Here is a 57,165-nt window from a genome sequence, read left to right as displayed (position 1 = left end):
CTCGCGGAAGTCCGCCGACGCGGCGAGGGGTTCGTCTGGCTCGGCCTCCATCATCCGGACGAACATCAGATGACGAGCGTGGCCCGGACGTTCGATCTGCACGAACTGATGGTCGAGGACGCAGTGCACGCACATCAGCGTCCGAAACTCGAGCGCTACGACGATCTGCTGTTCCTTGTGCTTCGCACCGTGACCTACGTCGAGCACGAATCGGTGACGACCACCAACGACATCGTCGAAACCGGTGAGATCATGCTGTTCACCGGCCCCGACTTCATCGTCAGCGTGCGTCATGGCGATCACTCGGAGCTGTCCGCAGTGCGTGCCCGCCTCGAAGCCGACCCAGAGCACCTCGGTCTCGGGCCGGCCGTGGTCCTGCACGCGATCGCAGATCACGTCGTCGACACCTACCTCGCGGTCACCACCGCGGTGCAACCGGACGTCGACGATCTCGAGGAATTCGTCTTCACCCCCGACACCAGGATCGCGGTCGAGCAGATCTATCTCCTCAAGCGCGAGATCCTTCAATTGCGTCGCGCCGTGGTGCCCCTCGCAGAGCCGTTGCAGCGACTCATCCGCTCACCCGGCAATCCGATCCCCAAGGACATTCGCCGCTACTTCCGCGACGTCGCTGATCATCACACCACGGTGTCCGATCGCATTGCGACTTTCGACGAAACGCTGAGCACCCTCCTCGACGCGGCAATCGCCAAGGTCACGGTCCAGCAGAACACCGATATGCGCCGCATCTCGGCGTGGGTTGCCATCGCTGCGGTACCCACGATGATCGCGGGCGTGTACGGCATGAACTTCGATCACATGCCGGAGTTGCACTGGGAGTACTCCTACTATGTGGTCGTCGGCGTCATCGCCCTGATCGTGACCGTGTTGTTCGTCCTGTTCCGACGCAACAAGTGGCTGTGAGCGCTGCCCTACTCGAGCGCGTATCCGTCTCGTCCGGTGCGCGCCTCGGCCGGCGCACGGTGCCTACCGTGGCACTCGCGCTCATCGCAATACAGCTGGTAGTCCGCGGAGTTCTCGCGTTCCACGGCGAATTCTATTGGGACGACCTGATTCTGATCGGCCGTGCAGGCACCTACCCGCCGCTGTCGCCGGAAATGCTGAGTTACGACCACGACGGGCATCTGATGCCCGGGGCGTTCGCCGTCGCGTCGCTGGTCACCTGGCTCGCTCCGATGCAATGGTGGCCTGCCGCACTGACTCTCGTCGTGGCCCAGCTGTTGGCGTCACTCGCGGTGTTACGTCTGTTGTGGCTGATTCTCGGACCGCGTCGAGTGTTGTGTGGCCCCTTGCTGTTCTACCTGTTCTCGCCGTTGACGCTGCCCGCGTTCACATGGTGGGCGGCCGGACTCAACTCACTCCCCATGCAGGCTGCTCTCGCCTGGGTGGCAGGGGACGCCCTGCAACTCGCGCGGACAGGCAGACGACGTCATGCCGTGTCCGGTGTCGTCGTCACCCTCTGTGCCTTGGTGTTCTTCGAGAAGTCGGTCCTCGTACCCTTCGTCGCGTTCGTGACGGTCGCGCTGCTGTATCGCGTGGACGGTGTTCGGCAGCCGGTCCGTGTCGCGTGGCAGCGAGCACGCCCCCTCTGGGTCGGATCCGGCGCGGTACTGGTGATCTGGGCCGCGTGGTACATCACCGTCGTCGCATCGCGGTTCGGTGTGCCGCCCTGGTCGATGGTGGCAGGACTGACCCACCACGGCCTGTCGTACGGTCTGGCGCCGTCGCTGCTCGGTGGGCCGTGGCAGTGGGACCGGTGGAATCCGAGTCCGCCGTGGGCCGACCCACCGCTGGTCCTCGTGGTCGCCGCGTGGGTCGCTGTAGCGGGTGCGCTGGTGTGGAGCCTGCGCTGCCGGACCCGGACCGGCTGGGTGTGGACCGCGACAACCGCGTACGTGTGCGCCTCTCTCGTGGCCATGATCAGCACGCGGTTCGGTCCCGAGACGACATACGAGCTGGCGCAGACCCTGCGCTACTTCGCCGATTCGTCCGTGATCGTCGCGGTGGCGGCCGCGCTCATCCTGCGCGCCCCGCAGCGCAGACCGACGGCGGCGTGGTCGCGTGCGGTCGCCCTCGTCTGCGCGGTCGTGTTCCTCGTGAGCTCGGCATGGTCGACCGTGACATTCGCCCGCAGCTGGACCGACAACCCCACCGGCGAATACCTCGCGGCCGCGAAGGCTGCACTCACCGAACACCCGCAGGATCCGGTCCTCGACCACCCGGTATCGGTGTGGGTCCTGTTGCCCGTCACGTACCCGCACAATCTCGTCGGATCGGTGTTCTCGTCGTTACCCGGACGTTCCCCCATCAGCGACCACACCACCTCGCTCAGCGTCCTCGACGATCGTGGCGCGCTGGTACCCGCCGAACTCATGCCGCTGCGCGGCGTCCTCCCCGGGCACGTGCCCGAGTGCGGACACCGGGTGGCCGACGACGTCGTGACGACGCTCCGCTTGAACGAGCCTGCCGGCGACTGGGAGTGGACCGTCGAGCTGCACTACATGGCCGCCGACGACGGCGCGATCGACCTCGGATTCCCCGGTCGCCCCCGCGTCACCGTGCCCGTCACCGAGGGGCTGGGCTCGGTGTACGTGCGACTGTCGGGTGGCGGCGCTGCGCTGCAGGTCGAGTCGGCGACACCGGGACTGAACGTATGCATCGGCGGCGGATCGATGGGCGTGGTGGTCCCGAGCTGACCCATCACATGCGCGCGGCGCCACGTTCGGGGTCACGGACGTCGATGCCTGCCTCCGCCCATGCCTCGCGCAGAGCGTCGGCGCCGCGCAGTCGCTTCCACGCAGCTTCGTTCGCCGTGACCGGAACCGCATCGAAGAACCGCACCGGATCGGCAGGCTCGGGCAACTCCAGATCGGGCACGTCGCTCGATTCGAGGAGCACCGCGGTGAACGGCGCACCCTCCCAGAGTGGCTCACCGAGATCGAGGAGCGCGTCGGCGGTGAGTACCACCCCCTCCACGGCTGGAAGCGCCGCCAGCACCGCCAGGCTGCGGTGCACACCGGCCGTGAGACCGTCCGCCCTGCGCAGACTCAAAACGAGTTCGGCGCGCGGACCGCGGTTCGGGTCGGCGATGGTTGCGGTGGGATCGCCCATCGGGTGACGCGAACAACCCAGTGTCGCAAATCGGGTGAGGTCGTCGTGTGCGTGGAACCGCAGAATCTCGATCGGTTCGAGGCCGAGAAAGGTCACCGACGCCGATTCGGGCGCCGGCCCGGTCGCGTCGGAGAGGTTCGCGGCGAGGTGGGCACGGACTGCGGTGAGAACGGCTTCGGTCACCTCTGCAATCTAACGCGCCGGCGATACCGCATGTCGTGAGCGGTGCGGCCCGCGAGGGATGCTGTGTAAACGCCCCTTGCCTTCTTCGTAGTCTCACGCACCGTGAGGCCACGGACGCCCGAGTTCGGTATTGCTTCGTGCGCCTTTCCTTCGAATGACTCGAGGGTGATGTCGTGGAACCGGGTGACGTCGACGGACCGCTGAAATCGTGTCCGGTCATGCCTCAGAGGCCGCTGCACAGGTGGCTACGGGTGGTCGATCGTCGACAGCCGCACCCGACCACTATCGAGATCGATCCATCCGTCGTCTCCCACGGCGATGTCGATTCGGCCGTTCCTCTTGCCGACAATTTCTTCAGTGACATGCCGCTTCGCGGGCGAGAAGAGCTCGTCCATCATCCCCAACATGCCGCCCCCCGCGTCGGCGGTGCGAGGCTTGCTCTTGCGCCAGAACACCCATCCCCTTCTCTCCGCCCACAGTGCTGCTTGATCGACTCCGACGAGCACCACGATCGCAGTCACACCGATCAGAAAAACTTCCATCGAACCGGCATCAGAACATGGTCCCCGCGAACGGTGCCAGCGGCCACGCGAACAGTGCCGCGGCGACCCGGAGCGATTCCCGGTCGTGCACCCGGATCCGTCCCGCAGCGGCCAGTTCGTGGCAGCCCACGCCGCCGAGCAACAACGATCCGAGTTCGGCGACACCGACCTCGAGCTGTGCATGCCCGTCCGAGGTCGCCACGCCGTCTGCGGAGATCTCGAACACGCCGTTGTTCTCCGCGAAGACGGGGTCGGTCACCGCGATCCGGACGTTGCCCGCTCCTGCGAACGATCGTGCGCCGAGTGCCCGCGACACATCGAGGATCCGCAACCAGGTTTCATCCGACACCGAACGAACATGTGCCCCACGATGGTCCGTCAGCATCCACGGCAGTGGATCGTCTGCCGGCACCGCGTCGAACACGATCCGGTCGACGAGGTCCAGGCTCAGCAGGAACCGGACGAGTCCCGCGTGGGATTCGGCGGTGGGGGCGAAGAAGTCGCTCACGACGATGGTGCGGTCGCGCCCGCCGAACCACGCCCCGGTGTTCTCAGGGCGGTACCGGATGAAACCGTCCTCGGCACCCGGGCTGCCGTGCACTGCGACATACGTGGGCCCGTTCCCCGACAACGAGCGGAAGCGCTGAGAAGCCCACCAGAACGATGTGCGTTCGATGCGTCCGGGGCGGTCTGTCGCGTGCTCGGAATAGATGCGCTCCAACAGGTCCCATGAATCGGGAAGCTCAGCGAACCTGACAGGGCCACCGGCTGGCACGCCCGGGTGCAGCACCCCACGGCAGCTCTCCACCTCGAGAGTCGTCGACGTCGACGCGATGCCGTAACCGAATCTCCCGTAGATCGTGGCCTCGGAGGCTCGCAAGCTCGCAACGACGTCGCCGCGATCGTGCGCGTCGCGCAGCTGCCTGCGCACCAGGGAGGTGACGACGCCGCGGCGAGTGTGGGTGGGGAGCACTCCGATGTGGGTGACCCCCGCGTGGGGCACGCGTTCGCCGCCCGGCAGCACCAGAGACCCGGACGTCGCATCGACGGTACCGACGAGCGCTCCATCGATGAATGCGCCGAACGTGCGGCCCACCTCGAGGTAGTCGCCCATGCGTCCCTCTGGATAGTCCGGCCCGGAAGGAAGCCCGACCATGGCCGTACGGAACAGTGCCATCGCGTGCCTCAACTCCTCGTCGGATTCGAGGGCTCGGATCTCGGCGTCACGGTGTTCGCTCATACGCCCGAGACTAGAGAGAGCTTCCACACTTGTCTCTACGCGGAGTCTGCAGTGAACCGCACGTCGTAATGGTCTGCGTCCGGGGCAGCGAACTTCACCAGCTTCATTCCTTCGGTCTCGATTGCCGACCGGTTCGATGCCGTCAGCGAACGCCAGGGCGTCACTTCCACTACCGAGGACCCGCTGCCCGTGGTCAGGCTCGCAATTCCGGCGACCCGGCCACCGACGAGTACCAACGGCGCGATCATCCCGTTCTTCGTCATCGTGCGCCGACGATCGTCGTCCGAGATGAACCGCCGGCGATCGGCGTGCGAGAGCAGCGCGTTGTCGAAAGGAGCGAGGATCCGCACCGGCGCGGGAGTCGACGAGGCAGGGCGAGGGGCGTCGGGCAGGTCGAACAGTTCTACTCCAAGCTCATCGCGGAATGTCGCGAGTTGTGGGCGCAGCCGCTCGACGACCTCCGACAGCCGGGTCAGGCCACACCATGCCTGCACATCGCGGACACTCGCGGGACCGAACGCCGCGAGGTAACGCAGGATGAGCCGATCGGGGCCCGGAAGGTCCGATTCCGGCGGGCCTGCCCACACGTCGAGGGGTGCGAGTCGAGGCGGGCCCGAACGCCCCCACAGCCCGCGAGGCGTGACCTGTACCAGCGGAAGCAGGCCCCGCACACCGTGTGCGAGCGCCGCGGGGTCCTGATCGGGGAAGTGTTCGGCGAGCAGGGGCCGCAGCTCGGCCTGAGTCCGCGGAGTGTCGGACAGGAGATCCCGGCCGACAGACGCGAGCGCCCTCCGATCGACACCGTGCAGGCCTGCGCGGTGGAGCGTGTTGGTGTCGAGGTCCTTGTCGAGCAGCGGTTGCACCCACCGACGCAGTGCATGGGCGTCGGCCGCGGAGACCGCGAACACGGTGCCCCGCATCAGCACGATCCGCACCACCGCCCGGGACTCGAGGAGGGCCGACAGCGACTCGGGACGGAAACCGCGCAGCCGGGTCCAGAGTGCGTAGTAGGGCGGCATCGGTGCCTGTGCCTGCAGGCCAAGCAGGTGTTCGATCATGGTCCGCGGATCCATGTCGCTGCGGCGCAGCAGATGCTGCCGGGCAAGCGTCGCACGGCCCAGCGCACGATCGGTCAGGATGCCGGTGGTCACAGTGCAGCTTGACACACCCGACCGACACGAGCCGGTGTGTCGGGGGTGGACAGGATAGACACAGGTAGGTTTCCTTCGTGCAAGCGGAATGGGACATCGAAGCTCCCGGCGTACTGCAGCTACCGTCAGGGAGGCGCGTACGCGGGCGCGCTCTGCGCGGTCCGCTGCCCGACGGCCCGCTACCGGAGTTCGGTGTGTACCTCCAGGGGCGTCCGCTGGTCGCCCTCGATTGGGATTCCCGTTGGGTTCGCTGGTCCGACTTCCGAGTGCCGTCCGACCCGCAGGACGCGTACGACGCTTTGTACGAGACGTGGGTGCGCGCAGGACGGCAGCGGGTGGAGGTGGCCTGCACCGGTGGGCGCGGACGCACCGGCACCGCGCTCGCCTGCCTCGCGATACTCGACGGTATCCGAGCGAGGGACGCAGTCGCCTTCGTCCGGCGCCACTATCACCCTCGCGCGGTCGAAACCCCGTGGCAGCGCCGGTTCGTCACCCGGTTCCGTTCACTGGGATGAGCGGCGTCGCTTCACACGGACCACTTCGGCTTCGGCTGCAGATGCCTCACGCTCGGCAGTCGTGACTTCCTTTTTGGCCGCCGCGACCGCGCGACGCGCGAACTTGCGCTGTTCTTCGGCGCGGATCAGCTGCTCTTGCAGTGCGTCGACCTCCGCCTCATGGCGGGCGAGCTCCTGCTCCGCCTCTGTCGCAGCAGCGCGCGCTCGCCGGGCCGCGCGGCGGGCGTCCTCGGCCGCGGTGGTGGCCTCGTCCAGTTCGGCTCGCTCTGCGGTGCGCTCGACTCGTGTGGTGGTGTGCTCGGGAACCACACTCAGCTGCGCCGGCGACAGGTTTTCGAAGCCACCCAGCTCACCGAGGCCACTCGGCTCGATGATCGCGTCGAGCCGCCCTGCCCGCACACGGTCGGCGATCGCCGGGTCTGCAAGCGCGGCATTGAGGGTCTGCGTCACCTCCCTCAGTGTGTTCTCGCCGGCCTTCCTCCCCCGTTCGGAGGCGAGTTCGGCGACGTCCCGTTCGAGCGCGGAGATGACCTGCCGTCGCTGCGCCGACAGCCTGCGCAGATCCTGGCCGGACAGTGTTCGCTGCGCGGTACGCAAGGCGTCGCCGAGGTCGAGGAGGACATCGAGTTCGTCGGCCCGCTCGCGTGCCAGCAGGTTCACGAGCCACGCCGCAACAGTCGGTTTGCGGAGCCGGCCTATCGCTGCGGTGAGCTCGCGATCACCCGACTCCCGAGCCTGCGCGACATACTCGGTGCGCGCCGCGATGAACTCCCTGGGATCGAGTCCGTACAGGGAGTCCGCTGCCGAGTCGAGCGTAGGCATGTGACCGAGAGTAGTGGCCGATCACCCCTCAGGCACAGGGACACCCGATCCTCGAAGCAGATGATGCGCGGGCAGCATCATCGCCAAAAGGGCGACCACACACACGACCGAGACCGTCGCGAGCACGGGCCACAGCGGCCCCTGCGGCCAGGGTTGGCCGACGAAACCGATGGCCACCACCGTCATCGGAACCAGCGAGATCACCAGTCCGGTGACGACGGCACCGAGACAGACGAACAGACCTTCCGTCCCCGCCATTGCCAGGAGCTGGCGAGGGGTTGCACCGACGGCCCGCAGCAGCTGCCATTCCCGGCGTCGTCGCAGGGTGGTCACGACGAGGCGGTTGGCTACGCCGATGAGTACGTAGCCCATCAGGACGACGGAAAGCGCGACGCTCAGCGGCCGCGTGGGATCCTGGGACACCGCCCCCGCGGCAGTCGTACGGGTCTCCTCGATCCGCAGTCCGGGTGATCCCGCGACCAGATCCGCGAGCTCGGTTGCGACGCTTGCTTCGTCACCGTTGACGAACACGGCGTCGTATGGGCCTGTCGCCGCCTGTGGGAGCAGGTCCAGTGGCATCACGACGGTGCCGAAACCGACGCCGCGGGAATAGGTCGCGACCACTGTCGGTTCCACAGCGGCCCCATCCGAGAGGATCAGCGGCAGTGTGTCGCCGACGTCGATCCCCGCCATCCGGGAGGTCGCGGAATCCACCGCAACAGAGGCTCCATTGAGCCGGGACAGGTCGCCGTCGACGATCCCGAGATCGAGCACACCGTCGAAGCCGGAACCGACGGCGGACACAGGGTAGGACTCGGCGCGTGTCCGGTCATCGCTCTGGAAGCGTCGTGTCACGGTGGAGCGGATCACGGGAACAGCCGCCGTGACGGAGGGCGCCGCCTCGACTGTGTCGAGCGCCTCCGCGGATACACCCCCGACCTCGGGCGCGGATACCAGCAGATCCGCAAAGGTGCCTTCCTCGACCTCATGATCGATCGTCGCGCTCATGGTCGACTCCGCAAAGAGCTGCGTGGTCGACAACCCGATGGCGAGCGCGAGAACGCTGATGGCACCCCCGGTCCGCACAGCGCGACTTCCCGAATTACGCACAGCCAGCCAGGAACTCGGCGGACTCGCCCGAGAGGCAAGCCACTCACAGCTGCGGGTGACCGCGGCAGGAGCGACCAGCGACACGCCGATGATCGCCAGGAGTGTTCCCGATGCCGCACCGATCAGAGCGGCCTCGCCGCGGGTCACGAGAGGGATGACGGTGGAGGTGGCCGACAGTGCGATGACGACGAACCCCACCCCGGTCCGGATCGGACTCGCGCTGGCCGGTTCGGTCTCGGTCGCGGTGATCGCGTCGACACCAGACATACGGGAGATCCGGAACGACCCGGCGCGCGCCGCCACCTGGACGAGGCCGAGCATCAGAAGCCCGGTTCCCAGCGCGGGGACCGGACTCCAGCTGAGCGACTGACCTGGAACGAGCAATCCCATGGCCACGAGTGGTCCGGTGGCCGCTGCGGAGAGCAGGCTGCCCGCCGTGATGCCCACGAGTACACCGCCGAGCGCACCGCGGGTGGTCCGTCGTGCCGTCATCGACCGGATCTGTTTCGGAGTGGCGCCCACAGCGCGTAACAGCGCCAGTTCACGGGCGCGGTTTGCGACCCCGACCGAAACCGCACCGGCAGTGATGAATCCGACCAGGGTCACCAGAACTCCGGCGACGGACGTGGACGCGGCCAGCAATGTAGCGGAGGCGGCCGCTGCAGCGGGGCGTTCGAGCCGGCCGATACCGTCCCCGGTCGCGACCACGAGATTCCGGTCCGCGACCGTCTTTTCGATCCGCTCGCGGACGACCGCACTGTCGACATCGGCGTCGAACTCGACGGAGAGCAGGTCGGCGGTGTCTCGGGACCGGTGCGAAAGGTCGCGGGCCAGGGTGTCACCGACGAAGATCCCGCCACCGTCGAGATCCGCGATTCCCGTCACCAGCATGTCCCGCGGTTGCCCGCGCAGTATGAGCTGCACTGGATCCCCTACGGAGACACCGGCCAAGGCTGCCAGGTCGGTGGCGAGGACGACGTCGTCGGGACCGGCCGGTGGTGCGCCGGTCACGTCGACCGACCCCCATAAGGAGCCCCACCCGTGCCCGTTGTGCCGTACCGACCCGCCGGGCACCACCCCGCCCTCGCCATCCGGCAGTGCGGCGGGGAAGGTGAAGTCGGCCGCAGCAGCGCGCACACCCGCGATCTCCGAGACCGTACGGACCAGCTCCATCGGAACTCCGACGGGGTCGGGCAGTGCAAGGTCGAAGTCCTCGTCCCGCGTGACGATCTGGTCCCCGCCGATCACCACATCCACTCCGGCGAACCGTTGCGCAGGTACGGGTGAGCGCAGACCGGTCTCGGCCAGTACCGAGCAGAGGGTCACCAAGGCCGCGCCGACCGTCACCGCACAAGTCACCGCGATCGCTTCGCCGGCCCTGCCTGGCAATCGCACCGTCACCCGATCCTCCCGCCCAGTACGCGGGTCAACTCGGCGGCGTCGGGTGCACTCAGTACCTGCTCGATGCGGCCGTCTTCCATCACCACCGCGTCGTGAGCTCTGGCCGCGGCCGCGGGGTCGTGCGTGACCATGACGACGGTCTGCCCCAGGTCCCGCACGAGATCGGTGAGGAGAGACAGGATTCGGTCACCGGTGGCAGGGTCGAGCGCCCCGGTCGGTTCGTCGGCGAAGATCACGTCGGGACGGGTCGCGAGTGCACGGGCCACCGCGACACGCTGTTGCTGCCCACCGGACAGTTCGCCGGGCTTGCGAGAGAGGACGTCGCCCAGGCCCACCCGGTCGACCACCTCCCCCAGCCACGTTCCGTCGCCGGGTGTCTGGGCCAGATGCAGCGGCAGGGTGATGTTCTCTTCGACGGTGAGGGACGGGATCAAGTTGTAGGCCTGGAAGACGAATCCCACTCGTTCCCGCCTGATCCGGGTGCGAGCGGTCTCGCGCAACGTGCTGACCAACGTGTCGCCGATCCACACGCGCCCTCGTGTCGGGGTGTCCAGCCCTGCGGCGCAGTGCAGCAACGTGCTCTTGCCTGATCCGGACCGGCCTACGACCGCGAGGAACGCGCCGCGCGGAACGGTCAGTGTCACGTCGTCGAGGGCGGGCGCTCCGCCCACGCGACGGTACATCTTGGTGACGCCCTCGAACCGCACTGCAGCCGTCACCGGCGACGCATCGTGCTCGTGCGCCGCGGCTGCAGGTGCTGCAGCCGTGTTCACGAGCGCCGCCGCCCCATGTAGCGCATCACCAGCAGAACCAGGCAGACGACGCCGGGAACACCGAACATCAGCGAGAGCAGGACATTGTCCGGCTCGGTGATCGAGACCACCGCGTTCAGCCCGACGAAGACCGCGAGCATGGCCCACAGCATCCCGACCACCCGGTCGGGATGCTCCCCGCGGGGCAACGCACCACCTGTCGTGTCCGGTTCTCCACGGTTCGGTCGGATTCGGTAGGGATCGTCCACGATGTCTCCTTCACGCCACTGTTTCGAGGCCGCTGTTTCGAGGCCGTCGTTCCACTGGGCTCGACGCTATGAGCGGTCGCGACGTCCCGACATCCCGGCGCCTACCGGCTTCCGGTACGGCAGGCTGTACCTTTTCCGCCGACAGTGCACACGCATGGACCTCGCACGCGGAGGCGACATAGTGTCGTCGCACAACCACAACCTCCGCTGCTGGAGAGTCCGAGGAGAACCTGTGCCCGTCGGTGATGCCGTTCGACGAACCGCGCCGCGCGAGAAAGCGGTTGCAGCGGTGAGGAATGCAGCCCACGCGACCAAATGGCTGGTGCTCGGGGCCGGCACTGCTGTGCTGGCACTCTTCGGGGTGAGTGCGCTGATCGTGGTGGGGCTGCTCTGCCTGGTGGGTATCGGAGTGGTTCTGCTCGGACCGGTGCTGACCGTCGTCCGGTCGATCGCGGATCTGGAACGGCGACGACTGAGTGCGCTCGGCCATCCCGTGCGTTCGCCGTACTCCCACATTCCCACAGAATCGCGAGAGGCCTGGCGGTTCCTGCGCTCCGATCCCGGACCTCGACGAGACATCGCATGGATGTGCATCCACGCGACGTTCGGACTCGTCGTCGGCCTGCTGCCGTTGGAACTGCTCTCGAATGCGGTGGAGGAGCTCAGTGCTCCGCTGTGGTGGAGTTCGGTGCCGTCAGGCGGCGCGACCATCCTCGGTGGCTTCGTCACCGTCGACTCGTGGGACGGTGCGCGCTGGGCACTCGTCACCGGTCTCTGCTGGGCGATCCTGTGGTTCGCGTTGCCTCCGCTGCTTCTCCGGGCACAGGTTGCCCCCGGCATCCGGTTGCTGGCCCCGCATCCGGACGTCGACCTGTCCGCACGCGTCGCGGCACTCACCGCAACACGAGCGGCTGCCCTCGACGCGCATGCCGTGGAGTTGCGCCGGATCGAGCGGGCGCTGCACGACGGCGCTCAGAATCGGCTCGTGACCGTCGCCGTACTCACCGGCGCAGCCCGCCAGGCGCTGGCCCGCGACCCGTCCACCGCAGACCCTCTGCTCGAGCGCGCTCAACAGAGCGTCGAGGCGGCCTTGGCGGAGCTGCGCTCGGTGGTGCGCAGCATCCTGCCGCCGGTCCTCGAATCCGATGGCCTGTCGGGAGCCTTGTCGGCGCTGGCAGCGCAGTGCCCGGTGGAGACCCGGGTCGACACACGCGTGATATCGCGATGTCCTGTGGCCCTCGAAGCCATCGCCTATTACACAGTGGCCGAGGCGCTCACCAATGTCACCCGCCACAGTGGGGCACGGCGAGCGGAGGTGCGAGTGCGGCAGCGAGGCGACGAGCTCGTGATCGAGGTGGAAGACGACGGTTCCGGCGGTGCTGTCATCGGGCACGGATCCGGGCTGGCCGGAATCCGGGGACGCATCGAGGCCCACGACGGGGCGATGCGGGTGCACAGTCCGGCCGGCGGGCCGACGATCGTGGAAGCGGTGATCCCGTGCGGATAGTGGTGGCCGAAGACGACGCGTTGCTGAGGGAAGGGCTCGTGCTGTTGCTGCGCGGCGAGGGGCTGGACGTCGTTACGGCGGTGGGCGATCCCGAGGCACTCCTCTACGCCGTCGAAGAGCACCGCCCGGACGTCGCGATCGTCGACGTCCGGATGCCGCCGACCCACACCGATGAGGGGATCCGGGCAGCCGTCGCGGCCCGGGCGGCCCATCCCGATCTCGCGGTTCTGGTGCTTTCGGCCTACGTGGAGCAGAGTTTCGCCACCGAACTGCTTGCGGGCGGAGCCGACCGCACCGGATACCTGCTCAAAGAACGCGTCGGGCGGGTCGGCACGTTCATGGAGGCGCTGCACCGAGTTGCCCGCGGTGGCACTGCGATCGATCCCGAAGTAGTGGCGCAGCTCTTTGCGCGGCAACGCGCGGCCGACCGACTCTCCGACCTGACCACGCGAGAACGGGAAGTACTGGCCGTGATGGCCGAAGGACTGGGCAACGGTGCGATAGCGACACGGCTGTTCATCACGGAAAATGCTGTCCACAAGCACATTCGGAACATCTTCGCCAAACTCGGCCTGTATGCCGGCGACGACTCCGACCGGCGAGTCGTCGCCGTGCTCCGGCATCTCGAAGCGACCGGCAGGCCCGGCTGAAGTGTGCGGGCGCGCCTACAAGGCCAGCTTCGCGAGCAGGTCGCGTGCCGTCTCTGCACTACGCGGCTCGCACAGCACGTCGTAGCGTCCCGCGACCAGCTGCATCGTCGACGAGAAGTCGCGCTGCCCTCGCGTTGCTGCGTACGGGATCGTCGCCGAGATCAACCCGAAGATGATGCCGCCGACGAGACCCACGAGCAGCGGCCCCAGGAAGTCGGTGGAGAAGATCCCGAGCAGCAGACCGAAGAACAGGCCGAGCCACGCACCGGAGACGATGCCGCCGCCGATCACCTTGGCCCACGTCAGCCGACCCGTGACGCGCTCGACCTGCATCAGGTCGACGCCGACGATCGTGACGTCCTCGACCGAGAAGTTCTGATCGGACAGGTGGTCGACGGCGCGCTGCGCTTCTGCGTATGTCGAGTACGAACCGACAGGCCATCCGCTCGGCGGTTCAGGCAGTCCCGGCGCCTGACGTCCGGGCCCCATGGGATTCGTCATTCTGGCTCCTTCTCGTTGCAGTCCGTGTCCATTCTGCCGGGATCCGCCTACTTCGGCGGCTCGAACGAGGTGGTCCGGGTCATCCCCGCGGCACGGCCCTTCGCCGAGATGACGAGGGCCATCTTCCGGCTCGCTTCGTCGATCATCTCGTCACCGAGCATCGCGGCGCCGCGCGCGCCGCCCGCTGCGGAGGTGTGCCACTCGTAGGCGTCGAGAATCATCTCCGCCTTGTCGTAGTCCTCCTGCCGCGGGCTGAACACCTCGTTGGCAGCATCGATCTGGCTGGGGTGCAGCACCCACTTGCCGTCGAATCCGAGCGCTGCCGAGCGCTGCGCCGATCGGCGGAACGCCTCGACGTCGCGAATCTGCAGGTACGGTCCGTCGATAGCCTGAAGTCCGTGTGCCCGCGCGGCCATCAGGATCGTCATGAGGATGTGGTGGTAAGCGTCACCGCGGTCGTAGCCCTCGGGCTGTTCGCCCACGACGAGAGTGCGCATGTTGATGCTCGCCATGAAGTCGGCGGGGCCGAACACGAGGGTCTGCACGCGAGGACTGGCCGTCGCGATCTCGTTGATGTTCGTCAGCCCCAGCGCATCCTCGATCTGCGGTTCGATCCCGATCCGCCCGACCTCGAGTCCGTGTGCCTTCTCCACCTGGGTGAGCAGCAGATCGAGCGCCTTCACGTGGCTCGCGTCCGGCACCTTGGGCAGCAGGATCGCGTCGAGATGCGCGCCCGCGCCACCGACGACGGTGGACACATCGAGGTAGGTGGCGTCGGTCGTCCAGTCGTTGACACGTACGACTTTGAGCTGGTCACCCCAACCGTCTTCGTTCAGCGCTTCGACAATGGTCGTGCGCGCCTGTTCCTTGGCGAGCGGCGATACGGCGTCCTCGAGATCGAGGAAGAGCGCGTCGGCAGGCAACCCCTTGGCCTTGTCGATCATCTTCCGGCTGCTGCCCGGAACCGCAAGTACTGACCGTCGGGGCCTGAATGAGAACGACATGGGGTGACCGAGCCTCCGTGTTCCGTGATCGACATACCTAGCCTCTAGCCTGGCAATCATGGCAGCAGTGAGCAAGGTATTCGCAGCGAGGCTGGCGGGCCTGGTCGTGCTCGGCCCCGACGGCGAATCGATCGGTCGTGTCCGCGACGTCGTGCTCACCATACGAATAGGCCGTCAGCCTCCGCGCGTGCTCGGCCTGGTCGTCGAGCTTCCCACCAGGAAACGGATCTTCGTTCCGATGCTGCGGGTGACGGCGATCGCGCCGGGTTCGGTCACGCTCGTCACCGGCAACGTGAGCCTTCGCAGGTTCACTCAGCGTCCCTCCGAGGTGCTCGCCCTCGCGCAGGTGCTCGACTCCCGCGTGCGCGTCGACGACCCGGAGCTCTCCGACCTCCAGGGAGCGGACGTCACCGTCGTCGATCTCGGGATCGATCTCACCCGCAGCCGGGATTGGCTGGTCTCGCGTGTCGCGGTGCGACGGCATCGGGGACGGCTGGCGCGTCGCGCGCCCGTGCACGTCGTGGAGTGGCAGCACGTGCACGGCCTGACTCAGCAGGCCCTCGCTCTACCCGGGCAGGGTGTCTCACAGTTGCTGCTCCAGTTCGAGGACATGCGTCCCGCCGACGTCGCCAACGTGTTGCGCGATCTCCCGATCAAACGCCGCAACGAAGTAGCCGCCGCACTCGACGACGAACGACTCGCCGACATCGTCCAAGAGCTACCGGCAGACGACCAGACGGATCTCCTCAAACACCTCGAGGTCGACCGTGCCGTCGACGTTCTCGAGGCCATGGACCCGGACGACGTCGCCGATCTGATGGGCGAGCTGCCGGAGACCGACGCCGAATGGTTCCTTCAGCGCATGAACCCGGAAGATTCCGAGCCGGTGCGCCGCCTGCTCGAACACTCTCCCGACACCGCGGGCGGCCTGATGACTCCGGAGCCGGTCGTTCTGACTCCGGCGACCACGGTCGCCGAGGCACTCGCTCGGGCACGCAATCCGGATCTGACCCCCGCACTGGCGTCGATGGTGTTCGTGGTCCGCCCCCCGACCGCGACACCGACCGGCCGCTATCTGGGTTGCGTTCATCTGCAACGATTGCTTCGAGAACCGCCGGCAAGCCTCGTCGGCGGTGTCATCGACAACGATCTCCCGCGACTCGATCCCGAGGATTCTCTGGCTTCGGTAACGCGTTACTTCGCGACGTACAACCTGGTGTGCGCTCCGGTCGTGGACGACGAGCAGCACCTGCTCGGTGCGGTGAGTGTCGACGACGTGCTCGACCATCTGTTGCCCGAGGACTGGCGTGAAGAGGAGGAAGAGGATGAGTGACCGCAACCCGTTGGGCACACAGCGGCTCGAGACTCCCCGTACCTCCCGGTTCCGGGTGAACTTCGATGTGGAGGCCGTCGGCCGCGTCAGCGAGTCGATCGCACGATTCCTCGGCACCGGCCGCTACCTGGCGATCCAGACGATCGTGGTGATCGTCTGGATTGTGCTCAATGTCTTCGCGGTGAGCCTGCAGTGGGATCCGTATCCGTTCATCCTGCTCAATCTCGCGTTCTCGACGCAGGCCGCGTATGCGGCGCCGCTGATCCTGCTCGCCCAGAACAGGCAGGAGAACCGCGACCGGGTGTCGCTCGAGGAAGACCGGACACGGGCCGAGCAAACGAAGGCCGACACCGAGTTCCTCGCACGTGAGCTTGCGGCGTTGCGACTTGCCGTCGGCGAGGTCGCGACACGCGACTATCTGCGACGAGAACTGGAAGACCTGAAGACTCTGATCATCGATGCCGACAAGGGCGACGAGGTCGGTCCCGGTCCGGTGAGGCCACCGCGACGCTGAGGACATCCGATACCGCAACGTCCGGTTGCACATAACCCGAACCCGTTCTGTAATGTGCGTCACAACAGTGGTGACGTAGGTTCGGTCGAAGGTGGGGTGTCCAGGTGCGCTGGCAAACGACTCTGATTGTTGTTCCGTTGCTCGCTGCAGCAGGTTTCGCCGCGACAGCCTCGGCGCCCGCACCGAGCGGCGCCGCGGCCGATCTCGAACCCGCGCACACCGCCGCCGTACGGAATGTGGGCGTTCTGCCCGCCGAGCCGGCGACCCCGCAGGCGATGCGCAATCCGTCCGCAGCCACCGGCGACCCGACGGATCCGCTGTCACAGACGCCCCCTGCGATGCCCGGTGACGGGTTCGCCATACTCGGCGACGGCCCCCTCGCAATCCCTGAACTCGTGTTCTACGCATACCGCGCCGCCGAGATGCAGCTCGCGATCAATTCGCCGGAGTGCGGACTGTCGTGGCATCTGCTGGCAGCGATCGGGCGCCTCGAATCGAATCATGCCGACAACGGGCGAACAGACGTCCTCGGCACACTCGCCACAGCACGGACGACACCCGACGGCCGCGTCGGCCCGATGCAGCTTCCGGCCGGCGCGTGGGAGCGATTCCCCTCGGACGGAAACGTCGACGGAGTGACGGACCCGCAGAACGTGTTCGATGCGACACTCGCAGCGGGGGCGTGGGCCTGCGCGGACGGCGCGCCCGCGCGAGACGAAGCAGGCGAAGCGCGGGTCGCCGCAATGTTCGATCCCTCCCCCGAGTACCTGGCGAATGTCCAGAAATGGTCTGCCGCCTACAAGAAGGGCGCAGAGGTGGCCCCGGCAGTCCCTGCGGTACCACCGACCGCTGTCCCCACCCCTCCGGTCGTGCCGATGCCCACCACCGACGCTGCCGCTCCTGCCACACCGGACACGAACGATGAGCAGGCCACCGAGGCGACCACTCCTGCCGCGCCGGGCCTGCCCATGATGACGATTCCGGAACTGCCGGAAATACCCTGCCTCGTCCCCACCCTCTGCGAGCCGTGACATTCAAGAGCGGGACATTCCAGCAGTGACATTCCCCGGACGCTCCCACCCGAAGTCGGACATTCCCACCCGTCGACCTGTTACTAAAATCACATACACATAACGGACGCATCCTCCCCTCCGCGGCCACTCGATCCCCTCGCAGGCGCCTCGACCGCGGGTTTTCGATTTCCGTCGCCACCGGCGATGACGCCGGCCCCGAGTATCCGTAAACCTGCGTTACATCACGGTTGAGTAACGGAAGCGCATCGAATCCTGTAGTGTCGGCCCGGCCATATAACGGAGGCATCTCGACGAGATGCCCGAGGGAGGTAGTAGTGGGCCGGCACGCTAAGCCATTGGATTCGAAACTCCGTCGCAATTCCGTCATTGCCATGACGGGGTTGGTGCCGGTGGGCTTGGTTGCCGCAGCCGCCACCACCGCGGGCGCATCGCCCCGCACCCTGCTCGGGATCCACCAGCACGAAACCGAGCCTGCAACTGCTGCGACGCCGATCGACGACATCGCCGCGGCCGTGAACTCGATCGATATCCCGCAGGTCACCGCGGTCGCCCAGAATGTCATGCTCGCTCCGGAGCCCGCTGCCGCGCCCACACCGAAGGCCGCTCCCGCGCCGGAACCCGAGCCCAAGGTCCTGCACGAAGGCCCCCTCGGAATTCCCGGCATCAACTTCGACGCCTACCTCAACGCCGAACGGATCCTCAACGAGGAAAATCCCGGCTGTGGCATGTACTGGACGTTGCTCGCGGGAATCGGCCGCGTCGAATCCGGGCATGCCAACGGAGGCCAGGCCGACGATCTCGGAAACCTCAACGAGCCCGTGATCGGCCTTCCGCTCAACGGCAGCCTCCCCGGCCAGGCCGTGATCCACGACACGGACGGCGGCGTCCTCGACGGCGATTCCGTATACGACCGGGCCGTGGGGCCGATGCAGTTCATCCCCACCACGTGGACCCAGTACGCGGGCGACGGCAACGGTGACGGCAAGTCCGATCCCCAGAACCTCTACGACTCCACCCTGACCACCGCGCGCTACCTGTGCGACGGTGGCCTCGACATGCGTAACCTCGCGCACTCGACGAAAGCCATCCACCGCTACAACAACTCGATGGCGTACGTCGCGAACGTCCTCGCCTGGTCTGCCGCCTACTCCACCGGCATCACACCCAGCGCTGCCGACCTGCCGCGGATCCACTGAACCACCGCCACCTACCATGGTCACCATGGCAGTCCTTGAGTCCGACATCCGAAGCGCGCTCGCACGGGTCCAGGATCCGGAGATCCGCAAGCCCATCACGGACCTCGGAATGGTCAAGAGCGTCGAAATCCGCGACGACAGCAGTGTCGACATCGAGGTGTATCTCACGACGGCCGCGTGCCCGATGCGTACCGAGATCACCGATCGGGTCACCAAGGCCGTAGCCGACGTGGCGGGCGTGGGCGAGATCCGAGTGACCCTCGACGTGATGAACGACGAGCAGCGCACGGCCCTTCGCAAGTCCCTTCGCGGTGACTCCACCGAACCCGTCATCCCGTTCGCTCAGCCCGGTTCGCTCACCCGCGTCTACGCGGTGGCCTCCGGCAAGGGCGGCGTCGGCAAATCGTCGGTCACCGTCAACCTCGCAGCTGCGATGGCCGATCGCGGGCTGTCCGTAGGTGTGCTCGATGCCGACATCTACGGCCACTCGATCCCCCGCATGCTCGGCACGTCCGCGAAGCCCACCCAGGTGGAACGGATGATCGTGCCGCCCATCGCGCACGAAGTGAAGATGATTTCGATCGCCCAGTTCACCGAGGGGAACACCCCGGTGGTATGGCGCGGCCCCATGCTCCACCGGGCACTGCAGCAGTTCCTCGCCGATGTCTTCTGGGGCGATCTCGACGTGCTGCTGCTGGACCTCCCGCCCGGTACGGGCGACGTCGCGATCTCGGTTGCGCAGCTGATCCCCAACGCGGAGATCCTCGTGGTGACCACCCCGCAGCAGGCAGCAGCGGAGGTCGCCGAGCGTGCCGGCTCGATTGCCTTGCAGACCCGTCAGCGCATCGCGGGCGTTGTCGAGAACATGTCGTGGCTCGAACTACCCGACGGCACCAAGATGGATGTCTTCGGTACCGGCGGCGGCCAGGCAGTCGCAGAGCGGCTCTCACGCGCAGTCGGAGCCGAGGTGCCACTGCTGGGCCAGATCCCCCTCGACCCTGCGATCCGTGAGGCGGGCGACGCGGGCACCCCGATCGTCCTCAGCGCACCGGATTCCGCACCGGGCATCGCGATGCGGGAGATCGCCGAGAAACTCGCCGTGCGTCGTCGTGGTCTGGCAGGCATGTCACTGGGGATCGACACCACCCGGCATCTCTGAGCCGCAGAGAAGCAGCACCGCCCCTCAGGGACGCAGAGCCCCTCCTCGGGGCGAGGACACTACGTCGCGTCGGGATCGATCGGCGGAATCTCGCCCGGAGCGAGGGGCTTCGACATGTCCGGCCGCGAAGGCGCCGAACTGCGAGGGCCCCCACCGGGCCCATTGGCCGTCGGGGAATCGAAGTTGCCCGTGAGGATCGAGTCGTCGCCGTCGAGAAGATGCTTGGTGATGACGGCCTTCGGCGTCATGCCCCGCAGCTGGTTGAGATCGGACAGCGGCTTCTGAAGATCGTCGAATTCGGGCCCGAGTTCGTCCTTGAGCTGCTGACGGGCACCCGACGCATACTCACGCACCTGCCGAAGTGACTTGGTCACCCACGACACCGCACCCGGAAGTCGCTCCGGACCGAGGACCACGAGGGCCGCGATGAGGAGGACCATGAACTCGCCCCAACCGATGTTGCCGAACACGGCACCAGACTACGTGGTCCACGCAGGATTGCAGCACCCACAGCAGATGTCACAATCCCTCATGATCAATCCGATACCGGTGTGACCTCGATGTCGACCAGGCGGCCCTCACGCACCAACTGCACGGTGACCGGCTGATCCATCGCCTGCAGATGAACTGCGACGACGAGTTCGTCCGCGCTCGTGACCTCTCGGTCGCCGACCTTGACGATCACGTCGCCTTCGACGATGCCTGCCTGCTGAGCCGGGCTCCCCTGCTGCACATTGGCCACCTCGGCGCCACTGGCAACATCGTTGACAACGGTCCGAGCATTCACACCGATCTCAGGATGATGCATCACACCGTCGGTGATGAGCGCCTGCGAAACCTCGGTGACGGTATCGATCGGGATCGCGAAGCCCAGACCGACCGATCCGCCGGTCTCCGACTTGATCGCCGAGTTGATGCCGATGACCCGGCCTTCCGAGTCGATGAGCGGTCCACCCGAATTACCCGGGTTGATGGCCGCGTCGGTCTGCACGGCGTCGATGACCGCGTCGGTGTCGGTGCCCTGTCCGTTCAACCGCATGGGCCGATGCAGCGCACTGACGATGCCACGCGTGACGGTCTTGTTCAGGCCGAGGGGCGAACCGACCGCGACGACGTCCTCGCCGACCTGGACGTCCTCGGAACGGCCGAGTTCGGCGACGACCAGATTGTCGACATCATCAACCTTCAGGATCGCCAGATCGGTCTTGATGTCGCGCCCCACGATCGACGCAGGCACCTTCGTACCGTCGTTGAACGACACTTGCACGTTGGCTTCGGGATTGTTCGCGGCCATCGACACCACGTGGTTGTTGGTAGCGATGTAGCCTTCCCCGTCGATCACGACACCTGATCCGGTTCCGGCGTCCTGGCCGAGCGTGACCTGGATCGACACGACCGCGGGCAGGACGGCGTCGGCAACCTGGGCGACAGTGCCGGTCGGGACATCCTCGCCTGCCGCAACCTGCGTCAGCGATACACCGCGACTGGTCAGCGATCCGTTCTCGGACAGCATCAGAGCGACGACGAGCCCGCCGACCATTCCGATGACGACGGCTACGGCGGCGAGAGTGGCGAGGGCACGTGGCTCGACGCGACGGTCGAAGAGCACTTCCCGAAGAGCCAATTTGCGTGCGGGCGGCAGTTCGTCCGGCGCCGTGTCCGCAATGGGAGGACCGAGTCGCACGGCCGAATCCGGGTTGCGCCACGGGTCGGGCGGCGTCGTCTCGGCAGGGCCTTCGTCGGGGTCCCCTGGCGGGCGCTGAAGAGTATCGACACTCTCGTCGGGACGTCCGTACGCTTCCGCGAAGATCGGATCGGCCGGAGGCGCATGCTGGATCCGCGGGTCGGGTGTCCGGTCTCGGGAGCTCCCGCCGAAGGAACCGACGGCACCGGCAGGCCGACCGAAGACCTGCGCAGCGGACGGGTCGACGATAGGCCGATACACGGGCCTTGGTTCGAGGCGCGGCGCATCGACGGGTCTTGCAATCTCCCCGGACCGACCCGAAGCGGCATCGGGCATACCGTCGGCGGGCGCAGTGTCGTTGTCGCCGACCCTGTTGTCGCCGGTCCCGGCGTCGCCTCGCCCGTTACGTTGCACACCCGTCCGTTGCACAGAATCGCCGCTCACGCGTGTCCGTCTCCCCCGTGTAGGTCCGTCACGCAGCCCAGTATCACCGATGGCACTGTCTCTGCTGCTACCGCCTGCTCGCTGTCACCGACGACGGCGGATCGACCACCGGCGTGTGGCGCTCCACGGATCCTGGGCGGCGGCGTCGAACAGACCTCCCGGACCCGACAGACGAGTAGGGTCGGTGCCCGGCTTGTCACAGAGATGGCTGGGAATGTTGCTCAGCGCCCCGAGCAGCGAGGACGGCATCGCCGGGGCCTGACGGGCCGCCGACCGCAATGCGCGACGGGCCTGTTCCTGCGCTTCGACCTCGGTCGCGCATTCGCCACAGATGGACAGATGCTGTGCGGCGCGGAGGTACGCCGACATCCGGAGCTCTCCGTCGACGAATGCGGCAACGGCTTCGCTGGCCAGGTGCTCCGTAGAACCGAACCTGCGAGGTGGTTGCACCATCGTCATCAAATCCTCCTGGCGGCTACCCCGCATCGACGCGACCGACTTCGACCTTCCCATGCTCGCGCAGGTGCTCGCGCAGCGCCTGGCGACCCCGGTGGATACGACTACGCACCGTACCGAGCTTCACCCCCAGTGTGGCACCGATCTCTTCGTACGAGAGTCCCTCGATGTCACAGAGCACCACCGCGGCACGGTACTCCGGTGCCAGCGAGTCCAGTGCGGACTGCAGATCGGCACCGAGGCGAGCGTCGTGGTAGATCTCCTCGGGGTTCGGCCCGTGGGCCGGTACCCGATCGTAGTCCTCCGGCAGCGCTTCCATCCGGATGCGATTCCGGCGGCGCACCATGTCCAGGAAGAGGTTCGTGGTGATTCGATGCAGCCAGCCCTCGAAAGTGCCCGGCTGGTAGTCCTGCAGTGAACGGAACACCCTGATGAATGTGTCCTGGGTGATATCTTCGGCGTCCTGTGCGTTGCCGGAAAGTCGGTAGGCAAGCCGGTACACGCGGTCGCCGTGCTGACGGACCAGCTCGTCCCATGACGGCATGGAAGCACGATCACCGGTGGCATCGAACACTGCTGTTCCACTCATATCGGTGTCGGCAGACGTGCACACGTCGGAGGTGGGGACGGTATCGGATCTTTGCATGTGGATCGGTGGATCCTCCTCTTCGGGACCGCTGATCGAAAAAAACGACATTCTTCCGGTGGTCAACGCTCGGACGCGGGAATCTATTTCCGCTGGTGCCCCTTCGTCGACCTTTCCGATAGGTCTTGCGCAATCGTCGAACCGGCGGTCTGTTGCGTATCCGACCATTACTTTTCACCACAGCGATGTGGACGCCGTATGAGTACCCTGAAAGTCAGCTGAGAAACCACGAACGCGGGATTCTGGGGCGCGCCTGCCTGCACTGATGCGGTCGCGACGATAGCCTCATCAGGGTGCAGACCAATGCCGACCGGATCCTGGCCCACGCGGAGAATGTCGTCGTCGAGGACGATGCCCTCGTCAACGCGCGCGAACGCGCCCTCGATCTCGGCGCCGAACCCGTATCTCCGTCCGTGGGCGCAGCGTTGTCGCTGTTCGCGCGCATGCTCGATGCGCGCACCGTCGTCGAGATCGGCACCGGCGCCGGTGTCAGCGGCCTGTGGTTGCTCCACGGACTCCGCGAGGACGGCGTCCTCACCACCATCGACAGCGAACCCGAGCACCAGCGGGCCGCCAAGATCGCGTTCCGTGACGGCGGGATGGTCGCCTCCCGAACCCGGCTGATCAACGGCCGGGCACTCGACGTGCTGCCTCGCCTCGCGGATTCCGGATACGACCTCGTCTTCGTCGACGCCACCCCCGCCGACCATCCGCACTTCGTCCGGGAAGGCGTACGGCTGCTCAGGCCCGGCGGGGTCATCGTGCTGCACAATGCACTGCTCGACGGGCGTGTCGCAGACCCGGCAGCGCGAGACTCGACGGTGCTCGCTGTTCGTGAGGCGGCCCGTGCCATCTCTCAGGACGACCGGCTTGCTCCTGTGGTCCTGCCTCTCGGTGACGGACTGCTGTGCGCTGTGCGTATGAGCTGAGCGCCGCGCACAGCCGTGCGTATGAGCTGGGCACCGGGCGCACCAGGGTGAGCTAGATCCACACGCCCTTGCCGATGGCGACGACCCCTCCGTTGCTCACCGCGAAGCGCTGACGGTCGCGTTCGAGATCGACTCCGATGATCTCGCCGTCTCCGACGACGACATTCTTGTCGAGAATTGCGTGACGCACGACCGCGCCCTTACCGATGCGCACCCCGGGCATCAGCACACTGCCCTCGACGGTGGCGCCGTCCTCGACCATGACATTGGAGCTGAGTACCGAGTTACGGACGGTCGCGGCCGACAGGATGCTCCCTGCCCCCACGATCGACTCCTGCGCGAGGCCGCCCTGTACGAACTTCGCGGGCGGGAGGTTCTCGGCCGCACCGCGGATCGGCCAGCGCCTGTTGTACAGATTGAAGATGGGGTGAACGGACACCAGATCCATGTGTGCGTCGTAGAACGCGTCGAGCGTGCCGACGTCGCGCCAATAGGCGCGGTCGCGTTCGGTGGCACCCGGCACCACGTTGTTGTTGAAGTCGTAGACGTGCGCTGCACCCTGCGCGACGAGAGCGGGGATGATGTCGCCGCCCATGTCGTGGTCCGAGTCGGAATTCTCGGAATCCGCTCGCAACGCCTCGACAAGCACCTTCGTGGTGAAGACGTAGTTGCCCATGGAGGCAAAGGTCACGTTGGGGTCGTCGGGAGTGCCGGGCGGGTGGGCAGGCTTTTCGAGGAACTGGGTGATGCGGCCGGACTCGTCGCTGTCGATGCATCCGAAGGCGAACGCTTCGCTGCGCGGGACCCGGATGCCCGCAACGGTCACGCCGGCTCCGGATTCGATGTGCTGACGCACCATCTGCTCGGGATCCATGCGGTAGACGTGGTCGGCGCCGAACACCACGATGTACTCGGGATCCTCGTCGTACACGAGGTTCAACGACTGCAGGATCGCATCGGCACTCCCTGTGTACCAGCGTGGCCCCAGACGCTGCTGCGCGGGCACCGGGGTGATGTATTCCCCCGTGAAACCGGACAGCCGCCAGGTCTGGGAGATGTGCCGATCGAGCGAGTGCGACTTGTACTGCGTCAGCACGCAGATACGCAGATAGCCCGCGTTGACGAGGTTGCTCAGCACGAAATCGATCAGACGGTAGGCACCTCCGAACGGCACCGCGGGCTTCGCGCGGTCCGCGGTCAACGGATACAGCCGCTTACCCTCGCCGCCGGCGAGCACGATTCCAAGCACATGTGGCTGGCTCCTCACACGCTCAACCTATCCGCACTGCCTACGATGCCGCCAGCCAAGTGAGAACTCGGAGAAGTCGGCGACCCCGTCGGGGTGCGGCGGCCTGTGATGTCCCCTCGTCCCGGCGTTCGGAGATCGAGTGGCCGGAACTTCTGCGGCCGGATAGTTTGATGCGGTGCGGGTGGCAATGATGACACGGGAGTATCCGCCCGAGGTGTACGGCGGCGCAGGCGTTCACGTGACCGAGCTGGTGTCGCAACTACGGCGCCTGTGCGAGGTCGACGTGCATTGCATGGGAGGGCCCCGCGAGACCGCGATCGTGCATTCCCCCGACCCGGCACTCTCCGGCGCCAACGCTGCATTGACCACCCTGTCAGCGGAATTGCGTATGGCCCACGGGGCGGCCGGGGCGGACATCGTCCACTCACACACGTGGTACTCGGGTCTCGCCGGTCATCTCGCCGCAGACCTGTACGACGTCCCCCACGTCCTCACCGCTCACTCGCTCGAGCCCCGGCGCCCGTGGAAAGCCGAACAGCTCGGTGGTGGTTACCGGATTTCGTCGTGGTCCGAACGCAACGCCGTGCAGTACGCGGACGCGGTCATCGCCGTCAGCGACGGTATGCGGCTCGACGTTCTCGACGCCTATCCGTTCGTCGACCCCGCGCGCGTCCACGTGGTGCGAAACGGGATCGACACCTCGGTGTGGCATCCGGGCCCCCTCCCGCCCGATTCCGAATCGGTGCTTCCGACGATCGGTGTCGATCCCACCGCGCCGATTGCCGTGTTCGTCGGCCGCATCACCCGTCAGAAGGGCCTCGGTCATCTGATCGCCGCCGCACACCGCATCGCGCCCGAGATCCAACTCGTGTTGTGTGCAGGTGCTCCCGACACCCCGGAGCTCGCAGCGGACACCGAACGAGCTGTCGCCGAATTGCAGAGTTCGCGGGGCAACGTCATCTGGGTTCAGGAGATGCTCCCGCGAGAATCGGTCCGCGAGCTGCTCGCTGCCGCTCAGGTTTTCGTATGCCCTTCGGTGTACGAGCCACTCGGTATCGTCAACCTGGAAGCGATGGCGTGCGAGACCGCCGTAGTGGCATCGGATGTGGGTGGGATCCCCGAGGTCGTGCAGGACGGCGTCACCGGCACGCTTGTGCACTACAACTCGTACGAACCCGCAGTCTACGAACACGCTCTCGCGGACGCCGTCAACGATCTCGCCTCCGACCCCGCGCGCGCGGCCGAATTCGGACGTGCCGGGCGAGCGCGGGCGATCAGCGAGTTCTCATGGGCGCAGATCGCGCGGGCCACCCTGGTGGTCTATCAGGACGCGATCAGCCGCCGCTGACCTCCCCGTCTCGCCGGGCGCCGTCACCGGGCTTCCGGCTCCACGTCGACACCGTCACCGATGCGGTCACCTCGAAATCGTCGGGCAGTGCCTCCACCATCTCGGCGCGCTGCGCCGCGGTGAGATGGAAGGCGGACGGGCCCATTCCCACGAGAGCGACGAGCGCCGTGCGGGTCAGTTGCATCGCGAAACGCACCTCGGTGCGAGCGTGTCGCTCGAATCGCCCGGACAGCGCCGACGACAGACGTTCGGTCTTGTGTTCGTCGACGCTGACCATCCCGGGCAGCGACACGAGTTCACGCAGGTGTTCCGGTGCCGGAGTGGCCACCACGAGCACACCGCCGGGCTCGAGGACCCGGTGCGCCTCGGACGCGTTGCGCGGGGCGAACACCGACAGGACGTGCCCGAGCGTCCCGGATCGCACCGGGATCTGCGCCCACACATCCGCGAGGACGGCGCCGGTACGGGGATGACTGCGAGCGATTCGGCGCGCCGCCGGCTTCGACACGTCGAGACCGATACCTCGGGAACCCGGCAACCCGTCGAGTACCGAGGCAAGGTAGCCCCCGGTGCCCGCGCCCACCTCGAGCACACCCGAATCGGACGGGACGGACGCGCACGCAGCCCTCACTGCCTCGCGGATCGGGTCGTAGTGGCCTCCATCGAGGAACGCGGCGCGGTCGGCGATCATCTCTGCCGTGTCGCCGGTGAATCGGGTCGCCGCACCGCTCAAGAGAGAAACGTAGCCCTGGCGTGCGATGTCGAAGCTGTGGCCGCGTTCGCACAACACCGCCGTGTCGTCGAGATCCATCGCGGATTCACAATGCGGGCACGCGAGGAGGTCGATCACCGAGTCGAGCATGGTTTCCCTTCATCCACGACGCGCACGGCAGGTCTCGCCGATACGAATCCGGGCCTCGCGCACAGACAGCAGCGCGAGACCCGGAAACGTCGAAAGAGGCGCTGATCAGCTGGTGACACTCTTGAGTTCGTCGCCGAGGGCCGCAGCCTCGTCCGGCGTGAGCTCGACGACCAAACGTCCGCCGCCCTCGAGTGGAACCCTCATGACGATTCCTCGTCCCTCTTTGGTTGCTTCGAGGGGACCGTCCCCGGTCCGGGGCTTCATGGCCGCCATCCTCTGCTCCCTCCAAATCTGCACCCGACCTCCGGGCGCGTGGGTTACCGTGTGGTTGCCTCGTCGCGGTCGACGATGCGCGCTCCACCATTGTTCCCTATCGCGGTCCTCGCTGGACAGCGGACTCCCGCGGGTGCCCGCGCGCAGTAGGTCAAGCGTCCGTTCGAACCCAGCACTCCGCAACGTGGTCGTCGACCATACCGGTGGCCTGCATGAGGGCATACGCAGTGGTGGGGCCCACAAAACGGAATCCCCTGCGCTTGAGTTCGCGCGCCATCGCCCTCGATTCCTCGGTCACCGCGGGAATCCGCTCCGCGGAGTCGAACCGCTCGGCGCGCCGCGGCGGCGCGAACGACCACAGCAACGTGTCGAGGTCGGAGTCGGTGAGATCGAGTACCGCTCGCGCGTTCGACACCACTGCCTCGATCTTGAGCCGATTGCGGACGATGCCGGCATCGGCCATAAGCGCCGCGATTTTCTCCTCGTCGTAGCGAGCCACGATGTCGACATCGAAACCGTCGAACGCCGCGCGGAATCTCTCGCGTTTACGCAGGATCGTCAACCACGAAAGCCCCGACTGGAACGCCTCGAGGGCCAGCCGTTCGAACAGTTCGTCGCGGCCGTGCAGTTCACGTCCCCACTCGGTGTCGTGGTAGTCGCGGTAGAGCGTCTCGCCGGCGCGATCGACCGCCCAGGGACAGCGCGCCCGTTGGTCCTCGGTCATGACGTCGCTCCTTCGTCGGCGTCCTGCTTCTCCCTCTCGGCCTCGGACTCCGCCGGTCGCGTGGATTCGCGAGACCCGGGATCGTCGTGCTCGTCGTCCGGTTTCTCGACGACTCGATCGTGGGGCACGGGCACGTCGTCGCCCGGCGTCTCGGCGGACACCTCGTACTCCTCGATCCGCGCCTTGAGTTCGTCGATCTCGCGAGCGAGCCGATCGAGTGCCCAATCGACCTCGCCCATCTTGTATCCGCGCAGAGTCTGCTGGAAGCGTAGATCTCGCACGTCGGTGCCCGTCACGTCGGACGCGGGCAGAACAGTGGCTGTGGTGCCGGGCGGGATGGGTGCGAGCGCTTCACCACGCCCGAACACCACACTCGCGACGAAGAACAGCGCGGCGCCGACGACGACGATGACGAGCACGTACAGCAGAACCGTCAGCATCCCTCGATCTTGACACGCCGCACCGACAACCGGGTCAACCGGTGATGGTCGCCATGGGTGGACGGTCCTCGAGGCTCACGCGCGTCTCGACCGGGCTGAACGAGTCGCCGTCGACGAGGAACTGGGTCAGGGGCGCACCCGAATCCGCGATTCCGCAGCGACCCAGCATCGTCCCGACGATCTGCCTGCTCATCGCGCCGAGCTCGGACAGGGGCCGGTTCCGATGCTTGCGCACGCCGAGGTTGACCTGGGCAATCGCATCGAGACCGAGCCGGTCGTACGTGTCGAGCAGTAGTCCGATCTCGACGCCGTAACCCGGTGCGAACGGCACCGACTGCAACAGCTCGCGGGTACCCGCGTATTCGCCTCCGAGAGGTTGGAGGACACACGTCAGTTCCGGCCGCAGAGCGGCGAGCAGCGGCCGGGCGACCAGTTCGGTGACCCTGCCACCTCCGGAGGCGTCCTCGGCTCCACTGACCCGAAGGGGACGCCGGTAGAAGCCCTTGACGAGGTGGATTCCGTCTCCGAGCAGCAGCGGGCCGAGGAGCTTCGGCACGAACGCCGGATCCGGGTTGATGAGATCGGAATCGACGAACGCGATCAGGTCGCCGGACGTCGCCGCGATCGACCGCCACAGGACCTCGCCCTTGCCTGGGACCGGTGGCACACCGGGCACTGCTTCCTCGCGGGAGATCGTGCGTGCACCGGCGGCACGCGCGCGGGCCACGGTGTCGTCCGTGGAACCCGAGTCGAGCACCACCAGCTCGTCGACGAGACCACCCAGGAGAGGGTGGATCGTGTCGACGACCCTTCCGACGGTGTCCTCCTCGTCGAGGGCGGGCAACACCACGGTCACTGTGCGCCCTGCCTTGGCGCGCTCGAGTTCGGCGACCGTCCATGTGGGACGGTCCCAGCTGTTCGCTTCACTCCAGGTGCGTGTGGGAGCACTCATGCCAGACCCCTGACCGTGCGGGCGGGCGGGCGGGTGCCGACGATCGCGGCCGTCATGTCGACCACGCGGCGGGTCGCTGCGACCTCGTGCACCCGGAACACCCTCGCTCCTGCTGCCGCGGACAATGCTGTCGCTGCCAATGTGCCCTCCAACCGCTCGGCGAGTTCGACTCCCAGAGTCTCGCCTACGAAGTCCTTGTTGCTGAGCGCCATGAGCACAGGCCACCCGCTATTTACGAGAACGTCCACGTGCCGCAACAATTCGAGCCCGTGATAGGTGTTCTTCCCGAAATCGTGGGTGGGATCGATGAGGATCGAGTCGGGCGCGACGCCTCGCCGCGCTGCGTCCTCGGCAGCGCCGACGACCTCGGCCGCGACCTCGGCAACGATGTCGGCGTACCGCACCCGGTGAGGGCGGGTCCGAGGGGTCGCGCCGCCGGTGTGGGAGCACACGATGCCCACGCCGAGCTCTGCCGCGACGTCGACGAGTTCGGGGTCGGCGCCCGCCCACGTGTCGTTGATCAGATCGGCGCCTTCGGCGACCGCGCGCCGCGCCACCTCGCTGCGCCACGTATCGACGCTGATGAGCACGTCCGGATATCGCTCACGGATCGCTGCGACGAAGGGTACGACCCGTCTGATCTCCTCAGCAGTGTCGACGAGGTCGCCCGGTCCTGCCTTGACACCGCCGATGTCCACGAGATCGGCTCCCTCGGCAACGGCGCGGTCGACTGCGGCCAGGGCTGCATCGTCGGTGAACGTCGCGCCCCGGTCGTAGAAGGAGTCCGGGGTGCGATTGACGATCGCCATCACGAGGGCTCGGTCGGTCGCGACCGGCCGGCCGCACAGCGTCGGAGACGGTCGTCCACCCAGCGTCGGAGACGGTCGTCCACCCAGCGTCGGGGATGCATGCCCGGGTGGGCGCACGTCGCGCTGTGCGGGCAGCTCGGGAACCTCTGCGGCGGAACCGGTCATGGCTCCCATCCTGACATGATCAGCGTCGGGGGATTTCACCCCGAGTGACTGCCTCGACGTATCCGTCGTAGTGGGGGCGATATCCGTCGGAGCGGTCTGCGAGAACGAACACCGCGTCGGACCCGGTGTCGGTGAAGCCCTGTTTGCGCAGATCCACCTTGCGGCTCTTGAAGGTCGTCGTGTGTTCGAGCTCGTCGACGATCCGCACGAACAGCGGTACCGCGTAGTCCGGGAGCGCGTGGTGCAGGGCTGAGGAGAGTGCCGCGCCGTCGAATTCCGAGTCCGGATTCAGCGTCACCGCGACCATGCCTGCGCGGCCTTCTACGCCGGGCACCTCGACCCCGTAGACGACGGCTTCGGCGATCGACTCGTGCGACGATACCGCCCCTTCGACCTGGGTGGTTGCGACGTTCTCGCCTTTCCACCGGAAGGTGTCGCCGAGTCGGTCGACGAACGCGACGTGCATGAATCCCTGTTTGCGGACGAGGTCGCCGGTGTCGAACCAGACGTCGCCGTCGTCGAACCCGTCGCGGACGAGTTTGGCTTCGGTTGCCTCGGGATCGGTGTAGCCGTCGAAGGGGGCGCGGGACGTGACCTTCGCGAGGAGCAGACCGACCTCACCTCGCCGGACGCTCTCGAGATGCCCGTCGGCACCGCGTCGCGCTTTGCCCGTATCGGGGTCGTATTCCACCACTGCGTGCGGGAGCGGGCAGATTCCCGCGGTGCGAGTCTGGTTGAGCGCGTTGATGAATGCGATGTTGCATTCGCTTGCGCCGTAGAACTCTGCGACACGGTCGATTCCGAAGCGGTCGGTGAACTCGGTCCAGATCTCGGGTCGCAGGCCGTTGCCCACCATCAGCCGGATGCCGTTGTCACGGTCGTCGGGACGCGCCGGCTGGTTGAGCAGGTAGCGGCAGATCTCACCGATGTAGATGAACGCGGTGGCTCCGTTGCGTCGGGCATCCGACCAGAATCCCGACGCCGAGAACTTGCGGCCCAGCGCGAGGGTCGCGCCGGAACCGAGCACCGACGAGAGCGCGACCGTCAGTGCGTTGTTGTGATAGAGCGGCAGGCAGCAGTACAGAGTGTCGTCGCGGCGCAATCGGACACCCAGTCCTCCGAGCCCCGACATCGACTTGAGCCAGCGGAAGTGCGACATCTTGCTGGCTTTGGGCAGACCTGTCGTCCCCGAGGTGAAGATGTAGTACGCGGTCTCGGAGGCCTGTAGACGTTCGGTGACCGCGGGGTTCGCGGAATCTGCCTCGGCGGCGAGTGAGTCGAGCTCGTCGACGCGCAGCACCGCCTCCGCCTGCGGTGGTCCGTCGAGGGACTCGATCGCGTCCTCGCACTCTTCACCGATCACGAGGACCCGGCTGTCGAGTAGACCGAGACTGTGGGCAAGGACCTCGCCACGTTGGTGATTGTTGAGCATGCCTGCCGCGGCACCGAGTTTGACCGCTGCGAGCGTGATGAGGAGTGCTTCGGGCCTGTTCGTCATGAGGATGCCGACGACGTCGCCGACCCGCACGCCCCGCGCCGTCAGCACCGCCGCGTACCGGTTGACCTGTGCGTTCGCATCGCCGTAGCTCAGTGTGTCGCCGTCGAAACGCAGGAACGGCCGGTCGGGCCGACGCTCGGCGAGTTTCTGGAAGACCGAACCGATCGTCTCGCGGGCCTTCGGAGTGCGGGTCATGCCGAGTGCTCCGCGCAGCAGGCTCGGTGCATCCGGCAGCATGGCCGGTAGTTGGGCAAGCAGGTCGAGCGGGGAGACGGTCGAATCACGCTCGGTGGACACGGACTTGGTCAACTTCGTTCCTCACGGCGGTCGGCTGGGCAGCAGGCTCGAAAGAAGTCGCAGCTCCCCCGAACTTACCGAAGAGTAGATAATCGATCGGCCGAACGAAACCCCCTCTACATCCGAGCGGCCGCGCCACACCGGTCGAGCGCATCCTCGATATCCGCGGTGACCTGCAGGGAATCGAGCGCCCGCCGAGCCACGAACCCGGTGTCGACCATAGACTCCAGCCACGTGAGCAATCCGGTGTAGTGCCCGACCGGATCGAGCAGCACCATGGGTTTGTCGTGCATTCCCAAGTATCCCGCGGTCCAGGTTTCGAAGAGCTCCTCGAGGGTGCCGATACCACCGGGCAGGGTGATGAACGCGTCGGCGCGGTTCTCCATGATCTCCTTGCGCTGGCGCATCGTATCGGTGACGACGAGTTCGTCCGCGTCGACATCGGCGACCTCACGGTGCACGAGCGCCTTCGGGATGACTCCGAGCGTGTGCCCGCCCGCAGCGCGGACGGCCTCGGCGATCGCACCCATCATCGACACGTTGCCCCCGCCGGAGACCAGCCGCCATCCGCGACGTCCCAGCGCCGTGCCGACCGCGGTCGCGAACCCGAGGTACGACTCGTGCACCGGACCGGACGCGCAGTAGACGCACACCGCCAGACCGGACTCGCTCACCATGAGGCCTCCTCACCGTAGAGCTCGTGTTCGTCCTCACCGCGGTGCGCGGCGACGATGATCTGCACCGCTTCGTCGATGCTGTCGGTAACCGAGATCAAATCGAAGTCCTCCGCCGAGATCTTGCCCTCGCGCAGCATCGTCGCGCGGATCCAGTCGAGCAGGCCCGACCAGTACTCGGTGCCGAACAACACGATCGGGAACTGGGTGATCTTGTGGGTCTGAACCAGCGTGACCGCTTCGAACAGTTCGTCGAGCGTTCCGAATCCGCCGGGCAGGCAGACGAACGCCTGTGAGTACTTCACGAACATCGTCTTGCGCGCGAAGAAGTACCGGAAGTTCAGGCCCAGATCCACCCAATCATTGAGTGACTGCTCGAATGGCAATTCGATACCCAGCCCGATCGAGAATCCCCCCGACTCGCTCGCGCCCCGGTTCGCGGCTTCCATCGCTCCGGGGCCACCACCGGTGATCACGGCGTATCCGGCTTCGACGAGTGCAGCACCGAGACGGCGACCGATCTCGTAGTCCGCGTGGTCCGTCGGCGTCCGCGCCGACCCGAACACCGCGACGGCGCGTGGCACCTCGGCGAGTGCGCCGAACCCCTCGACGAATTCACTCTGAATTCGCAGCACCCGCCACGGGTCTGTGTGCACCCAGTCGGCAGGCCCTCGCCGGTCGAGCAGACGCTGATCCATCATGGTGGACTCGAACGCACGATCGCCGCGCAACTGCACGGGCCCGCGATGCACGACCTCGTCGCGGTCGCGTCGACTGTCCGAGTTCGCGGGGGGTTCGTCGCCTGGCATGTCGGTCACGTTATCGGGTGAGGTACCCGCGGAGCACCGCGGTCACCTCGGTGATGTGACGCACGTCGACGTTCTCGTCCCGCTTGTGCGCGAGGTTCGGGTCGCCCGGGCCGTAGTTGACGGCGGGGATTCCCAAGGCGGCGAACCGCGACACGTCGGTCCATCCGTATTTGGCGCGGAAGCGCCCGTCGGCTGCCGCGACCAGCGCTGCCGCTGCGGGATTCGCCAGCCCGGGCAGGGCACCCGGCGACATGTCGGTCAGCTCCATCTCGATGTCGAGGCCGGCGAAAACCTCCTTCACGTGGGCGAGGGCGGTGTCGGGGCTGCGGTCCGGTGCGAACCGGAAGTTGACGTCGACCTCAGCAGCGTCGGGCACGACATTGCCTGCCACTCCCCCGCCGAGGCGCACGGCGGACAGTCCCTCGCGGTACACACAGCCGTCGATGTCGACCGATCGCGCTTCGTACCGCGACAATCGTTCGAGTACGGGCGCGAGCTTGTGGATCGCATTGTCGCCGAGCCAGGACCTGGCCGAATGTGCTCGCACACCGCCCGTGGTGATCCTCACCCGCAGCGTCCCCTGGCAGCCCGCTTCGATCAGCCCGCCGGTGGGCTCGCCGAGGATTGCGACATCGGCATCGAGCCATTCACGCAGATCGGACTCGATTCGGCCGAGTCCGTTGAAGGAGGCGGCGATCTCCTCACAGTCGTAGAACACGAGCGTCAGGTCGTGCGCGGGTTCGGCGACCGTCGCCGCGAGATGCAGGAAGACCGCGTCGCCCGACTTCATATCGGAGGTCCCGCACCCGTACATCAGATCGCCCTCGCGCCGCGACGGCACGTTGTCGGCGATCGGCACCGTGTCGAGGTGACCGGCGAGCATCACCCGGCTTCCGAGACCTCGATTCGTGCGCGCCAGAACAGCGTTGCCACTGCGAATCACCTCGAACCCCGACGTCTGTTCGCGCAGCGCCTTCTCCACGGCGTCGGCGATGACCGATTCGTCCTGCGACACGCTGGGAATGTCCACCAGGGCAGCGGTGAGGTCGATCGGATCGGCATGCAGGTCGAGGTGTGGAGCGGTCATAGCCGCACAATACGGAATCACCGTTTTTCACAGGTTCGGCATCGGTTTTTCACAGGGCCTACACAGGAGCACGCGCGCCTCGCGTACGCTTCTCGACCGTGAGTGCACACGGAGCATCAGCAGTAGGCATCGCGAACATCGCGACGGACGGCACCGTCCTCGACACCTGGTTCCCGGCCCCCACGCTGGGCGAACACACCGATACCGGGACGACGCGGCTCGAAGGCAAGGACATCCCGTCCGACCTCGCGTTGCTCGCGGGGACCGACGAGGCGCGCGACGTCAACCAGGTCGCGGTCCGCACCACCATCGCCGATCTGTCGCAGGCGCCCGCCGACGCACACGACGCCTATCTGCGTCTGCACCTGCTTTCCCATCGTCTCGTCCAACCGCACGGCATCAACCTCGACGGCCTGTTCGGTTTGCTCGCCAACGTGGTGTGGACCAACTACGGTCCCTGCGCCGTCGAAGGATTCGAACTCGTCCGTTCGCGTCTTCGCATCCGCGGACCCGTCACCGTCTACGGCGTCGACAAGTTCCCGCGCATGGTCGACTACGTCGTGCCGTCCGGTGTCCGCATCGCCGATGCCGATCGCGTCCGTCTCGGTGCGCACCTCGCCTCCGGCACCACCGTGATGCACGAGGGCTTCGTGAACTTCAACGCGGGCACCCTCGGGAACTCGATGGTCGAAGGCCGAATCTCCGCGGGCGTCGTCGTCGACGACGGCTCCGACGTGGGTGGCGGCGCGTCGATCATGGGCACTCTGTCGGGCGGCGGCAAGGAAGTCATCTCCATCGGGAAGCGCTGCCTCCTCGGAGCGAACGCCGGCGTCGGCATCTCGCTCGGCGACGACTGCATCGTCGAGGCAGGCCTGTACGTCACCGCCGGAACCAAGGTCACCGGCCCCGACGGTACCGTCATCAAGGCCAAGGAACTCAACGGCAAGTCCAATCTCATGCTGCGCCGCAACTCGGTCAGCGGTGCTGTCGAAGTGGTCCCCAACAAGGGCACCGGCGTCGAATTGAACGCAGCCCTCCACGCCAACGACTGAGTAGGGTCCCTTGAGCACAGCCGAGTCGCCCGCAAGCGAGCCGCAGCACCTCGGAAGCGGGCTCAAAGTCCGACATCTGACCATGATGGGGCTCGGCTCCGCGATCGGCGCCGGCCTGTTCCTCGGTTCCGGCGTCGGTATCGCCGCGGCGGGTCCCGCCGTCCTCATCTCGTACGTCCTCGCGGGCATCATGATCATCTTCGTGATGCGCATGCTCGGCGAGATGGGCGCGGCCCTTCCGGTCTCCGGTTCGTTCTCGCATTACGCCCGCATCGGGATCGGCCGCTGGGCCGGATTCACGATGGGATGGCTGTACTGGTTCATGCTCATCATGGTCCTCGGCGTCGAGATCACCGGTGCATCGGCCATCGTGCAGTCGTGGCTTCCCGGTGTGCCCCAATGGGTTGTGGCACTCGTATTCGTCACCTTCTTCGCCGTGATCAACCTCGCGCGTGTCGCCAATTTCGGTGAGTTCGAGTTCTGGTTCGCCGCGTTGAAGGTCGCCGTCATCATCGGCTTCCTCGTGCTGGGTGTGCTGTTGGTGTTCGGACTGCTACCCGATACCGATCCGGTCGGCACCGTGCACCTGCTCGGCGACGGCGACGGGTTCGCGCCGAACGGCCTCGCCGGCATCGCTGCGGGCCTGCTCGCGGTCGCATTCGCGTTCGGCGGGATCGAGATCGTCACGATCGCCGCCGCCGAATCGAAAGATCCGGAACGGTCCATCGCCACCGCCGTGCGCTCGGTCGTCTGGCGCATCAGCCTCTTCTACCTGGGTTCGATCGCGATCATGGTGCTCGTGTTGCCCTGGACCACCGCGAGCGGCGACACCTCGCCGTTCGTGTCCGTCCTCGATATCGCCGGAATCCCCTACGTTTCCGGGTTCATGGAACTCGTCGTCGTGATCGCGCTGCTGTCGGCGTTCAACGCGAACGTGTACGGAACCTCGCGGATGGCGTACTCCCTCGCGCGTGGTGGGGACGGACCGGCGTGGCTCGGCAAGCTCTCGCACAACGGGGTGCCCCGCAACGCCGTGCTGGTGTCGGTGTTCTTCGGTTTCGTCAGCGTATGGCTGAACTGGCTGCTTCCCGACGAGATCCTGGGCATCCTGCTCAACGCCGTCGGCTCGGCACTGATCGCGATCTGGCTCTTCATCGTGGTCGCGCACCTGCGGCTACGGCGGCGGTTCGAGCAGGAGGGCACGCTGAAGCTGAAGATGTGGGCGTTCCCCTACCTGAGCTGGTTCACGCTCGCCATGCTCGTCGCGTTCATCATCCTGATGCTCTCCGATTCCGACGCCCGCGCGCAGCTCACCGCTACCGCCGTGCTGTTCGTGATCATCACCGTGATCGGCATCGTCTGGCGCCGGTTCCATCCCGCAGACTCCGAGAACCTTCCCACGTCCTGAGAGAGTGTCGGTGTCGGGCCCGGCCGAACGCTGGGCCCGATTCCCCGACTGCATGGGGCGAGAAACTACTGGGCGGCGAGGAATTCCCTGTCCGCGCCGAGACCTTCGAGTCTCCGGGCTATCAGCGCAGCCTGCAACTGTCGCAGACCCGAGGGGCGCGTGGGATCGAAACCGGTCAGCTGAGAAACCCGCTTGAGCCGGTAGTCGACGGTGTTGGCATGCACGTGCAGTGAGCGTGCGGTCAGCTGCCTGCTCAGATCGTGCGAGATGTGGGTCTCGAGAGTCTCGACGAGCTCGGGTGAATCGTCGAGTGGATCGAGGACACGCGCGAGATACTGCCGTGCCGGGCCAGGACGGGTCAGCTGATATTCGAGAGCCAGATCGTGCATCCCGTACGTGCCGACCGGGCGTCCCAGCAATCTGACGAGGTCCAGCAGTTCGTGGGCCTGCTTCGCCGCTGCAGGCACTTCCGGCACGGACGCGTGCACCAGCGCCACCGTCACCGAGACACCGGCCACCGCCTCGATCCGGTGGCGCAGCTCGTCGACCGACGGAGAAGTCGACGTCCCCGCGAGCAGGACCGTCCCCCCTTCGGGCCCGAGCAACGCCAGATGCTTGCCGTCGCAGATGGCTTCCAGCTCGACCTCGACGCGACGCAGGGTTCGACGGGCGACGACTTCCGGGCGCACGTGCGGATTCCGCTCGTCGGGGTGCCGCGCCAGCGACACGGCGAGCACCGTGTATCCGTCGGCGAGTTCGAGCCCCGAACGGCGCGCGACCGACGCGGCATCCTGCCCGCTGAGCAGTGCAGCGATGAGTTCCTGTGCGGCAACGTCGCGCTCGCGGCGAATCACCTCGAGCTCCGAGACGAAACCGGTCGTGGCGGTGACGGTGACGCGTTCGAGCAGTGCCATCCACAGTCGCGAGGCGTCGGCGACCGACATGACGTCGCCTTCGCGGGCCCGGTCACTGACGAGCTCCCAGCCGAGGCGAATGCCCTCGTGGTAGATGCGCAGCATGTATTCGAGGCGGAAGCCTGCCCGTGCCCACTGCGCTGCGCTGCTGCGCAGATCTGCGAGATCGGCATCCGACGGCAGCTCGCCGGAGTCGAGCAGGTGGATCGCGATGCGCAGGCACCGCACGGTGACCTCGGTGACGTCGCCGCGCAACGACTCTCCCGGGCGCAACGAGCACGGTGCGACGTTGTCGGCGAAGTGTGCGACCAGCTTGCGCGCCACCGCAGGCAGGTCGCGAAGCGGGACCGACGCGGGCTTGCCGTCGACCATGAAGGCCGGGCTCGCGCCGCTGGAGCGTTCCGAACGAAGCGCTTGCTCGGTGTCGCGAACCTGATCCGTCAAAGACATACCTCGAACCCCCATCGAAGTGAGTAGACCTACTTACTCTGCAGTAGACAATCCGCCCTGGAGTGTGGCACACGCAACCCTCGAACCGACTGTTTGTCGAGTTTCCGTCGACACCGGGACTCCGCCGGAGAATGTTCCGTCAGCATCACTACTGCAACAGTTTCTTCTGTACCTTTCCCATCGCGTTGCGTGGCAAGGAATCGACCACTCGCACCTCGCGCGGGCGCTTGTGGGTCGAAAGCTGCTGAGCAACAAGCGTGATCAACTCTTCCTCGACCACTTCCGGACCATCGACGTGAGGAACCACGAACGCGACGATACGTTGGCCGAGATCATCGTCTTCCAAGCCCGCAACCGCAACCTCCCTTACCGCTGGGTGTCCGAGCAGCACGGTCTCGATCTCTCCGGCGCCCACCCGAAACCCACCGGACTTGATCAGATCGGTCGATTCCCGGCCGACGATCCGGTGGAAACCGCCGGCGTCGATCACCGCGACATCACCGGTGACGAACCACCCGTCCTCGGTCCACGAGGCGGCCGTCGCCTCGGGACGACCCAGATAGCCGTCGAACAACATCGGCCCGCGCACCTGAAGCACACCGATGCTCTCCCCGTCGTGGGGCACATCGGCGCCGTGTTCGTCGCGCAGCCGCGTCTGCACCCCTGCAACCGGTGTCCCGACCCAGCCGGGGCGACGCTCCCCGTCGGCACGTGTACTCACGGTGAGCATCGTTTCGCTCATGCCGTACCGCTCGATCGGGGCGTGCCCGGTGAGCTCGCGTAACTTCTCGAACACCGGCACCGGGAGCGGGGCGCTACCCGAGACGAGCAGGCGCGCGCTACCGAGAGCGCGCGCGGACTCTTCGTCCTCGGCCACCCGCGACCACACCGTGGGCACACCGAAATAGAGGGTGCCCGCAGCCTCCGCGTAGGCCTGCGGTGTCGGCCTACCCGTGTGGATGAGCCTGCTACCCACCCGAAGTGGACCGAGGACACCGAGGATCAGTCCGTGCACGTGGAACAGCGGCAGTCCGTGCACAAGCGTGTCGCGCTCCGTCCAGTCCCACGCCCGTACGATCGCGTCGAGGCCGGCCGCAATCGCCTGGCGGCTGAGCAACACCCCCTTGGGCGAGCCCGTGGTGCCGGACGTGTAGAGCACGAACGCGACCTTCGCCGGGCTCGGTTCGGGCACGTGATGCCAGTCGCGCGCGTGCAGTCGCACCGGCAGCACCGGAAGTTCCGGCACCTGCACACCCGCGCCGGCACCGCCCGTCCCGGGAGCGGACCCGAGCCACGCCTGCGCACCCGAATCCTTCAGAATGTGGGCGAGCTCCGCCGGACCCGAGTCCGGCGGCACCGGCACCACGGTGACGCCCGCGAGCAGGCAGCCGACGACCGCCACGACCGTCGTCGCGGTGGGGGTCGCGAGCACCGCGACCCGCTCGGCTCGCGACACACGGGCGGCCACCGCAGTCGCCGCACCGAGAATGTCGCTGCGCGACAAGGTGTGGCCGTCGATCCGGACGGCATCGGGGACATCATCACCGCGGGCGACGGCAAGCGGGTTCAACGAACGCAGTAGTGCAGACACCCCTGTCACGATACTTTGACGATCTTCGATCGCACGTATCGCTTGTGCACGTTCAGGAACGGAGATGCCCGTGCGCTCCGGGGTCGGACGCGGTGATCTGCCGCGCCGGCGGAAGCACGATTCCGAGTACTGCCCCAAGCAGCATGCCGATCAGGACCGCGACACCGTGGGCGTCGTCGAAGAGAACCAGCAGCACCCCGGCGACGAACGTGCCCGCCGATGCCAGGAGCAAGGTGTGCCGGGCCGCCACCACCGGCCACAGGCCCGCGAGCGACGCTGCCATCACGAACGTCGCTCCTGACACTCCCGACCCCACCGATGGTGAGACGAACGAGGTGAACAGGCCCCACAACAGCTGGCCGACCACACACAACGCGACCGCGCGCTGCCACCCCCAGACTCGCACCACCGCGATCGCGACGATCGCGAACATCACCAGATTGCCCACAGTTCCGGCAACACCGTCTTGAGTCAGCGCAGACGTGAAGACCCGCCACCATTCACCATCGCGAGTGCGGATCGGATCCCGACGGAACACCAGGATCATCGAGGGTTCGATCAATCGGATCACCGACGGCACGGCGACCAGCACCCACAACGCGATTGCAGCGACCGGAGGCGGCCACCACCAGCCCTTCGCGGCGTGCCTGCCGTGACGCGGGGCCGCCATCAGGGCGGTCAGAGCCACCACGACGACGTAGAGCACCCACGAACGGGGGTCGTCGCCTGAGGTACTCACGGGCGCCAATCTACCGGCGAGGGGGTCCGCTCAGTCGCGGCTCAGGAGTGAATGCAGAAAGAATCGCAGGTTGGAGGGGCGCTCGGCGAGGCGTCGCATGAGATAGCCGTACCACTGCGATCCGTACGGTACGTAGACCCTCACCCGCCGGCCTGCACCGGCCAAGCGGACTTGTTCGCCGTCGCGAATTCCGAACAACATCTGGTGCTCGAAGTCGCCTCGACCACGTCCTGCCACTGCGGCAAGCGGATCGACCGCCGTCACCAAGGCGGGATCGTGCGAGGCGACCATCGGGTACCCGTCTCCCGCCATCAGGATCTGCAGGCACCGTAGATACGACGCATCGACTTCGCCGCGGTCCCGGTACGCCACCGACTCGGGCTCGTCGTAGGCGCCTTTGCACAACCGCACCCGCGACCGCGGCCCCGACAGTTCTCGGCAATCGCCCTCGGTGCGGCGCAGATACGCCTGTACGACCGCCCCCACATCGGGGAAATCGACGCGCAGCTCGCGGACGATCGCGAGCGTGTCGCCGGTGACGGTGTGGTCTTCGGCGTCGATGCTCACCCACGCACCCACGTTCTGTGCGGCGGCGCAGATCTCCCGGGCGTGATCGAGCGCGATCTTGCTACCGTCCGGCCCGAGCAACAGCCCGAGAGCCGTGAGCTTGACCGACACTTCCACCGCGGGCGCACCCGTGAACGTCTCGGGCGTGAGTTCTTCGAGCTTTCCGAGATCGGTGAGCAGGCCACGGTATTCTTCGACGATCACGCGGGCCTGCCCGACGTCGAGGGTGTTCTCACCGAGATGGTCGATACTCACGCCCCGGCCCGAACCCAACAGCTGCGTGGCAACGGTCACCGCGTCCGCGCGAGTGTTGCCGGCAACGAACCGGTCGACGATGCGTCGAGTGGGTGGTGCCGCGGTCACCACGCGGCGCACCGCGTTCGATTTCGCGGCCGTGAGGATGACCGGACGCAGTGGGTTCGACAGCGCGTCGCCCAGGCTGGTCATCGTCCCGTCCCCGGGTCGGGCTCCATGTGCGGGTAGCGGTGGCCGGTGGGCGGGACGAACGTCTCCTTGAGTGCCCGCGGCGACACCCAGCGCAGCAGGTTCAGCGCTGAGCCCGCCTTGTCGTCGGTGCCCGAGAGACGACCACCTCCGAACGGCTGCTGCCCGACGACCGCGCCGGTGGGCTTGTCGTTGACGTAGAAATTGCCCGCCGTGAACCTCAATGCGGCGGCGGCATGCTCGATAGCGGCGCGATCCTCCGCTATCACCGCCCCGGTCAGTGCATACGGGGTTGCCGTGTCGATCATCTCGAGCACGTTCTCCCACGCACCGGCCACGCTGTCGTCGTAGACGTACACGGCGAGAATCGGACCGAAGTATTCGGTGGTGAGAGCTTCGTCGCCGGGATCGTCGACGAGCAACACCGTGGGCCGTACGAACCACCCGACCCACTGGTCGTACCCGCCACCGACGGCGAATTCCACGGAGGTGCGGTCGCGAGCGCGCTCGAGGGCACCGACGACCCTCTCGTATGCACGGCGATCGATCAACGCGCCACCGAAATTGGACAGATCGGTCACGTCGCCGTAGCTGAGCGCATCGACCTCCGCGAGGAAATCCTCCCGCATCCGCGACCACACCGAGCGCGGCACGAACGCGCGCGACGCCGCGGAGCACTTCTGGCCCTGGTACTCGAACGCGCCGCGGATCAGCGCGGTGGCCAGCACAGCGGGATCAGCAGAAGGATGCGCGACGACGAAGTCCTTCCCGCCGGTCTCCCCCACGATCCGCGGATAGGTTCGATACGCGTCGAGGTTGCCGCCGATCTCCTTCCACAGGTGCCGGAACGTCGCGACCGATCCGGTGAAATGAAGACCTGCGAAACGAGGGTCGCTCAGGACCACGTCGGACACGGCTCTGCCGTCGCCGGTGAGCAGATTGATCACGCCTGGCGGCAGACCTGCCGCCTCGAGCACGCGCATCGTCCAATGGGCCGCGAGGGACTGGGTCTCCGAGGGCTTCCAGATGACGGTATTGCCCATGAGAGCGGGCGCGGTCGGCAGGTTTCCGGCGATCGCAGTGAAGTTGAAGGGCGTCACCGCGTACACGAACCCCTCGAGCGGACGGTGATCCATGCGGTTCCACACTCCGGGCGAGGACATCGGTTGTTCGGCCAGGAGACCTCGTGCGAAATGCACATTGAACCGCCAGAAGTCCACGAGTTCGCACGGCGCGTCGATCTCGGCCTGCTGCACCGACTTCGACTGACCGAGCATCGTGGCGGCCGCGATGGTCTCGCGCCACGGCCCCGACATCAGGTCGGCGGCCCGCAGCAGGATCGCAGCGCGCGCATCGAACGGCATTTCGCGCCACGCAGGCGCAGCGGCAGTGGCGGCGTCGACCGCTGCCGCCGCATCCGCTGCTGTGGCATTGCGGAGGGTTCCGAGCACGGCCGCGTGGTTGTGCGGTTGCAGGATATCGACGCGATCGCCCTCGCCGTGGAGGTGAACTCCTCCGATCACATGGCTGACATCGACCGGCTCTGCGGTGAGTTCCGCGAGTTTGCCGAGCAGGCGCGTTCGCTCGGGACTGCCCTGGGCATATCCGTGAACCGGCTCGTTCCTCGGCTCAGGAACAACTGTGACGGCGTCCATGGTGCCTCCTGGGCCCAGGGTAGCGCCGGGTGAACGATCGAGCGGGAGGTTCCGATCGATCAGGCCAGTCGCTGTGCCGCAGCCTCGATCCGCTCGTCGGTAGCCGTCAACGCGATCCGCACGTGCTGCACACCACCCGGACCGTAGAACTCGCCGGGTGCAACGAGAATGCCGCGTTCGGCGAACCAGTCGACAGTGGTGCGACACGCTTCATCGCGGGTGGCCCACAGGTACAGACCCGCCTCGGAGTGGTCGACGGTGAAACCGGCGCCGCGCACGGCCGCGAGCAGCGTCTCGCGACGCACCCGGTACCGCTCACGCTGAATGTTCTCGTGCTCGTCATCGTTCAGTGCCGCAGTCATCGCGGCCTGGATCGGCAGCGGCACCATCATGCCGGAGTGCTTGCGCACCTCGAGCAGATCGGCCACGAGTACGGGGTCGCCGGTGACGAATCCCGCGCGGTAACTCGCGAGGTTCGACGTCTTCGACAGCGAATGCACCGCAAGCAGATTGGTGTGGTCACCGTCGCTCACGCTCGGATGCAGGATCGACAGTGCCTCGCCCTCCCACGTGAGTCCGAGATAGCACTCGTCCGACACGACGATCGCGTTCCGGCTGCGCGCCCAGTCGACGACCTTGCGCAGGTGGTCGAGACCGAGCACCTTGCCGGTCGGGTTCGACGGCGAATTCACGAACACCAGGGACGCGCCCTCCGGTCCGAGCCGGGTGAGTCCGTCGGCTCGGATCAACCGTGCGCCCGCGAGCAGCCCGCCGACCTCGTAGGTCGGGTATGCGAGCTCAGGGATGACGACGAGATCGGCGGCGCCGACACCCAGCAGGGTCGGCAGCCACGCGATCATCTCCTTGGTGCCGACGGCAGGCAGAACCGATGCCTCGTCGATACCGGTGATCCCGTAGCGACGCGCGAGCGCACCCACCGCGGCCTGCCTCAGTTCGGGCGTTCCGTGGGTCGTGGGGTAGCCCGGTTCTTTCGCAATCGAGACGAGCGCTTCCCGGATCACCGGGGCGACCGGATCGACAGGCGTCCCCACCGAGAGGTTGACGATGCCGTCCGGGTGCGCGGCAGCCTTCGCCTTCGCGTCGGTCAGTGAATCCCAGGGAAAATCCGGAAGGCTCTGCGCGACCGACCGGCGTGTGCGTGTCGCCACAGGTGCCTAGTCCTCACCCATGGGAGGCAGGTTCTTGACGAACGGCGTGTCGTAGTCGACCTTGCCGAGCTTCGCTGCGCCGCCCGGCGATCCGAGATCCTTGAAGAAGTCGATGTTGGTCTGCACGTACTCGGACCACTCGTCCGGCACGTCGTCTTCGTAGAAGATCGCCTCGACGGGGCACACGGGCTCGCAAGCACCACAGTCCACACATTCGTCCGGGTGGATGTACAGCATGCGACCACCCTCGTAGATGCAGTCGACCGGGCACTCTTCGATGCATGCCTTGTCCAACACGTCCACGCACGGCTCCGCAATCGTGTACGTCACTGCTGTTCTCCCTGCCTCTCTTCGATGCCCGCCGACCCGGTACGGTCCCAGCGCATCGGCGCACTGGCGCCCACAACCGAACAGTATCCACCGTCGCCGGTGGCACCCTCCCCCTTAGGGTGCCCTGACCTGACCGGGGACCACGAGTCGGGCCTATCGGACAGTGACGCCGATCTCACGACGGGCGTACGCGGTGGTGCGTTCCCGGGCGGGACGACCGATGCCCTCGGCGATCGCCACCAGCTCGGCAACGGACTTCTCCGAGCCGTGCTGCGACCCCGCCATCCGGGAGATCGTCTCCTCCATCAACGTGCCACCGAGATCGTTGGCCCCGCCCTCGAGCATCGCCTGTGTCCCCGCCACGCCGAGCTTGACCCAGCTGGTCTGGATGTTCGCGATCCGCCCGTGCAGCATGATGCGGGCCAGCGCGTGCGCCGCGCGGTTGTCTCGCATCGTGGGCCCCGGACGGGACGCACCCGCCAGATAGAGCGGCGACGACTGATGCACGAACGGCAGCAACACGAACTCGGTGAAGCCACCCGTCCGGTCCTGGATTCCGCGCAGCACGTTCAGGTGCCCCACCCAATGGTGCGGCTGGTCGACGTGCCCGTACATCATCGTCGAACTGGACCGTAGCCCCACCTCGTGGGCGGTGGTGACCACTTCGATCCACTCCGCGGTGGGCAGCTTGCCCTTCGTGAGCACCCAGCGCACCTCGTCGTCGAGGATCTCCGCGGCCGTGCCCGGGATGGTGTCGAGGCCGGCTTCGCGCAGCTCGGTCAACCATTCACGGATGGAGGTACCGCTGCGCGCGACACCGTTGACGATCTCCATGGGCGAGAACGCGTGCACGTGCATCGACGGCACCCGTGCCTTGACCGCGCGCACCAGATCGGCATAACCGGTGACGGGTAGTTCGGGGTCGATACCGCCTTGCATGCACACCTCGGTGGCGCCTGCGACGTGCGCTTCCCACGCCCGGTCGGCGACTTCCTCGGCAGAGAGCGTGAAGGCATCGGCGTCGCCCTTGCGCTGCGCGAACGCACAGAAGCGACAGCCCGTGTAACAAATGTTGGTGAAATTGATGTTCCTGTTGACGACATAGGTGACGTCGTCGCCGACCGTGTCGCGGCGCAGCTGATCTGCCAGCGCGACCATTGCCTCCAGGCCCGCACCGTCGGCATTCGCGAGCGCGGTGTACTCAGCATCCGAGCACCCTCCCGGATTGCGCTCCGCAGAACGCAACGCCGACAGTACGTCGCGCTCGAGGCGAACCGGGGCGGACTCACCCAGTGCCAGCACCTGCTCGCGCACAGTGTCCCAATCACCGAAAGCACTGCCCAGGTCGGAGCGGTGATCGGTGTTGCGCCCGGTCACGTCGATCTCGGAGTTGAGGTCGATACGCCCCGACGACTCCCAGTCCACGTCGGGCTCCTGCCACGGCAGACCCGACGGGATGACCTGCTGCGCGAGACCGGTCTCCGGGTCGGACAGCGCGCGCACGTGGGCGGTGATCCTCGGATCGATCCACGGCTGACCCGCCAGCACGTACTGCGGCTGCGCTGCGATCCGCTCGGTGAGCCGGAAGCCCGCCTCGGCACTCAGCCGGGCAAGCGTGTCGAGGTTCGGCCACGGCCGCTCCGGATTGACGTGATCCGGGGTCAGCGGCGAGACGCCACCCCAGTCGTCGACCCCCGCCCCGAGCAACGCGCGGCACTCGTCGAGCGACACCAAGTTGGGCGGAGCCTGGATTCGCATACCCGGGCCGAGGATCAGACGGGTGACCGCGATCGCGGCCAGGAATTCGTCGAGCGCGGCATCGTCGACATCACGCATCGCCGTGTCGTCCTTGGCCCGGAAGTTCTGCACGATGACTTCTTGGATGTGACCGAACGCCTTGTGCGTCTTGCGGATCGCCAGGATCGACTCGGCACGCTCGACGAACGACTCGCCGATTCCGACGAGGATGCCCGTGGTGAACGGCACCGACAAGCGGCCCGCATCGGTGAGCACCCGCAGCCGCACGGACGGTTCCTTGTCGGGACTGCCGTAATGGCACTGGCCCTTCTCGGTGAACAACCGCTCCGAGGTCGTCTCGAGCATCATGCCCATCGACGGCGCCACCGGCTTGAGTCGCGAGATCTCGGCCCAGCTCATCACGCCCGGGTTCAAGTGCGGCAGCAATCCGGTCTCCTCGAGCACCCGGATCGACATCGCACGCACATAGTCGAGCGTCGAATCGTACCCGCGTTCGTCGAGCCACTGCCGTGCCTCTGGCCACCGGTCCTCGGGCCGGTCACCGAGAGTGAACAGCGCCTCCTTGCAGCCGAGCTCGGCGCCCTGCCGTGCGATTTCGAGGATCTCGTCGGGCTCGAGGTACATCCCCCGGCCTTCGGCCCGAAGCTTGCCCGGGACCGTGACGAACGTGCAGTAGTGGCAACGGTCGCGGCACAGCCGGGTGATCGGGACGAACACCTTTCGCGAGTAGGTGACCGTACCCGGCCGCTCCTGCTCGAGCAGACCCGCATCGCGTACGCGAGCCGCCGACGCACACAGATCATCGAGGTCGGCGCCGCGCGCTTGCAGCAGCACTGCGGCTTCGTCGACGTTGAGACTCACCCCGTCGCGGGCGCGACGCAGCACTCGGCGCATCGCAGACGGGGACGGCCGGGGAGCGGCACCGGGGCGCAGCGACGGCGACGGAAGCATCGCGGAGTGCTGGGTGTCGTCAGCGGAATCGGTCATGGGCCGATCATGCGCCCCCGCCGTGTCGCATGCCACTTCGGGGTGCACCCGGCTGTCACTCGTGGGGATAGTCGTCGTCCACGGCCACCTCGCGATTCTGCTCGACCGCGTCGGCGGGATCGACCTCGAGTGGCAGGTCTGTCGGGAACGTATCGCGAGGCTCGTCGTAGGCCGGCGTCGACTGTTCGACCCGATCGCCTTCGGAATCTTCCGCCGAAAGGCTGCTGAACCCGAGAACATCGGAAGTGTCGGTCATGTCCGCTTCGCTCATGTCGATCCTCCTCGTGCCTGAAACGCCCGGCGGTGTGGGAATACTCGGGGCTGCCCCGATCGGGTGTCCAACCAAGCCTAACGTGGAACCCTGAACCGAGTCGGGAGTGTGAATGTGGAGAGCAGCACCGGGACGGTGATAGCCGAACCCGCATGGAGGCCGAGTCCGAAGGCTCGGGCGTTGTGGGCGATCAACGCTGCGTTGATGTGGGTACCGATCGTCATTGCGCAGGTCGTGTGGGGTGTGCTCGACTCCGGCCGGGCCGGGTGGCACATCGCCGCGGCCGTCGCGACCGTCGTCGTCGCGGGCCTTCACATCTCGGTGGTGCCGCTGTGGCGGTACCGGGTGCACCGATGGGAGATCAGCGACGCTGCCGTCCACACCCGCTCGGGGTGGTTCACGCAGGAACGCCGCATCGCGCCGATCTCCCGGATCCAGACCGTCGACACCGAACGCGGCCCGATCGACCGGTGGCTCGGGCTCGCGACCGTGACCGTCACCACCGCGTCGTCCGCCGGCGCCGTGGAAATCACCGCGCTCGACACGGCAGTGGCCGACGAGACGGTCGCACGACTCACCGCGATCGCGGGTGGCGACGGAGCCGATGCGACGTGACCTTCGAACCCGGAACTCCCCCACCCGACACGACTCATCCGGCAGGCGCCGTCGACGACGACATCGTCGGCTGGCAGCGACTCGACCGCCGGATGCTGCTGATCCATCCGGTCGAGGAGATCCTGAAGCTGTTCCCCGTCCTGATCGGTTCGGTGTTGCTGGGCAGCAGCAGCGGCAACCCGTACTGGGGACTCGGTGTCGCGGGGCTGCTGGTCCTTGTCGGACTGGCTCGCTGGTTCACCACGAGCTATCGGATCGGGCCCGTGCACGTCGAGCTGCGCCGCGGTCTGCTCCGACGCCGCGAGCTCTCGGTCCCGCGGAGCCGTATCCGGTCGGTCGACGTCGATCGGCGGGTACTGCATCGACTGCTCGGCCTCGCAGTGGTGAAGATCGGCACCGGACAATCGGGCGGCAGCGCCACCGATCACAACAGGTTCGAGCTCAACGGCATCGCCATCGAGGACGTTCCCGCTCTGCGAACCGGACTCCTCGAAGGCGGCCTCGATGCCGCAGCACCGGAAGGCATGGCCGTGCGCGCCTCGGTGGATTCCGTGCGCGCCCCGATGGGCACTGCACCGAGCGAACGCGAACTGGCCCGATTCCGATCCGGGTGGGTGCGGTACGCGCCGTTCTCGGCCACCGGCCTGATCGGTATCGCCGCCGTGGTCGGGCTGGCGTTCCAATACGGGATCGGTGAACAACTCACCGAATCGGACACCGTCGCGCGCGGGGTCGATGCGCTCGCGGCAGCCGGCATTGCGGTCGTCGTCGGCGTCGCAGTGGTCGTGATTCTCGTCGTCGCGAGCATCGCCGCGTGCATCCGGTACCTACTGCTGTACGGGAACCTACTGGTCACCGACGACGGACGGATGCTGCGGGTCGGGCGAGGCCTGCTGCGGGTGCGGCACACGACGCTCGACCGCGCGCGCCTTCGCGGCGTCGACGTCCACGAGCCCGTTGCACTGAGACTCGTGGGAGCTGCACGACTCGACGCGATCATGACCGGTGTATCGGCCGAACGTGGCGAGTCATCGCTCGTGCTGCCGTCGGCGCCCGACGGTGAGGTGCGCCGGGTCGCAGGCGCAGTGCTCACCACCGACTCACCGTTGACGGTGCCTCTGGTCCCCCACGGCGCTGCAGCACGCCGCCGCCGATTCACCAGGGCGATCGTGCCGGTGGTGTGCCTGGTCGCGGCGGGTATTGCAGTCACCACGATCCTCGACCGGCCGCTGCCGTTGCCCGCAACCACAGCGGGAACGGTGGTGCTCGTCGTTGCCGCGGCGGCACTCGGGTGGGATCGCTATCGGGGGCTCGGACATGCCTCGCCGGCCGGGTACCTCGTCACCCGCTCGGGTTCCCTCGATCGCCATCGGGTCTGCCTCGAGTCGGACGGGATCATCGGATGGACCGTGCGGCAGACGTTCTTCCAGCGGCGGGCGGGAGTGGCGACGGTGATCGCTGCGACTCCTGCGGGCGCGGGCCACTACGAGGTCGTGGACGTCCCCGAGAGCGACGCCTGGGCGTTGATCGAATCCGTGACACCCGGCGCGGGCGATATCTGGACGCGCGGAGGTCAGTCCTCGTGATCGATCCTTGGCGCAGACCCGGAGCAAGCACCCTCGCGGTGATGGACGAGTTGCTCGTGGACTGCCGCGCGTGCCCGAGGCTGGTCGAGTGGCGTGAACGCGTCGCACGGGAGAAACGGGCCGCTTTCCGCGACGAGGAGTACTGGGGCAGGCCGGTCCCCGGTTTCGGCCCGGCCGATGCGGCGCTGCTCATCGTGGGATTGGCGCCCGCCGCGCACGGCGCGAACCGGACGGGACGGATGTTCACCGGCGATCGCTCCGGAGACTTCCTCTACGCCGCCATGTACGAAGCCGGACTCGCGTCGCAACCGATCGCGACCCACATCGGTGACGGACTCGAACTGTTCGGCACGCGGATCACCTCACCGGTGCACTGCGCGCCCCCCGCCAACAAGCCGACCGTGACCGAGCGGGACACTTGCCGGGGCTGGCTCGAGCAGGAACTCGCGTTGCTCTCGCCGACGCTGCGGGCCGTCGTGGTGCTCGGTGGTTTCGGATGGCAAGCGTTGCTCCCGGTGCTTACCGCGGCGGGATGGGTCGTGCCGTCGCCGCGTCCGAAGTTCGGGCACGGCGCAAGTGTCACCCTCGCCCCGGCGACCGAGGGAAAGGCCCCGCTGCACCTGTTCGGGTGCTATCACGTGAGTCAGCAGAACACCTTCACCGGCCGCCTCACCCAGGAGATGACCGCGGCTGTGCTCAGATCTGCTGCGCAGGCGGCCGGGCTGTCTTGATGATCGCTTTGATCCGCGCCGAGAAGAGATAACCGCCTGCGGGCAGGAGCGCCGCGACGGGAAGCATCAGGATCCGCCAGTCCGCCATGGCGAGTTGATCGCCACCCGGTCCGACGGCCAGGCACACGGCGAATCCGAGCAACCAGGCCGCGAGCGGCAGCATCGCGGTTCGCAGCGCCCCGGTTTCGCTGTACACGGCCATCACCAGCAGCAGATTGATCACGGCTGTGAGCAGAATCGTGATCGGAAACGGAACCGGGCCGATGTAGAGGCCGAGGAACAGCACCGACAGGATCGCGCAGAGGACACCGTCGAAGACGAGCAACGCAACGATGCCTCTGCGCGGCTCCGGCGGTAGCGCGGGTACGTCCGGCAGTTCGGTTGCAGGGTCGACGGTCATCGTTCCATAGTGCGCGACGGCGCGTCGGCCGAGCTACCCGGGGTCGGGGGCAGGTCACGGTACAGGCGGGTAACCGAGCATTGTCAGCAGGTGCGATTGCATGTCGACGAACCCGTAGAGCGCATCGAAATAGCCGGCGCGAATCTCGTCGGCGTGCGGCCGCAACGAGTCGACGAACGCGATGATCTGATTCTGAACGGACCAGTTGTACATCGCCGCCCCTCCCTCCATCGGTGACGGCGGTCACATTATCCGATGCCGGAGAAGAGGTCACGCTCCCGCCCGGAATCGTCCCGTTCGCCCGGTTCTCCGCGCACCAAGCGGAAATGCTCCTCGCGGAAGATCGGTTGGGCGACCAAGTTCGACAGTGTGAACTGCGCTCCTCCCGGTGCCACGGTGACCTGGGTCGCGTGGGCTGCCATCGCGGCACGTTTCGCGTCGAGCACTTCGCGGACGTCGACGACGGCGCTGACCTGATCGTCGGGCACGCTCGGGAGCTCGCCCGGCTCGGGCACGCGCCAACCCTCGGGGAGCTCGCCGATCTCGGCGATGCCCGCTTCGAGCGCCGTCCTCTCGGTGACCGTCCAGTACACCTTCGCCGGTGTCCACGGCGCACCCGCACCGGGGTAGTCCTCCGTTCCGGCGAGCTCGACGGCGGCGGTGACGCGTTCGTGCACTGCGATGTGGTCCGGGTGCCCGTACCCACCGACCGGGTCGTAGGTGACGACGACGTGAGGCCGAGTGCGCCGGATGACGGCAACGAGCTCCCCCACGGCTTCATCGGGATCGGCGTTGACCCACGCGCGGGGATTCGACGCTGCCGGAGTGCCTGCCATCCCGGAGTCTCGCCAATGGCCGGCCCCACCCAGGAAGCAGGGCGCGGCGACCCCGAGGGCATTCAGGGCCCGGGTCAGTTCCAGCACGCGGTAACCACCCAGTTGGTCTGCCCGGTCGGCAGTCAGCTGCGCCCACTCGTCGCCGATGACTTCGCCTTCTTCGCCGAGGGTGCAGGTCACCACGGTGACCTCGGCTCCTTCGTCGACGTACCGGGCAACAGTGCCGCCCGTGGTGAGGGTTTCGTCGTCCGGATGTGCGTGGACGAGCAGCAGTCTGCGCGGTTCGTCAGCGGTCACGGTGTGTTCCTCCCCCAGAATCGAGCGTCGCCGACGATGCCTGCCTGCACCGGGCCTGACAGGGCCACTCCGTCCACGCCGGGGCCGGCGGCAGCGACGGACCTGCCCTGGATGATCGGAAGGTTCACTGCGAGATCCCACAGGCTCGGCTCCACTGCAGCCAGTGTTGCAGGGACGTCGCCCACCCCGTGCAGGGCATCGACGAGCTGGGCCTGCACTGTGGGATCACAAGCACCGGAAAGGTTGCTCGGTGCTTCGAGCTGGGCCGCGGCCGCATCCTCTTCGTCATCCGTCGAGTTGGCGTCGCCGGACCCGTCGTTCCCAGCGTCCGAGTCGGGGGCATCGGCTGCCGTAGTGGTCGCGGGGCCACTCGTCGACGTGGGCACCGCCTCCGTTGTCTCCGACATATCTGCGGTCTCCGAGGCTGCGGGAGCCGGGAGCGCGGGGAGGCACCCGAAGCGGGAGATCGCCGCCGTTGCGGGGTCGGACCCCGCCTCCATCCAGCCGACGATCGCGTGCACCTCCCCGGTGACGAGGGCGTCTCCGTAGAGTTCGTCCGGCGGTAGTTCACTCACCGAGGCCGCAATTCCTGCGCCGGACAACACATCCGCCACCGTCCGCGCGACAGTACGCGCTGTTTCGGACCCTTCGGCGACACCCAGCACGAGCACGAGCGGCGCCCCGTCCCGGACGAGCGCGCCGTCCGCGATCGGCTCTGCACGTCCCGAGGGCGCCCGCTCCGGCGAATCCGCTTCCGGGGAAGCCCCTTCCGCCGCGGTGGTCTCCGGCGTCGTCGTTTCGGCCGAGGACGCCGGATCCTCGGCCGGCTCGGGGGCGGGCACAGCGGGGAGGTTGGGCAGGTAGCCGGCGTCCGCGAACAGGGCGAGCGCGTCCTCACGACTCGGTCGCGGCGGCATCGTCGGCGCGTAGCCGGGATCGGACGGAGCGAGGATCTGTGCCCGGTCGGGGACGACCTCGGCAGCGGAACCCGCTGCGACGAGGGCAAGCATCTCCGGGTCGAGAAGACCGAGCACAGCGCGGCGTACCCGCGGGTCGGCGAGAACGGCAGTGCGGGTGTTGAGCGTCAATTCGAGCGTGCGGGGCTCGAGCTGCACGTGCGTTCGCAGGCCGGATACCGCACCGAGCTGGGCGAGCAATGCCGATCCGCCCGAGACCTGCGCGATCTGAGTGTCGCCGGTGCGCATGGATTCGGTGAGCTGGGCGTCGCTGCCACCGCGTCGCATGAGGATCTCGTCCGGGAGCGCGGGCTCGCCCCAGAACCGGTCGTTACGCTCGAGCAGCACCTCGCCGCGACCACGGTCGACGGATTCCACCTTGAACGGCCCACCCGACACCGGGATCGTTTCCGACAGGCCGGTGTCGAAACCACCCGGGGTGTCCTTGACGAGATGTGCGGGCAGCATGTCGGCGAACAACTCTCGCCACGCGGGGTACGGCTCACGCAGTGTGACAGTGACCGTCTTACCCCCGCCCGAGGACTGGACATCGTCGATCAACCGGTAACCGGCGGCGTCGACCACTCCCGGCTGCGTGATCATCTGCTGCCAAAGATAATGGAAGTCCTCCGCCGCGATGGGTGCGCTGTCGGACCACTGGGCATCGGTCCGAACCTCGTACTCGATGGTGAACGGTGTCTGCGAGACCACCTCCGCCGACACCAGCACCGAGTCGTCGAGCACCCATTCGGTGACACCGGGCTCCTCCACGCTCGGCACGGGACGGAAGGCGCTGGGCAGGACCAGTTGCGCGATCGCGTCACCGACCGGTGACTGATCTGCCAGCAGATGAGGGTTGAAACCGGTCTCCACGCCGTCGATCGCGACGACCACGGTGTTGCGCTTCTGGGCAGGTGCGGGCGCTGCCGTCGGCTCCGTCTGTTCGATCGGCGGAGGCGGATCTGCGGTACACGCCGCCGACGTCAGTACGACTGTCGCGACGGCCACCGGAACGACCCATCGCCGATACCAGGTGCGCGAACGCAACACTCGGGCTTCCTCTCGTCGACTTGTGTCCACCGGGTATGTCGCGGCCCCGGGAGCCAGGGCTACCGGGGCCGCTTCACACTATTTCTACTTGTTGCGGGCCTTCTCACGCGAACGTGCGCGCGCTCGATCGGTGCTCGACAGATGCACCTTCCGCACGCGAATCACCTCGGGCGTCACCTCGACGCATTCGTCGACCGCACAGAATTCGAGCGCAGCTTCGAGGGTGAGTTCGATCGGCTTCGAGAGCGTCTCCATGACGTCGGCCGTCGACGAGCGCATGTTGGTGAGCTTCTTCTCGCGCGTGACGTTGATATCGAGGTCCTCGGCGCGGGGGTTGATACCCACGACCATGCCCTCGTAGGTGTCGGCACCGGGGTCGACGAAGAAGGTGCCGCGGTCGGCCAGCTGGATCATCGCGAACGGGGTCACCGACCCTGCGCGGTCGGAGACGAGCGAGCCGGTGTGGCGCGCGCGGATCTCACCGGCCCACGGTGCGTAGCCGTGGAAGATCGCGTTGGAGATACCCGTGCCGCGTGTTTCGGTGAGGAAGTCGGTGCGGAAGCCGATGAGACCTCGGGACGGGATGATGAACTCCATCCGGACCCAACCCGTACCGTGGTTGGTCATCTGCACCATCTTGCCCTTACGGGCAGCGAGCAACTGAGTGATCGAGCCGAGGTACTCCTCCGGGCTGTCGATCGTCAGCTCTTCGTACGGCTCGTGCAGCTTGCCGTCGACGGTCTTGGTGACCACCTGCGGCTTGCCGACCGTGAGCTCGAAGCCTTCACGGCGCATCTGCTCGACCAGGATCGCGAGGGCGAGCTCACCACGACCCTGCACCTCCCACGCATCCGGGCGGCCGATGTCGAGCACCTTGAGCGACACGTTGCCGATGAGCTCGGAATCGAGACGGGTCTTGACCATGCGCGCAGTGAGCTTGTGTCCCTGGACACGACCGACGAGCGGCGATGTGTTGGTGCCGATCACCATGGAGATCGCGGGCTCGTCGACGGTGATGGTGGGCAGCGCGACCTGGTTCTCGATGTCGGCGAGCGTGTCGCCGATCATGATGTCGGGAATACCCGCGACTGCGACGATGTCGCCCGCGACGGCTTCTTCACCGGGCTGACGCTCGACACCGACCGTCTTGAGCAGCTCGGTGATCTTGACGTTCTTCACGCCGTCCGAGTGCATCCATGCAACGGTGTCGCCCTTGCGGAGCTTGCCGTTGTGGACGCGAAGCAGTGCCAGGCGTCCGAGGAACTCGGACGCGTCGAGGTTGGTGACGTGCGCCTGCAGCGGGGCCTCCGGGTTGCCCTTCGGCGCGGGGATGCACTCGAACAGAACCTCGAAGAGTTCATCGAGGTTCTCTGCGTCGGGGACCTGACCGTTCTCGGGCTGCTTGCGGCTGGCCTTACCTTCGCGACCCGAGGCATAGAGCACGGGTAGTTCCAGGGCGAGCTCGGCGGCTTCCGCTGCTTCGTCGTCGAGATCGGACGCGAGATCGAGAAGCAGGGTCTGGCTCTCCTCGACGACCTCTGCGATGCGGGCATCGGGGCGGTCGGTCTTGTTCACCACCAGGATCACCGGCAGCGACGCGGCGAGCGCCTTGCGCAGCACGAAGCGGGTCTGCGGAAGCGGGCCCTCGGAGGAGTCGATGAGCAGGACGACGCCGTCGACCATCGACAGGCCCCGCTCGACCTCGCCGCCGAAGTCGGCGTGGCCGGGGGTGTCGATGACGTTGATCACCGTCACGCTGCCGTCGGGGTGGTGGCGGTGCACCGCGGTGTTCTTGGCGAGAATGGTGATGCCCTTCTCGCGTTCGAGGTCGCCGGAGTCCATGACTCGGTCAACGAGTTCGGCGCGTTCGGCGAACGCACCCGACTGGCGCAGCATTGCGTCGACGAGGGTGGTCTTTCCATGGTCGACGTGCGCCACGATGGCGACGTTTCGAAAATCGGCGGTGCTCACGCGATGGCTCTCCTGGCTGTAGTCCGG

56 protein-coding genes (1 of these 56 only partly in view) are annotated in these 57,165 nt (G+C 67.0%); 17 read left to right on the top strand and 39 right to left on the bottom strand.

Annotated features, from left to right (window positions below):
- Both ACTDXD_RS18730 and ACTDXD_RS18725 read left to right on the top strand, forming a co-directional pair.
- Positions 1 to 924 carry the 3' portion of a magnesium and cobalt transport protein CorA gene (locus tag ACTDXD_RS18730; protein WP_440123779.1) on the top strand. It extends 111 nt beyond the left edge of the window, so 924 of the gene's 1,035 nt are visible here — the last part of the coding sequence; the start codon falls outside the window, past its left edge; its stop codon occupies positions 922 to 924.
- On the top strand, positions 915 to 2,717 hold the full coding sequence (locus ACTDXD_RS18725) for a hypothetical protein (protein ID WP_440123778.1): 1,803 nt from the start codon (positions 915 to 917) through the stop codon (positions 2,715 to 2,717). Before ACTDXD_RS18730 ends, ACTDXD_RS18725 begins: the two co-directional genes overlap by 10 nt.
- Positions 2,718 to 2,721: 4 nt before the next feature.
- On the opposite strand, the gene ACTDXD_RS18720 is transcribed toward ACTDXD_RS18725, so the two are convergent.
- From ACTDXD_RS18720 to ACTDXD_RS18705, 4 genes are all read right to left on the bottom strand, one after another.
- Positions 2,722 to 3,315: a suppressor of fused domain protein gene (locus tag ACTDXD_RS18720; protein ID WP_440123777.1), complete on the bottom strand. Its 594-nt coding sequence runs from the start codon at positions 3,313 to 3,315 to the stop codon at positions 2,722 to 2,724.
- A 245-nt stretch (positions 3,316 to 3,560) separates the two neighbouring features.
- Positions 3,561 to 3,836 (bottom strand): hypothetical protein, encoded by a 276-nt coding sequence (locus tag ACTDXD_RS18715; protein WP_440123776.1) that lies wholly within the window; start codon positions 3,834 to 3,836, stop codon positions 3,561 to 3,563.
- A 31-nt stretch (positions 3,837 to 3,867) separates the two neighbouring features.
- Positions 3,868 to 5,097 (bottom strand): GNAT family N-acetyltransferase, encoded by a 1,230-nt coding sequence (locus ACTDXD_RS18710; RefSeq protein WP_440123775.1) that lies wholly within the window; start codon positions 5,095 to 5,097, stop codon positions 3,868 to 3,870.
- Positions 5,098 to 5,132: 35 nt separating this feature from the next.
- Positions 5,133 to 6,248, bottom strand: a complete 1,116-nt coding sequence (locus ACTDXD_RS18705) for a winged helix DNA-binding domain-containing protein (protein WP_440123774.1) — start codon at positions 6,246 to 6,248, stop codon at positions 5,133 to 5,135.
- 77 nt (positions 6,249 to 6,325) lie between these two features.
- Between ACTDXD_RS18705 and ACTDXD_RS18700 the strand changes: the two genes are divergently transcribed.
- Complete coding sequence (locus ACTDXD_RS18700) at positions 6,326 to 6,763, top strand: protein-tyrosine phosphatase family protein (RefSeq protein ID WP_440123773.1); 438 nt, start codon at positions 6,326 to 6,328, stop codon at positions 6,761 to 6,763.
- Here ACTDXD_RS18700 and ACTDXD_RS18695 read toward each other — a convergent pair.
- Genes ACTDXD_RS18695 through ACTDXD_RS18680 form a run of 4 tightly spaced genes read right to left on the bottom strand, consistent with a single transcriptional unit; the run spans position 6,752 to position 11,117 of the window.
- Positions 6,752 to 7,585, bottom strand: a complete 834-nt coding sequence (locus tag ACTDXD_RS18695) for a hypothetical protein (RefSeq protein WP_440123772.1) — start codon at positions 7,583 to 7,585, stop codon at positions 6,752 to 6,754. The genes ACTDXD_RS18700 and ACTDXD_RS18695 overlap by 12 nt on opposite strands.
- Before the next feature lie 21 nt (positions 7,586 to 7,606).
- Positions 7,607 to 10,096 (bottom strand): FtsX-like permease family protein, encoded by a 2,490-nt coding sequence (locus ACTDXD_RS18690; RefSeq protein ID WP_440123771.1) that lies wholly within the window; start codon positions 10,094 to 10,096, stop codon positions 7,607 to 7,609.
- On the bottom strand, positions 10,093 to 10,869 hold the full coding sequence (locus tag ACTDXD_RS18685; protein WP_440123770.1) for an ABC transporter ATP-binding protein: 777 nt from the start codon (positions 10,867 to 10,869) through the stop codon (positions 10,093 to 10,095). The genes ACTDXD_RS18690 and ACTDXD_RS18685 overlap by 4 nt, the downstream gene beginning before the upstream one ends.
- A complete protein-coding gene (locus ACTDXD_RS18680) occupies positions 10,866 to 11,117 on the bottom strand; it encodes a hypothetical protein (protein WP_440123769.1) in 252 nt (83 codons plus the stop codon). Before ACTDXD_RS18680 ends, ACTDXD_RS18685 begins: the two co-directional genes overlap by 4 nt.
- A 232-nt stretch (positions 11,118 to 11,349) precedes the next feature.
- Between ACTDXD_RS18680 and ACTDXD_RS18675 the strand changes: the two genes are divergently transcribed.
- Both ACTDXD_RS18675 and ACTDXD_RS18670 read left to right on the top strand, forming a co-directional pair.
- Complete coding sequence (locus ACTDXD_RS18675) at positions 11,350 to 12,624, top strand: sensor histidine kinase (RefSeq protein WP_440123768.1); 1,275 nt, start codon at positions 11,350 to 11,352, stop codon at positions 12,622 to 12,624.
- Positions 12,615 to 13,274 (top strand): response regulator, encoded by a 660-nt coding sequence (locus ACTDXD_RS18670; RefSeq protein WP_440123767.1) that lies wholly within the window; start codon positions 12,615 to 12,617, stop codon positions 13,272 to 13,274. The genes ACTDXD_RS18675 and ACTDXD_RS18670 overlap by 10 nt, the downstream gene beginning before the upstream one ends.
- Positions 13,275 to 13,289: 15 nt before the next feature.
- On the opposite strand, the gene ACTDXD_RS18665 is transcribed toward ACTDXD_RS18670, so the two are convergent.
- Positions 13,290 to 13,775, bottom strand: a complete 486-nt coding sequence (locus ACTDXD_RS18665; RefSeq protein ID WP_440123766.1) for a general stress protein — start codon at positions 13,773 to 13,775, stop codon at positions 13,290 to 13,292.
- A gap of 47 nt (positions 13,776 to 13,822) precedes the next feature.
- Positions 13,823 to 14,779 (bottom strand): HpcH/HpaI aldolase/citrate lyase family protein, encoded by a 957-nt coding sequence (locus ACTDXD_RS18660; RefSeq protein ID WP_440123765.1) that lies wholly within the window; start codon positions 14,777 to 14,779, stop codon positions 13,823 to 13,825.
- Positions 14,780 to 14,837: 58 nt separating this feature from the next.
- On the opposite strand from ACTDXD_RS18660, the gene ACTDXD_RS18655 reads away from it, so the two are divergent.
- The 5 genes from ACTDXD_RS18655 to ACTDXD_RS18635 all read left to right on the top strand — a co-directional run bounded on the left by ACTDXD_RS18655 (position 14,838) and on the right by ACTDXD_RS18635 (position 20,015).
- Positions 14,838 to 16,112 carry a magnesium transporter MgtE N-terminal domain-containing protein gene (locus ACTDXD_RS18655; protein ID WP_440123764.1) on the top strand — a complete coding sequence of 425 codons (1,275 nt, stop codon included), beginning with the start codon at positions 14,838 to 14,840 and terminating at the stop codon, positions 16,110 to 16,112.
- Positions 16,105 to 16,626, top strand: coding sequence for a DUF1003 domain-containing protein (locus tag ACTDXD_RS18650; RefSeq protein WP_440123763.1), 522 nt, complete (start codon positions 16,105 to 16,107; stop codon positions 16,624 to 16,626). Before ACTDXD_RS18655 ends, ACTDXD_RS18650 begins: the two co-directional genes overlap by 8 nt.
- Before the next feature lie 104 nt (positions 16,627 to 16,730).
- The gene (locus ACTDXD_RS18645; protein WP_440123762.1) at positions 16,731 to 17,657 is read left to right on the top strand and encodes a hypothetical protein; all 927 of its coding nucleotides are present in this window, start codon (positions 16,731 to 16,733) and stop codon (positions 17,655 to 17,657) included.
- 317 nt (positions 17,658 to 17,974) lie between these two features.
- Positions 17,975 to 18,856 carry a lytic transglycosylase domain-containing protein gene (locus tag ACTDXD_RS18640; protein WP_440123761.1) on the top strand — a complete coding sequence of 294 codons (882 nt, stop codon included), beginning with the start codon at positions 17,975 to 17,977 and terminating at the stop codon, positions 18,854 to 18,856.
- A gap of 25 nt (positions 18,857 to 18,881) precedes the next feature.
- Positions 18,882 to 20,015 (top strand): Mrp/NBP35 family ATP-binding protein, encoded by a 1,134-nt coding sequence (locus ACTDXD_RS18635; RefSeq protein WP_440123760.1) that lies wholly within the window; start codon positions 18,882 to 18,884, stop codon positions 20,013 to 20,015.
- A 59-nt stretch (positions 20,016 to 20,074) separates the two neighbouring features.
- On the opposite strand, the gene tatB is transcribed toward ACTDXD_RS18635, so the two are convergent.
- From tatB to sigE, 4 genes are all read right to left on the bottom strand, one after another.
- A complete protein-coding gene (tatB, locus tag ACTDXD_RS18630; protein WP_440123759.1) occupies positions 20,075 to 20,485 on the bottom strand; it encodes a Sec-independent protein translocase protein TatB in 411 nt (136 codons plus the stop codon).
- A 65-nt stretch (positions 20,486 to 20,550) separates the two neighbouring features.
- The gene (locus ACTDXD_RS18625) at positions 20,551 to 22,035 is read right to left on the bottom strand and encodes a trypsin-like peptidase domain-containing protein (RefSeq protein ID WP_440127699.1); all 1,485 of its coding nucleotides are present in this window, start codon (positions 22,033 to 22,035) and stop codon (positions 20,551 to 20,553) included.
- A gap of 192 nt (positions 22,036 to 22,227) precedes the next feature.
- Complete coding sequence (locus ACTDXD_RS18620; RefSeq protein ID WP_440123758.1) at positions 22,228 to 22,602, bottom strand: zf-HC2 domain-containing protein; 375 nt, start codon at positions 22,600 to 22,602, stop codon at positions 22,228 to 22,230.
- 16 nt (positions 22,603 to 22,618) lie between these two features.
- Entirely contained in the window at positions 22,619 to 23,245 is a 627-nt protein-coding gene (sigE, locus tag ACTDXD_RS18615; RefSeq protein ID WP_440123757.1) for an RNA polymerase sigma factor SigE, read from the bottom strand.
- 293 nt (positions 23,246 to 23,538) lie between these two features.
- Here sigE and ACTDXD_RS18610 point away from each other — a divergent pair, with 293 nt between their 5' ends.
- Positions 23,539 to 24,174: an O-methyltransferase gene (locus tag ACTDXD_RS18610; protein ID WP_440123756.1), complete on the top strand. Its 636-nt coding sequence runs from the start codon at positions 23,539 to 23,541 to the stop codon at positions 24,172 to 24,174.
- Positions 24,175 to 24,226: 52 nt separating this feature from the next.
- Here ACTDXD_RS18610 and glgC read toward each other — a convergent pair whose 3' ends face one another.
- A complete protein-coding gene (gene glgC / locus ACTDXD_RS18605) occupies positions 24,227 to 25,441 on the bottom strand; it encodes a glucose-1-phosphate adenylyltransferase (protein ID WP_440123755.1) in 1,215 nt (404 codons plus the stop codon).
- 157 nt (positions 25,442 to 25,598) lie between these two features.
- On the opposite strand from glgC, the gene glgA reads away from it, so the two are divergent.
- The gene (gene glgA / locus ACTDXD_RS18600) at positions 25,599 to 26,771 is read left to right on the top strand and encodes a glycogen synthase (RefSeq protein ID WP_440123754.1); all 1,173 of its coding nucleotides are present in this window, start codon (positions 25,599 to 25,601) and stop codon (positions 26,769 to 26,771) included.
- Here glgA and ACTDXD_RS18595 read toward each other — a convergent pair.
- The 10 genes from ACTDXD_RS18595 to dapE all read right to left on the bottom strand — a co-directional run bounded on the left by ACTDXD_RS18595 (position 26,758) and on the right by dapE (position 35,361).
- Complete coding sequence (locus ACTDXD_RS18595; protein WP_440123753.1) at positions 26,758 to 27,633, bottom strand: putative RNA methyltransferase; 876 nt, start codon at positions 27,631 to 27,633, stop codon at positions 26,758 to 26,760. The genes glgA and ACTDXD_RS18595 overlap by 14 nt on opposite strands.
- 105 nt (positions 27,634 to 27,738) lie before the next feature.
- Entirely contained in the window at positions 27,739 to 27,906 is a 168-nt protein-coding gene (locus tag ACTDXD_RS18590) for a DUF3117 domain-containing protein (RefSeq protein ID WP_011211259.1), read from the bottom strand.
- A gap of 151 nt (positions 27,907 to 28,057) precedes the next feature.
- Positions 28,058 to 28,630, bottom strand: a complete 573-nt coding sequence (locus tag ACTDXD_RS18585; RefSeq protein WP_440123752.1) for a DNA-3-methyladenine glycosylase I — start codon at positions 28,628 to 28,630, stop codon at positions 28,058 to 28,060.
- Positions 28,627 to 29,070: a DivIVA domain-containing protein gene (locus ACTDXD_RS18580; protein ID WP_440123751.1), complete on the bottom strand. Its 444-nt coding sequence runs from the start codon at positions 29,068 to 29,070 to the stop codon at positions 28,627 to 28,629. Before ACTDXD_RS18580 ends, ACTDXD_RS18585 begins: the two co-directional genes overlap by 4 nt.
- Before the next feature lie 34 nt (positions 29,071 to 29,104).
- Positions 29,105 to 30,022, bottom strand: a complete 918-nt coding sequence (locus tag ACTDXD_RS18575; protein ID WP_440123750.1) for a glucosyl-3-phosphoglycerate synthase — start codon at positions 30,020 to 30,022, stop codon at positions 29,105 to 29,107.
- Positions 30,019 to 30,996: a dihydropteroate synthase gene (gene folP / locus ACTDXD_RS18570; RefSeq protein WP_440123749.1), complete on the bottom strand. Its 978-nt coding sequence runs from the start codon at positions 30,994 to 30,996 to the stop codon at positions 30,019 to 30,021. The genes ACTDXD_RS18575 and folP overlap by 4 nt, the downstream gene beginning before the upstream one ends.
- 19 nt (positions 30,997 to 31,015) lie before the next feature.
- Complete coding sequence (locus ACTDXD_RS18565) at positions 31,016 to 32,791, bottom strand: long-chain-acyl-CoA synthetase (protein ID WP_440127698.1); 1,776 nt, start codon at positions 32,789 to 32,791, stop codon at positions 31,016 to 31,018.
- A 116-nt stretch (positions 32,792 to 32,907) separates the two neighbouring features.
- On the bottom strand, positions 32,908 to 33,468 hold the full coding sequence (locus tag ACTDXD_RS18560; RefSeq protein WP_440123748.1) for a TIGR00730 family Rossman fold protein: 561 nt from the start codon (positions 33,466 to 33,468) through the stop codon (positions 32,908 to 32,910).
- Positions 33,462 to 34,274 carry a TIGR00730 family Rossman fold protein gene (locus tag ACTDXD_RS18555; protein WP_440123747.1) on the bottom strand — a complete coding sequence of 271 codons (813 nt, stop codon included), beginning with the start codon at positions 34,272 to 34,274 and terminating at the stop codon, positions 33,462 to 33,464. Before ACTDXD_RS18555 ends, ACTDXD_RS18560 begins: the two co-directional genes overlap by 7 nt.
- A gap of 10 nt (positions 34,275 to 34,284) precedes the next feature.
- Entirely contained in the window at positions 34,285 to 35,361 is a 1,077-nt protein-coding gene (gene dapE, locus ACTDXD_RS18550; RefSeq protein WP_440123746.1) for a succinyl-diaminopimelate desuccinylase, read from the bottom strand.
- Between the two features lie 98 nt (positions 35,362 to 35,459).
- On the opposite strand from dapE, the gene dapD reads away from it, so the two are divergent.
- Together dapD and ACTDXD_RS18540 are read left to right on the top strand one after the other, a co-directional pair.
- Positions 35,460 to 36,413, top strand: coding sequence for a 2,3,4,5-tetrahydropyridine-2,6-dicarboxylate N-succinyltransferase (dapD, locus tag ACTDXD_RS18545; RefSeq protein WP_440123745.1), 954 nt, complete (start codon positions 35,460 to 35,462; stop codon positions 36,411 to 36,413).
- Between the two features lie 82 nt (positions 36,414 to 36,495).
- Entirely contained in the window at positions 36,496 to 37,821 is a 1,326-nt protein-coding gene (locus ACTDXD_RS18540) for an amino acid permease (RefSeq protein WP_440127697.1), read from the top strand.
- A 65-nt stretch (positions 37,822 to 37,886) separates the two neighbouring features.
- Here the strand turns inward: ACTDXD_RS18540 and ACTDXD_RS18535 are convergent, their stop codons facing one another.
- From ACTDXD_RS18535 to ACTDXD_RS18495, 9 genes are all read right to left on the bottom strand, one after another.
- Entirely contained in the window at positions 37,887 to 39,107 is a 1,221-nt protein-coding gene (locus ACTDXD_RS18535; protein WP_440127696.1) for a PucR family transcriptional regulator, read from the bottom strand.
- 226 nt (positions 39,108 to 39,333) lie between these two features.
- Positions 39,334 to 40,776, bottom strand: coding sequence for an acyl-CoA synthetase (locus ACTDXD_RS18530; protein ID WP_440123744.1), 1,443 nt, complete (start codon positions 40,774 to 40,776; stop codon positions 39,334 to 39,336).
- 52 nt (positions 40,777 to 40,828) lie between these two features.
- Positions 40,829 to 41,515: a rhomboid family intramembrane serine protease gene (locus ACTDXD_RS18525; protein WP_440123743.1), complete on the bottom strand. Its 687-nt coding sequence runs from the start codon at positions 41,513 to 41,515 to the stop codon at positions 40,829 to 40,831.
- Positions 41,516 to 41,545: 30 nt separating this feature from the next.
- On the bottom strand, positions 41,546 to 42,529 hold the full coding sequence (locus ACTDXD_RS18520; RefSeq protein ID WP_440123742.1) for a proline dehydrogenase family protein: 984 nt from the start codon (positions 42,527 to 42,529) through the stop codon (positions 41,546 to 41,548).
- Complete coding sequence (pruA, locus tag ACTDXD_RS18515; RefSeq protein WP_440123741.1) at positions 42,526 to 44,181, bottom strand: L-glutamate gamma-semialdehyde dehydrogenase; 1,656 nt, start codon at positions 44,179 to 44,181, stop codon at positions 42,526 to 42,528. Before pruA ends, ACTDXD_RS18520 begins: the two co-directional genes overlap by 4 nt.
- Positions 44,182 to 44,240: 59 nt before the next feature.
- Positions 44,241 to 45,350 carry a succinyldiaminopimelate transaminase gene (dapC, locus tag ACTDXD_RS18510; RefSeq protein WP_440123740.1) on the bottom strand — a complete coding sequence of 370 codons (1,110 nt, stop codon included), beginning with the start codon at positions 45,348 to 45,350 and terminating at the stop codon, positions 44,241 to 44,243.
- 6 nt (positions 45,351 to 45,356) lie between these two features.
- Entirely contained in the window at positions 45,357 to 45,680 is a 324-nt protein-coding gene (gene fdxA, locus ACTDXD_RS18505) for a ferredoxin (protein WP_169687621.1), read from the bottom strand.
- A gap of 153 nt (positions 45,681 to 45,833) precedes the next feature.
- Positions 45,834 to 48,389, bottom strand: a complete 2,556-nt coding sequence (locus ACTDXD_RS18500) for a bifunctional FO biosynthesis protein CofGH (protein ID WP_440127695.1) — start codon at positions 48,387 to 48,389, stop codon at positions 45,834 to 45,836.
- Between the two features lie 91 nt (positions 48,390 to 48,480).
- Positions 48,481 to 48,696 (bottom strand): hypothetical protein, encoded by a 216-nt coding sequence (locus tag ACTDXD_RS18495; protein ID WP_440123739.1) that lies wholly within the window; start codon positions 48,694 to 48,696, stop codon positions 48,481 to 48,483.
- A gap of 108 nt (positions 48,697 to 48,804) precedes the next feature.
- On the opposite strand from ACTDXD_RS18495, the gene ACTDXD_RS18490 reads away from it, so the two are divergent.
- From ACTDXD_RS18490 to ACTDXD_RS18480, 3 genes are all read left to right on the top strand, one after another.
- Entirely contained in the window at positions 48,805 to 49,311 is a 507-nt protein-coding gene (locus tag ACTDXD_RS18490; protein ID WP_440123738.1) for a PH domain-containing protein, read from the top strand.
- 92 nt (positions 49,312 to 49,403) lie between these two features.
- Positions 49,404 to 50,897, top strand: coding sequence for a PH domain-containing protein (locus ACTDXD_RS18485; RefSeq protein WP_440127694.1), 1,494 nt, complete (start codon positions 49,404 to 49,406; stop codon positions 50,895 to 50,897).
- A 41-nt stretch (positions 50,898 to 50,938) separates the two neighbouring features.
- On the top strand, positions 50,939 to 51,628 hold the full coding sequence (locus tag ACTDXD_RS18480) for a uracil-DNA glycosylase (protein ID WP_440127693.1): 690 nt from the start codon (positions 50,939 to 50,941) through the stop codon (positions 51,626 to 51,628).
- On the opposite strand, the gene ACTDXD_RS18475 is transcribed toward ACTDXD_RS18480, so the two are convergent.
- The 5 genes from ACTDXD_RS18475 to typA all read right to left on the bottom strand — a co-directional run bounded on the left by ACTDXD_RS18475 (position 51,594) and on the right by typA (position 57,138).
- The gene (locus ACTDXD_RS18475; RefSeq protein ID WP_440123737.1) at positions 51,594 to 52,028 is read right to left on the bottom strand and encodes a hypothetical protein; all 435 of its coding nucleotides are present in this window, start codon (positions 52,026 to 52,028) and stop codon (positions 51,594 to 51,596) included. The genes ACTDXD_RS18480 and ACTDXD_RS18475 overlap by 35 nt on opposite strands.
- Before the next feature lie 54 nt (positions 52,029 to 52,082).
- A complete protein-coding gene (locus ACTDXD_RS18470; protein WP_330136294.1) occupies positions 52,083 to 52,241 on the bottom strand; it encodes a hypothetical protein in 159 nt (52 codons plus the stop codon).
- Positions 52,242 to 52,276: 35 nt separating this feature from the next.
- Positions 52,277 to 53,179 (bottom strand): N-acetyl-1-D-myo-inositol-2-amino-2-deoxy-alpha-D-glucopyranoside deacetylase, encoded by a 903-nt coding sequence (gene mshB, locus ACTDXD_RS18465; RefSeq protein ID WP_440127692.1) that lies wholly within the window; start codon positions 53,177 to 53,179, stop codon positions 52,277 to 52,279.
- Positions 53,158 to 55,167, bottom strand: a complete 2,010-nt coding sequence (locus ACTDXD_RS18460) for an ABC transporter family substrate-binding protein (protein WP_440123736.1) — start codon at positions 55,165 to 55,167, stop codon at positions 53,158 to 53,160. The genes mshB and ACTDXD_RS18460 overlap by 22 nt, the downstream gene beginning before the upstream one ends.
- A gap of 84 nt (positions 55,168 to 55,251) precedes the next feature.
- The gene (typA, locus tag ACTDXD_RS18455) at positions 55,252 to 57,138 is read right to left on the bottom strand and encodes a translational GTPase TypA (protein ID WP_440123735.1); all 1,887 of its coding nucleotides are present in this window, start codon (positions 57,136 to 57,138) and stop codon (positions 55,252 to 55,254) included.
- Between the last annotated feature and the right edge of the window lie 27 nt (positions 57,139 to 57,165).

This window comes from Rhodococcus sp. SJ-3 (assembly GCF_051918125.1).
Taxonomy (GTDB): Bacteria; Actinomycetota; Actinomycetes; order Mycobacteriales; family Mycobacteriaceae; genus Rhodococcus.
Note: the sequence above shows the minus strand (reverse complement) of the source record. Positions and strands in the feature narration are given on the sequence as shown.

What these genes read in the sequence shown, in the direction of transcription:
- ACTDXD_RS18710 (WP_440123775.1), bottom strand. Translation starts at nt 5,097, where the DNA reads ATGAGCGAACACCGTGACGCCGAGATCCGAGCCCTCGAATCCGACGAG.
- ACTDXD_RS18695 (WP_440123772.1), bottom strand. Translation starts at nt 7,585, where the DNA reads ATGCCTACGCTCGACTCGGCAGCGGACTCCCTGTACGGACTCGATCCC.
- ACTDXD_RS18665 (WP_440123766.1), bottom strand. Translation starts at nt 13,775, where the DNA reads ATGACGAATCCCATGGGGCCCGGACGTCAGGCGCCGGGACTGCCTGAA.
- ACTDXD_RS18660 (WP_440123765.1), bottom strand. Translation starts at nt 14,779, where the DNA reads ATGTCGTTCTCATTCAGGCCCCGACGGTCAGTACTTGCGGTTCCGGGC.
- ACTDXD_RS18655 (WP_440123764.1), top strand. Translation starts at nt 14,838, where the DNA reads ATGGCAGCAGTGAGCAAGGTATTCGCAGCGAGGCTGGCGGGCCTGGTC.
- ACTDXD_RS18650 (WP_440123763.1), top strand. Translation starts at nt 16,105, where the DNA reads ATGAGTGACCGCAACCCGTTGGGCACACAGCGGCTCGAGACTCCCCGT.
- ACTDXD_RS18635 (WP_440123760.1), top strand. Translation starts at nt 18,882, where the DNA reads ATGGCAGTCCTTGAGTCCGACATCCGAAGCGCGCTCGCACGGGTCCAG.
- ACTDXD_RS18625 (WP_440127699.1), bottom strand. Translation starts at nt 22,035, where the DNA reads ATGCCCGATGCCGCTTCGGGTCGGTCCGGGGAGATTGCAAGACCCGTC.
- ACTDXD_RS18620 (WP_440123758.1), bottom strand. Translation starts at nt 22,602, where the DNA reads ATGACGATGGTGCAACCACCTCGCAGGTTCGGTTCTACGGAGCACCTG.
- sigE (WP_440123757.1), bottom strand. Translation starts at nt 23,245, where the DNA reads ATGCAAAGATCCGATACCGTCCCCACCTCCGACGTGTGCACGTCTGCC.
- ACTDXD_RS18595 (WP_440123753.1), bottom strand. Translation starts at nt 27,633, where the DNA reads ATGCTCGACTCGGTGATCGACCTCCTCGCGTGCCCGCATTGTGAATCC.
- ACTDXD_RS18590 (WP_011211259.1), bottom strand. Translation starts at nt 27,906, where the DNA reads ATGGCGGCCATGAAGCCCCGGACCGGGGACGGTCCCCTCGAAGCAACC.
- ACTDXD_RS18585 (WP_440123752.1), bottom strand. Translation starts at nt 28,630, where the DNA reads ATGACCGAGGACCAACGGGCGCGCTGTCCCTGGGCGGTCGATCGCGCC.
- ACTDXD_RS18580 (WP_440123751.1), bottom strand. Translation starts at nt 29,070, where the DNA reads ATGCTGACGGTTCTGCTGTACGTGCTCGTCATCGTCGTCGTCGGCGCC.
- ACTDXD_RS18575 (WP_440123750.1), bottom strand. Translation starts at nt 30,022, where the DNA reads ATGAGTGCTCCCACACGCACCTGGAGTGAAGCGAACAGCTGGGACCGT.
- folP (WP_440123749.1), bottom strand. Translation starts at nt 30,996, where the DNA reads ATGACCGGTTCCGCCGCAGAGGTTCCCGAGCTGCCCGCACAGCGCGAC.
- ACTDXD_RS18560 (WP_440123748.1), bottom strand. Translation starts at nt 33,468, where the DNA reads ATGGTGAGCGAGTCCGGTCTGGCGGTGTGCGTCTACTGCGCGTCCGGT.
- ACTDXD_RS18555 (WP_440123747.1), bottom strand. Translation starts at nt 34,274, where the DNA reads ATGCCAGGCGACGAACCCCCCGCGAACTCGGACAGTCGACGCGACCGC.
- dapE (WP_440123746.1), bottom strand. Translation starts at nt 35,361, where the DNA reads ATGACCGCTCCACACCTCGACCTGCATGCCGATCCGATCGACCTCACC.
- ACTDXD_RS18540 (WP_440127697.1), top strand. Translation starts at nt 36,496, where the DNA reads ATGATGGGGCTCGGCTCCGCGATCGGCGCCGGCCTGTTCCTCGGTTCC.
- ACTDXD_RS18535 (WP_440127696.1), bottom strand. Translation starts at nt 39,107, where the DNA reads ATGGTCGACGGCAAGCCCGCGTCGGTCCCGCTTCGCGACCTGCCTGCG.
- ACTDXD_RS18520 (WP_440123742.1), bottom strand. Translation starts at nt 42,529, where the DNA reads ATGACCAGCCTGGGCGACGCGCTGTCGAACCCACTGCGTCCGGTCATC.
- pruA (WP_440123741.1), bottom strand. Translation starts at nt 44,181, where the DNA reads ATGGACGCCGTCACAGTTGTTCCTGAGCCGAGGAACGAGCCGGTTCAC.
- ACTDXD_RS18500 (WP_440127695.1), bottom strand. Translation starts at nt 48,389, where the DNA reads ATGCTTCCGTCGCCGTCGCTGCGCCCCGGTGCCGCTCCCCGGCCGTCC.
- ACTDXD_RS18495 (WP_440123739.1), bottom strand. Translation starts at nt 48,696, where the DNA reads ATGAGCGAAGCGGACATGACCGACACTTCCGATGTTCTCGGGTTCAGC.
- ACTDXD_RS18485 (WP_440127694.1), top strand. Translation starts at nt 49,404, where the DNA reads ATGCTGCTGATCCATCCGGTCGAGGAGATCCTGAAGCTGTTCCCCGTC.
- ACTDXD_RS18480 (WP_440127693.1), top strand. Translation starts at nt 50,939, where the DNA reads ATGGACGAGTTGCTCGTGGACTGCCGCGCGTGCCCGAGGCTGGTCGAG.
- ACTDXD_RS18475 (WP_440123737.1), bottom strand. Translation starts at nt 52,028, where the DNA reads ATGACCGTCGACCCTGCAACCGAACTGCCGGACGTACCCGCGCTACCG.
- ACTDXD_RS18470 (WP_330136294.1), bottom strand. Translation starts at nt 52,241, where the DNA reads ATGTACAACTGGTCCGTTCAGAATCAGATCATCGCGTTCGTCGACTCG.